The sequence below is a fragment of the Pseudomonas sp. HD6422 genome (assembly GCF_025377065.1).
GTDB classification, from domain to species: domain Bacteria; phylum Pseudomonadota; class Gammaproteobacteria; order Pseudomonadales; family Pseudomonadaceae; genus Aquipseudomonas; species Aquipseudomonas putida_U.
The window spans coordinates 1-56,676 of record NZ_JAHWIW010000003.1; the positions used below are offsets into that span (position 1 = coordinate 1).

58 protein-coding genes (1 of these 58 only partly in view) are annotated in these 56,676 nt (G+C 56.7%); 18 read left to right on the forward strand and 40 right to left on the reverse strand.

The window, feature by feature from the left end:
* Positions 1–184 precede the first annotated feature (184 nt).
* From KY379_RS02275 to KY379_RS02285, 3 genes are read left to right on the forward strand one after another with little or no spacing between them, the layout of a single operon-like run.
* Positions 185–424: a ribbon-helix-helix domain-containing protein gene (locus KY379_RS02275; protein WP_004574517.1), complete on the forward strand. Its 240-nt coding sequence runs from the start codon at positions 185–187 to the stop codon at positions 422–424.
* Positions 424–834: a putative toxin-antitoxin system toxin component, PIN family gene (locus tag KY379_RS02280; RefSeq protein WP_004574518.1), complete on the forward strand. Its 411-nt coding sequence runs from the start codon at positions 424–426 to the stop codon at positions 832–834. The genes KY379_RS02275 and KY379_RS02280 overlap by 1 nt, the downstream gene beginning before the upstream one ends.
* Positions 835–837: 3 nt before the next feature.
* Complete coding sequence (locus KY379_RS02285; RefSeq protein ID WP_004574519.1) at positions 838–3,834, forward strand: Tn3 family transposase; 2,997 nt, start codon at positions 838–840, stop codon at positions 3,832–3,834.
* Between the two features lie 137 nt (positions 3,835–3,971).
* On the opposite strand, the gene KY379_RS02290 is transcribed toward KY379_RS02285, so the two are convergent.
* The 8 genes from KY379_RS02290 to merT all read right to left on the reverse strand — a co-directional run bounded on the left by KY379_RS02290 (position 3,972) and on the right by merT (position 8,117).
* Positions 3,972–4,184 (reverse strand): DUF3330 domain-containing protein, encoded by a 213-nt coding sequence (locus KY379_RS02290; RefSeq protein ID WP_004574520.1) that lies wholly within the window; start codon positions 4,182–4,184, stop codon positions 3,972–3,974.
* A 123-nt stretch (positions 4,185–4,307) separates the two neighbouring features.
* The gene (merE, locus tag KY379_RS02295; RefSeq protein WP_004574521.1) at positions 4,308–4,544 is read right to left on the reverse strand and encodes a broad-spectrum mercury transporter MerE; all 237 of its coding nucleotides are present in this window, start codon (positions 4,542–4,544) and stop codon (positions 4,308–4,310) included.
* Positions 4,537–4,899 (reverse strand): mercuric resistance transcriptional repressor MerD, encoded by a 363-nt coding sequence (gene merD, locus KY379_RS02300; RefSeq protein ID WP_004574522.1) that lies wholly within the window; start codon positions 4,897–4,899, stop codon positions 4,537–4,539. Before merD ends, merE begins: the two co-directional genes overlap by 8 nt.
* Positions 4,899–5,315 carry a hypothetical protein gene (locus tag KY379_RS02305; RefSeq protein ID WP_004574523.1) on the reverse strand — a complete coding sequence of 139 codons (417 nt, stop codon included), beginning with the start codon at positions 5,313–5,315 and terminating at the stop codon, positions 4,899–4,901. Before KY379_RS02305 ends, merD begins: the two co-directional genes overlap by 1 nt.
* A 20-nt stretch (positions 5,316–5,335) precedes the next feature.
* Positions 5,336–7,018 (reverse strand): mercury(II) reductase, encoded by a 1,683-nt coding sequence (merA, locus tag KY379_RS02310; protein ID WP_004574524.1) that lies wholly within the window; start codon positions 7,016–7,018, stop codon positions 5,336–5,338.
* A gap of 12 nt (positions 7,019–7,030) precedes the next feature.
* On the reverse strand, positions 7,031–7,462 hold the full coding sequence (gene merC, locus KY379_RS02315) for an organomercurial transporter MerC (protein ID WP_004574525.1): 432 nt from the start codon (positions 7,460–7,462) through the stop codon (positions 7,031–7,033).
* A 12-nt stretch (positions 7,463–7,474) separates the two neighbouring features.
* A complete protein-coding gene (gene merP, locus KY379_RS02320) occupies positions 7,475–7,753 on the reverse strand; it encodes a mercury resistance system periplasmic binding protein MerP (RefSeq protein WP_004574526.1) in 279 nt (92 codons plus the stop codon).
* A gap of 13 nt (positions 7,754–7,766) precedes the next feature.
* Positions 7,767–8,117: a mercuric ion transporter MerT gene (merT, locus tag KY379_RS02325; RefSeq protein WP_004574527.1), complete on the reverse strand. Its 351-nt coding sequence runs from the start codon at positions 8,115–8,117 to the stop codon at positions 7,767–7,769.
* 71 nt (positions 8,118–8,188) lie between these two features.
* Here merT and merR point away from each other — a divergent pair, with 71 nt between their 5' ends.
* On the forward strand, positions 8,189–8,608 hold the full coding sequence (gene merR, locus KY379_RS02330; RefSeq protein ID WP_004574528.1) for an Hg(II)-responsive transcriptional regulator: 420 nt from the start codon (positions 8,189–8,191) through the stop codon (positions 8,606–8,608).
* Positions 8,609–8,760: 152 nt separating this feature from the next.
* Here the strand turns inward: merR and KY379_RS02335 are convergent, their stop codons facing one another.
* On the reverse strand, positions 8,761–8,979 hold the full coding sequence (locus KY379_RS02335; protein WP_004574529.1) for a co-regulatory protein PtrA N-terminal domain-containing protein: 219 nt from the start codon (positions 8,977–8,979) through the stop codon (positions 8,761–8,763).
* A 124-nt stretch (positions 8,980–9,103) separates the two neighbouring features.
* On the opposite strand from KY379_RS02335, the gene KY379_RS02340 reads away from it, so the two are divergent.
* The 3 genes from KY379_RS02340 to KY379_RS02350 all read left to right on the forward strand — a co-directional run bounded on the left by KY379_RS02340 (position 9,104) and on the right by KY379_RS02350 (position 12,972).
* A complete protein-coding gene (locus tag KY379_RS02340) occupies positions 9,104–10,561 on the forward strand; it encodes a protein-disulfide reductase DsbD domain-containing protein (RefSeq protein ID WP_261238981.1) in 1,458 nt (485 codons plus the stop codon).
* A gap of 180 nt (positions 10,562–10,741) precedes the next feature.
* Positions 10,742–12,028: a hypothetical protein gene (locus KY379_RS02345; RefSeq protein ID WP_256819883.1), complete on the forward strand. Its 1,287-nt coding sequence runs from the start codon at positions 10,742–10,744 to the stop codon at positions 12,026–12,028.
* Positions 12,025–12,972 carry a S1 family peptidase gene (locus KY379_RS02350; RefSeq protein ID WP_102059594.1) on the forward strand — a complete coding sequence of 316 codons (948 nt, stop codon included), beginning with the start codon at positions 12,025–12,027 and terminating at the stop codon, positions 12,970–12,972. Before KY379_RS02345 ends, KY379_RS02350 begins: the two co-directional genes overlap by 4 nt.
* A gap of 108 nt (positions 12,973–13,080) precedes the next feature.
* Here the strand turns inward: KY379_RS02350 and KY379_RS02355 are convergent, their stop codons facing one another.
* From KY379_RS02355 to KY379_RS02365, 3 genes are all read right to left on the reverse strand, one after another.
* A complete protein-coding gene (locus KY379_RS02355) occupies positions 13,081–13,482 on the reverse strand; it encodes a hypothetical protein (protein WP_145994190.1) in 402 nt (133 codons plus the stop codon).
* A gap of 555 nt (positions 13,483–14,037) precedes the next feature.
* A complete protein-coding gene (locus KY379_RS02360) occupies positions 14,038–14,340 on the reverse strand; it encodes a hypothetical protein (protein WP_102059596.1) in 303 nt (100 codons plus the stop codon).
* A 177-nt stretch (positions 14,341–14,517) separates the two neighbouring features.
* On the reverse strand, positions 14,518–15,609 hold the full coding sequence (locus tag KY379_RS02365) for a site-specific integrase (protein ID WP_102059597.1): 1,092 nt from the start codon (positions 15,607–15,609) through the stop codon (positions 14,518–14,520).
* Positions 15,610–15,697: 88 nt separating this feature from the next.
* Between KY379_RS02365 and KY379_RS02370 the strand changes: the two genes are divergently transcribed.
* The 4 genes from KY379_RS02370 (at position 15,698) to KY379_RS02385 (ending at position 19,291) form a co-directional block, all read left to right on the forward strand.
* Entirely contained in the window at positions 15,698–16,699 is a 1,002-nt protein-coding gene (locus KY379_RS02370; protein ID WP_261238980.1) for a DNA-binding protein, read from the forward strand.
* A 419-nt stretch (positions 16,700–17,118) separates the two neighbouring features.
* Positions 17,119–18,585, forward strand: coding sequence for a hypothetical protein (locus KY379_RS02375; RefSeq protein ID WP_084851902.1), 1,467 nt, complete (start codon positions 17,119–17,121; stop codon positions 18,583–18,585).
* Between the two features lie 89 nt (positions 18,586–18,674).
* Positions 18,675–18,959 carry a hypothetical protein gene (locus KY379_RS02380; RefSeq protein ID WP_084851903.1) on the forward strand — a complete coding sequence of 95 codons (285 nt, stop codon included), beginning with the start codon at positions 18,675–18,677 and terminating at the stop codon, positions 18,957–18,959.
* 2 nt (positions 18,960–18,961) lie between these two features.
* Positions 18,962–19,291, forward strand: a complete 330-nt coding sequence (locus KY379_RS02385) for a hypothetical protein (protein WP_191087933.1) — start codon at positions 18,962–18,964, stop codon at positions 19,289–19,291.
* Between the two features lie 92 nt (positions 19,292–19,383).
* Here the strand turns inward: KY379_RS02385 and KY379_RS02390 are convergent, their stop codons facing one another.
* From KY379_RS02390 to KY379_RS02420, 7 genes are all read right to left on the reverse strand, one after another.
* On the reverse strand, positions 19,384–20,136 hold the full coding sequence (locus KY379_RS02390; RefSeq protein WP_084851904.1) for a glyoxalase superfamily protein: 753 nt from the start codon (positions 20,134–20,136) through the stop codon (positions 19,384–19,386).
* Positions 20,126–20,317: a hypothetical protein gene (locus KY379_RS02395; protein WP_139813925.1), complete on the reverse strand. Its 192-nt coding sequence runs from the start codon at positions 20,315–20,317 to the stop codon at positions 20,126–20,128. The genes KY379_RS02390 and KY379_RS02395 overlap by 11 nt, the downstream gene beginning before the upstream one ends.
* A 108-nt stretch (positions 20,318–20,425) precedes the next feature.
* Entirely contained in the window at positions 20,426–21,685 is a 1,260-nt protein-coding gene (locus tag KY379_RS02400) for a tyrosine-type recombinase/integrase (protein WP_224372674.1), read from the reverse strand.
* On the reverse strand, positions 21,685–22,560 hold the full coding sequence (locus KY379_RS02405; RefSeq protein ID WP_084851905.1) for a prepilin peptidase: 876 nt from the start codon (positions 22,558–22,560) through the stop codon (positions 21,685–21,687). The genes KY379_RS02400 and KY379_RS02405 overlap by 1 nt, the downstream gene beginning before the upstream one ends.
* Before the next feature lie 272 nt (positions 22,561–22,832).
* Positions 22,833–23,225: a response regulator gene (locus KY379_RS02410; RefSeq protein WP_084851906.1), complete on the reverse strand. Its 393-nt coding sequence runs from the start codon at positions 23,223–23,225 to the stop codon at positions 22,833–22,835.
* Positions 23,226–23,277: 52 nt separating this feature from the next.
* Positions 23,278–23,715 carry a hypothetical protein gene (locus KY379_RS02415; RefSeq protein WP_084851907.1) on the reverse strand — a complete coding sequence of 146 codons (438 nt, stop codon included), beginning with the start codon at positions 23,713–23,715 and terminating at the stop codon, positions 23,278–23,280.
* 682 nt (positions 23,716–24,397) lie between these two features.
* Complete coding sequence (locus KY379_RS02420; RefSeq protein WP_084851916.1) at positions 24,398–25,474, reverse strand: hypothetical protein; 1,077 nt, start codon at positions 25,472–25,474, stop codon at positions 24,398–24,400.
* A gap of 582 nt (positions 25,475–26,056) precedes the next feature.
* On the opposite strand from KY379_RS02420, the gene KY379_RS02425 reads away from it, so the two are divergent.
* Complete coding sequence (locus KY379_RS02425) at positions 26,057–26,527, forward strand: hypothetical protein (protein WP_139813926.1); 471 nt, start codon at positions 26,057–26,059, stop codon at positions 26,525–26,527.
* 723 nt (positions 26,528–27,250) lie between these two features.
* On the opposite strand, the gene KY379_RS02430 is transcribed toward KY379_RS02425, so the two are convergent.
* Positions 27,251–28,348, reverse strand: coding sequence for a prepilin-type N-terminal cleavage/methylation domain-containing protein (locus tag KY379_RS02430; RefSeq protein WP_084851918.1), 1,098 nt, complete (start codon positions 28,346–28,348; stop codon positions 27,251–27,253).
* A gap of 435 nt (positions 28,349–28,783) precedes the next feature.
* Between KY379_RS02430 and KY379_RS02435 the strand changes: the two genes are divergently transcribed.
* A complete protein-coding gene (locus KY379_RS02435; protein ID WP_084851919.1) occupies positions 28,784–29,611 on the forward strand; it encodes an Ig-like domain-containing protein in 828 nt (275 codons plus the stop codon).
* Between the two features lie 77 nt (positions 29,612–29,688).
* Here KY379_RS02435 and KY379_RS02440 read toward each other — a convergent pair whose 3' ends face one another.
* Together KY379_RS02440 and KY379_RS27335 are read right to left on the reverse strand one after the other, a co-directional pair.
* On the reverse strand, positions 29,689–30,363 hold the full coding sequence (locus KY379_RS02440) for a hypothetical protein (protein WP_139813927.1): 675 nt from the start codon (positions 30,361–30,363) through the stop codon (positions 29,689–29,691).
* 151 nt (positions 30,364–30,514) lie between these two features.
* Positions 30,515–31,618 carry an Ig-like domain-containing protein gene (locus KY379_RS27335; protein ID WP_409977259.1) on the reverse strand — a complete coding sequence of 368 codons (1,104 nt, stop codon included), beginning with the start codon at positions 31,616–31,618 and terminating at the stop codon, positions 30,515–30,517.
* 573 nt (positions 31,619–32,191) lie between these two features.
* On the opposite strand from KY379_RS27335, the gene KY379_RS02445 reads away from it, so the two are divergent.
* Both KY379_RS02445 and KY379_RS02450 read left to right on the forward strand, forming a co-directional pair.
* Positions 32,192–33,787, forward strand: a complete 1,596-nt coding sequence (locus KY379_RS02445; protein ID WP_084851922.1) for a hypothetical protein — start codon at positions 32,192–32,194, stop codon at positions 33,785–33,787.
* 298 nt (positions 33,788–34,085) lie between these two features.
* Positions 34,086–34,856 (forward strand): nuclease-related domain-containing protein, encoded by a 771-nt coding sequence (locus tag KY379_RS02450; RefSeq protein WP_084851924.1) that lies wholly within the window; start codon positions 34,086–34,088, stop codon positions 34,854–34,856.
* A 71-nt stretch (positions 34,857–34,927) separates the two neighbouring features.
* Here KY379_RS02450 and KY379_RS02455 read toward each other — a convergent pair whose 3' ends face one another.
* The 11 genes from KY379_RS02455 to KY379_RS02505 form a co-directional block, all read right to left on the reverse strand.
* A complete protein-coding gene (locus tag KY379_RS02455) occupies positions 34,928–35,182 on the reverse strand; it encodes a hypothetical protein (protein ID WP_084851926.1) in 255 nt (84 codons plus the stop codon).
* Positions 35,179–35,541 (reverse strand): hypothetical protein, encoded by a 363-nt coding sequence (locus KY379_RS02460; RefSeq protein WP_139813928.1) that lies wholly within the window; start codon positions 35,539–35,541, stop codon positions 35,179–35,181. Before KY379_RS02460 ends, KY379_RS02455 begins: the two co-directional genes overlap by 4 nt.
* 230 nt (positions 35,542–35,771) lie before the next feature.
* Positions 35,772–37,019, reverse strand: a complete 1,248-nt coding sequence (locus KY379_RS02465) for a TerD family protein (protein ID WP_084851929.1) — start codon at positions 37,017–37,019, stop codon at positions 35,772–35,774.
* Positions 37,020–37,409: 390 nt separating this feature from the next.
* Positions 37,410–37,970, reverse strand: a complete 561-nt coding sequence (locus KY379_RS02470) for a hypothetical protein (RefSeq protein WP_139813929.1) — start codon at positions 37,968–37,970, stop codon at positions 37,410–37,412.
* Between the two features lie 235 nt (positions 37,971–38,205).
* The gene (locus tag KY379_RS02475) at positions 38,206–39,348 is read right to left on the reverse strand and encodes a glycerate kinase (RefSeq protein ID WP_084851933.1); all 1,143 of its coding nucleotides are present in this window, start codon (positions 39,346–39,348) and stop codon (positions 38,206–38,208) included.
* A 188-nt stretch (positions 39,349–39,536) separates the two neighbouring features.
* Positions 39,537–40,733 carry a hypothetical protein gene (locus KY379_RS02480; protein WP_084851934.1) on the reverse strand — a complete coding sequence of 399 codons (1,197 nt, stop codon included), beginning with the start codon at positions 40,731–40,733 and terminating at the stop codon, positions 39,537–39,539.
* A gap of 9 nt (positions 40,734–40,742) precedes the next feature.
* The gene (locus KY379_RS02485; RefSeq protein WP_181727103.1) at positions 40,743–41,945 is read right to left on the reverse strand and encodes a hypothetical protein; all 1,203 of its coding nucleotides are present in this window, start codon (positions 41,943–41,945) and stop codon (positions 40,743–40,745) included.
* 8 nt (positions 41,946–41,953) lie between these two features.
* Positions 41,954–42,805: an SH3 domain-containing protein gene (locus tag KY379_RS02490; protein ID WP_084851938.1), complete on the reverse strand. Its 852-nt coding sequence runs from the start codon at positions 42,803–42,805 to the stop codon at positions 41,954–41,956.
* A gap of 24 nt (positions 42,806–42,829) precedes the next feature.
* Positions 42,830–44,098 (reverse strand): hypothetical protein, encoded by a 1,269-nt coding sequence (locus KY379_RS02495; protein ID WP_084851940.1) that lies wholly within the window; start codon positions 44,096–44,098, stop codon positions 42,830–42,832.
* A 639-nt stretch (positions 44,099–44,737) separates the two neighbouring features.
* Positions 44,738–45,925: a hypothetical protein gene (locus KY379_RS02500; RefSeq protein ID WP_084851942.1), complete on the reverse strand. Its 1,188-nt coding sequence runs from the start codon at positions 45,923–45,925 to the stop codon at positions 44,738–44,740.
* Between the two features lie 96 nt (positions 45,926–46,021).
* Positions 46,022–46,558 carry a hypothetical protein gene (locus KY379_RS02505; protein WP_139813930.1) on the reverse strand — a complete coding sequence of 179 codons (537 nt, stop codon included), beginning with the start codon at positions 46,556–46,558 and terminating at the stop codon, positions 46,022–46,024.
* Positions 46,559–46,886: 328 nt separating this feature from the next.
* On the opposite strand from KY379_RS02505, the gene KY379_RS02510 reads away from it, so the two are divergent.
* From KY379_RS02510 to KY379_RS02520, 3 genes are all read left to right on the forward strand, one after another.
* Positions 46,887–47,972 carry a lysozyme inhibitor LprI family protein gene (locus tag KY379_RS02510; protein ID WP_084851945.1) on the forward strand — a complete coding sequence of 362 codons (1,086 nt, stop codon included), beginning with the start codon at positions 46,887–46,889 and terminating at the stop codon, positions 47,970–47,972.
* 207 nt (positions 47,973–48,179) lie between these two features.
* Positions 48,180–48,728, forward strand: coding sequence for a DUF1523 family protein (locus KY379_RS02515; protein WP_084851947.1), 549 nt, complete (start codon positions 48,180–48,182; stop codon positions 48,726–48,728).
* Positions 48,729–48,833: 105 nt separating this feature from the next.
* Positions 48,834–50,102 (forward strand): VWA domain-containing protein, encoded by a 1,269-nt coding sequence (locus KY379_RS02520; RefSeq protein ID WP_084851948.1) that lies wholly within the window; start codon positions 48,834–48,836, stop codon positions 50,100–50,102.
* 246 nt (positions 50,103–50,348) lie between these two features.
* Here KY379_RS02520 and KY379_RS02525 read toward each other — a convergent pair whose 3' ends face one another.
* The 7 genes from KY379_RS02525 to KY379_RS02555 form a co-directional block, all read right to left on the reverse strand.
* Positions 50,349–51,536 carry a DUF4236 domain-containing protein gene (locus KY379_RS02525; RefSeq protein WP_084851949.1) on the reverse strand — a complete coding sequence of 396 codons (1,188 nt, stop codon included), beginning with the start codon at positions 51,534–51,536 and terminating at the stop codon, positions 50,349–50,351.
* A 791-nt stretch (positions 51,537–52,327) separates the two neighbouring features.
* Positions 52,328–53,383: a hypothetical protein gene (locus tag KY379_RS02530; protein ID WP_084851951.1), complete on the reverse strand. Its 1,056-nt coding sequence runs from the start codon at positions 53,381–53,383 to the stop codon at positions 52,328–52,330.
* A 118-nt stretch (positions 53,384–53,501) separates the two neighbouring features.
* Positions 53,502–54,080 carry a TerD family protein gene (locus KY379_RS02535; protein WP_084851952.1) on the reverse strand — a complete coding sequence of 193 codons (579 nt, stop codon included), beginning with the start codon at positions 54,078–54,080 and terminating at the stop codon, positions 53,502–53,504.
* A gap of 68 nt (positions 54,081–54,148) precedes the next feature.
* On the reverse strand, positions 54,149–54,724 hold the full coding sequence (locus tag KY379_RS02540) for a TerD family protein (RefSeq protein ID WP_084851953.1): 576 nt from the start codon (positions 54,722–54,724) through the stop codon (positions 54,149–54,151).
* A gap of 31 nt (positions 54,725–54,755) precedes the next feature.
* Positions 54,756–55,790, reverse strand: coding sequence for a TerC/Alx family metal homeostasis membrane protein (locus KY379_RS02545; protein ID WP_084851954.1), 1,035 nt, complete (start codon positions 55,788–55,790; stop codon positions 54,756–54,758).
* A gap of 11 nt (positions 55,791–55,801) precedes the next feature.
* Positions 55,802–56,251 (reverse strand): tellurite resistance TerB family protein, encoded by a 450-nt coding sequence (locus KY379_RS02550; protein ID WP_084851956.1) that lies wholly within the window; start codon positions 56,249–56,251, stop codon positions 55,802–55,804.
* 47 nt (positions 56,252–56,298) lie between these two features.
* Positions 56,299–56,676, reverse strand: the 3' end of a protein-coding gene (locus KY379_RS02555) for a TerD family protein (protein WP_084851958.1). It continues 813 nt past the right edge of the window; 378 of the gene's 1,191 nt are visible here — the last part of the coding sequence; the start codon falls outside the window, past its right edge; its stop codon occupies positions 56,299–56,301.

Sequence of the window (56,676 nt, forward strand, 5' to 3'; positions counted from 1 at the left end):
ATTGAACTGTCAGGAGCTGGCTGCACAACAGCCATTACGCCCAATCAACTGGTGCAGTCGTCTTCTGAAAATGACACGATTCCTGTCCACTTAAAGTTCGGCAAAACGAAGGTTTTTTTGAACCATTGCATAGCCCTTTGTGATTGGCGTATAAACACACAAACACCTACTAGCGGGGAACGCCATGAATACGATTCGCTGGAATGTCGCCGTCTCGGCCGACACCGACCAGTCGCTTCGGATGTTTCTGGCCAGCCAGGGCGGTGGCCGGAAAGGCGACCTGTCGCGCTTCATTGAAGAGGCGGTGCGGGCCCACATCCTGGAACTGACGGCCGAACAGGCCAAGGCCGCTAATGCCCATCTGAGCGAGGCAGAGCTGACCGAAGCGGTTGACGAAGCGCTCGACTGGGCACGTAAGCGCTGATGCGGGTCGTGTTGGATACCAACATCCTGTTCAGCGCACTGATCTCGCCGCATGGCGCGCCCGATGCGATCTACCGTGCCTGGCGGGCGGCGCGTTTCGAGGTAGTGACCTCGCGGATGCAGCTCGATGAAATCCGCCGAGCCAGCCGCTACCCCAAGCTCCAGGCCATCCTTCAGCCCGCCAAAGTGGGAGCCATGATCAATAACCTGCAACGGGCTGTGGTACTGGAGCGTCTGACCATCGAGGTCGAAGCCGATGATCCGGATGACTCGTTTCTGCTGGCCATGGCCCTGGCAGGCGATGCGGACTACCTGGTGACCGGTGATCGCCGCGCCGGCCTGCTGCAACGCGGGCACATCGAACGCACGCGGATTGTCACGCCCGCCGTGTTCTGCGCCGAGGTGCTGTGATCGATGCCGGTCGGTTTTCTGACCCAGGAGCAACGCGACGGTTTTGGCCGCTATGTCGATGCCCCCAGTCGTGAGGAGCTGGAACGCTACTTCCACCTGAGCGACGACGACCACAAAATCCTCCTACCGCTGCGCGGCGAGCACAACCGCCTTGGCTACGCCACCCAACTGACCAGCATCCGCTACCTGGGCACTTTTCCCGACGACTTTTCAGCCGTCCCCCAAGAGGTGCTGCAAGCGCTCAGTCGCCAGTTAGGCATTACCGATCCAACTTGTATCCTGGCCTATGCCGAAACCCGCCAACGTCAACGTCATGCCGCCGAGATTCAGGAGCGTTACGGCTATCGGGTGTTTGCTGATTCCAGCGTCGGCTTTCGACTTGCCCGCTGGCTGTATGCGCTCTGTTGGACAGGGACAGATCGTCCTGGCGAGTTGTTCAATCGGGCGACGACCTGGTTGCTGACGCACAAGGTTTTACTGCCCGGCGTCACCGTTCTGGAACGGTTCATCGCCCAACTGCGCAGCCGGGTCGAAGAACGCCTCTGGCTAACCCTTGGCCGCAGTGTGAGCGAGGCGCAACGGCAGCAGCTACAGGACTTGCTGCTGGTCGCCGAAGGCAACCGCAGTTCCCGGCTGGATCAACTGCGCTCCGGCCCGGTGATGGTCAGTGGCCCCGCACTGATTCGGGCGCTGCGCCGGCTTGATGACGTGCGCGGCATCGGCATCGCCTTGCCAGCGGCGGCGCACATCCCGCCCAGCCGTATCGCGGCCCTGGCTCGCTTCGCCAACACCGCCAAGGTCACGGCGATCAACCGGCTGCCGGCGTCGCGGCGGATGGCGACACTGGTGGCGTTCGCCCTGTGCCTGGAGGCCACCGCGCACGACGACGCCCTGGAGGTCCTGGAAGCGCTGTTACGCGACCTGTTCAGCAACGCGGAGAAGGCCGACAAGAAAGCCCGCATGCGCAGCCTGAAAGACCTGGATCGCTCGGCGGCGACGCTCGCCGCCGCGTGCAAGGTCGTGCTGGACAGCTCAATCAGCGATGACAACGTGCGCGCCCGGCTGTTCAACGACCTGCCGAGGGCCTCGCTGGAGAAAGCCCTGGAAGATGTCAATGCGCTGATCCGCCCGGTTGACGATGTGTATTTTCTCGCCCTGGAGGCGCGCTACCGCAGTGTGCGCCGTTTCCTGCCCGACCTGCTCAAGCACATCCGCTTCGGCTTCAGCCCGGCCGGCAAAGGCGTGGTCGCCGGCCTGGATTGGTTGCAGCTGAACCTGCCCCGCCGGAAACCGGAGGATGACGCGCCGCAGGAGATCGTGGCCAAGGCTTGGCAGAAGCACATTACCCGCGAGGATGGCTCCCTCGACATGGGCGCCTATGTGTTCTGCACGCTCGATGCGCTGCGCACGGCCCTGCGCCGGCGCGACGTGTTCGTCTCGCCCAGTTGGCGCTATGCCGACCCGCGTCTCGGCCTGCTCGACGGTGCCGAATGGCTGGCGGCGCGGCCGATCATCTGCCGCTCGCTGGGCCTGACCATTGACGCCGGCACCACCTTGGATGCGCTGAGCGCCGAGTTGGATGCGACCTGGCAGGCGGTCGCGGCCCGCCTACCCGACAACCCCGCGATCCAGCTGAGCGAGAACGCCGAGGGCAAGACCGAGCTCTCGCTCGGCACACTGGACAAGCTGGAGGAGCCGAACTCGCTGCTGCAACTGCGAGCAGCCGTGGCTGATCTGATGCCGCGTGTCGATCTGCCGGAAATCCTCTTGGAAATCGCCGCTCGCACCGGCTTCGCCGAGGCCTTCACCCATGTGTCCGAGCGCAATGCGCGGGCCGACAACCTGGTCACCAGCCTCTGCGCGGTGCTGCTGGGTGGGGCCTGCAACACCGGCCTGGAGCCGCTGATCCGCACCGACAATCAGGCGCTACGCCGCGACCGGCTGTCCTGGGTCAGCCAGAACTATATCCGTGACGACACGCTGTCAGTGGCAAACGCCATTCTGGTGGGGGCGCAGAGCCAACTGGAGCTGGCCCAGGTCTGGGGCGGCGGCGAGGTCGCCTCCGCCGATGGCATGCGCTTCGTGGTACCGGTGCGCACCGTGCATGCTGGCCCCAACCCGAAGTATTTCGGCACCGGCCGGGGCGTCACCTGGTACAACTTGATTTCCGATCAGTTCTCCGGCCTCAACGCCATCACCGTGCCCGGCACCCTGCGCGACAGCCTGGTGCTGCTGGCCGTGGTGCTGGAACAGCAGACCGAGTTGCAGCCGACGCAGATCATGACCGACACCGGGGCCTACAGCGATGTGGTGTTTGGGCTGTTCCGCCTGCTCGGCTACCACTTCAGCCCGCGCCTGGCCGACGTCGGCGGTACCCGTTTCTGGCGCACGCGCCCGGAGGCGGATTACGGCAAACTCAACGGCCTGGCCCGGCAGTCGGTCAAGCTCGATCTGATCGCCGAGCACTGGGACGACCTGCTACGCCTGGCCGGCTCGCTCAAGCTCGGCCGAGTGCCGGCCACCGGCATCATGCGCACCCTGCAAACAGGGGATCGTCCCACCCGCCTGGCCCAGGCGCTGGCTGAGTTCGGTCGCATCGAGAAGACCTTGCACACCCTGACCTACATCGACGACGAGTCCAAGCGCCGCGCCACCCTGACCCAGCTGAACCGGGGCGAAGGCCGCCACAGCCTGGCCCGCGCCGTGTTCCACGGCAAACGCGGCGAGCTGCGCCAGCGCTACCGCGAAGGCCAGGAGGACCAGCTCGGCGCCCTCGGCCTGGTGGTGAACATCATCGTGCTGTGGAACACCCTCTACATGACGGCGGCCGTAGAACGGCTCAGGCAGCACGGCTACCCGGTGCTGGAGGAGGATGTCGCGCGGCTCTCGCCACTGATCCACGAGCACATCAACATGCTGGGCCGTTACTCCTTCGCGGTGCCGGAAGAGGTTACCCGCGGCGAACTGCGGCCGCTGCGCAATCCGGACGACGACCAGTAGGTGTAACGGCCTGGGTTCGAAATCGGCCGGGCACCGCACTCGATGCCACTTCCAGCTCAGACGGATTGCGACTGACGGAGTCCTCGGGCTCACGCTTTCTGCGACCAGCAAGAGCCACTTTTCCGGTGCAGCGCGAATTAGCCGTCCTGACGGGTACTGACCTTTTGTGTGCAGGGGTGATCAGGCTCGGATGCCGCCCTCTTATCTGCTCGCGACATGAAACGCTGATAGCACTCCAGGCCACAGAAGTGCACGACATACTCGGAACCTTCCGGCGTCAGTGCGGCGTCAAGGGGAATGTCCTTGCAGCATTCGCAGCAGCTGATGGTGGAGGTGTTGTTTGTGTTCATGATGGGGGTTCCTCCATCGTCCAAGAAAACCTAGCAACGCTTTCCCCCCGTGACTGAGCGCCGATCGACCTGCAGCCTCCCTGCCCAACTCGGCAGTGGTGGTCGCGCCGTGCTCCGAGCGGGTCACGGTCGCTTCCGAAAGGCCTGCAATGCCGCTCGCAGGAAGAGGATGAAGAAAACCGCCAGCACGAGCGTCGCGAGGCTCCACTGCTCGCTGACGAACGCGCCGGCCGCTGTCCCCGAAAGCAGCAATGCCAGCACCGGCAGATGGCAAGGGCAGGTGAGCGCGGCGAGCACGCCCCAGGTGTAAGCACGCCAGCGGAAGACCTTGCTTGACTCAACGTGATCGGCGTTACGCATAGGCAGAACCTTCGCCGGCGCAATGAGTCAGCCCGGCCAGCTGGGTTGCCACTGCGGCTAAGGCCGCCTGCCGTGCCGTGACTAGCCGGAGCAGGCACTCGACGCAGCCGATCAAGTCGGCGCCATCGTCCGCATCGAGCGCCCGGCAGAGCCGTGCCAATTCGTCGAGCCCGATACCAGACTCGAAGGCGGCGCGCACGAAGCGCAGACGCGCCAGGGACCGCTCATCGAAAATGCCGTAACCGCTCTCCGTGCGCCGCGCGGGGTGCAGCAAGCCACGCAGCACATAGTCGCGCACCACATGCACGCTGACGCCCGCGTCCTCGGCCAGTCTGGATATGGTGTAGGCATTCATCACCGACACTCCCGGTCTTCCCCGCAAACTAGGGCGCTCAGATATTTCCTTCCGGCTAGGCGTTCAGGTAGCCAGATGAGCAATGGCGTAACCCCTAGTGCCAGGAGCAACCACAGCCGGGAGTGATACTCGCCGTTTGGGGCAAACCCATAAGCCAGCAGCGCACCCAGCGCGAGCATCAGGAAATACGGCCCGGTGATGTAGCAGTGAAGGCGGCGACAGCGCGCGGCGTTGACCAGGCAGGCGCCGCCCATCACGAGTAGCGCGGCGCTCGCTGCCAGGAACAACGCAGGGCGTCGATCCGCCAGAACAAGCGCTATGGTCGCCACGACGGCAGGCAGCCCCCATAAGCTGATTACCTGCCAGGTCTTGCGCAGGCTGTCGCGACTGCCGAGATCGCTTGCCGTGTCGTTCATGCTTCAACCTCGCGCGCTCATTACCCGGCGCAGCAGGACAGCTGCTTGACGTCCTTGGCGAAGGTTTGCGCCGCGAGCTTCAGCCCCTCGACCATCGTCAGGTAGGGGAACAACTGGTCGGCCAGTTCCTGCACCGTCATCCGCGCCCGGATGGCGATGGCGGCGGTCTGGATCAGTTCGCCCGCCTCCGGGGCCACCGCCTGCACGCCGATGAGCCGTCCGCTACCTTCCTCGATGACCAGCTTGATGAAACCCCGCGTGTCGAAGTTGGCCAGTGCGCGTGGCACGTTATCCAGGGTCAAGGTGCGGCTGTCGGTCTCGATGCCGGCGTGGTGCGCCTCCGCTTCGCTGTAGCCCACGGTGGCCACCTGCGGATCGGTGAACACCACGGCCGGCATGGCGTCGAGATTGAGCTTCGCCTCGCCGCCGGTCATGTTGAGCGCCGCACGGGTGCCTGCGGCCGCCGCCACGTAGACGAACTGCGGCTGGTCGGTACAGTCGCCGGCCGCATAGATATCCGGGGCACTGGTGCGCATGCCCGAGTCGATCTGGATGGCACCGCGTTCGTCCAGCTTCACGCCGGCGCCTTGCAGATTCATGCCTTGGGTGTTGGGCGTGCGGCCGGTGGCGACGAGTAGTCGGTCGGCATGCAGCTCGCCATGATTGGTGCTCAGGATGAACTCGCCGTCGACGTGGGACACCTGGCTGGCTTGCGTGTGTTCCAGCACTTCGATGCCCTCCATACGGAAGGCTGCCGTCAGCGCTTCACCGATGGCCGGATCTTCGCGGAAGAACAACGTGCTGCGTGCCAGGACCGTGACCTTGCTGCCCAGCCGGGCAAAGGCCTGCGCCAGTTCCACCGCCACCACCGAGGAGCCGATCACGGCGAGCCGCTTAGGAATGGTGTCGCTCGCCAGCGCCTCGTCCGAGGTCCAGTACGGGGTGTCCTTGAGTCCGGGAATCGGTAGAACGGCCGGGCTCGCGCCGGTGGCGATCAGGCAGCGGTCGAAGGCGACGATGCGCTCGCCGCCCTCGGCCAGTTCCACGCTGAGCGTGCGGCCGTCCTGGAAACGGGCGGTGCCGCGTACCAGGGTGATCGCCGGCGTGCTCTCCAGAATGCCTTCGTACTTGGCGTGGCGCAGTTCGTCGACACGACCCTGTTGCTGGGCGAGCAACCGCTCGCGCAGGACGGTCAGGCTCGTGGTGGACAGTCCGGCGTCGAACGGGCTCTCGCGCCGCAGATGGGCCACATGCGCGGCGCGAATCATGATCTTGGAGGGCACGCAGCCAACGTTGACGCAGGTGCCGCCGATGATGCCGCGCTCGATCAGGGTGACGCGCGCACCGCCTTCCACCGCCTTGAGCGCGGCCGCCATGGCGGCGCCACCGCTGCCGATGACCGCCACGTGGAGCCTGTCGCCATCTTTCCCGGCGCCAATGCTGCCGCTCAACCAGCCCCGCGCCTTGTCGAGCAGGCCTGAGCGGGTAGGTGCCGTGGCGTCTTCGAACGCCGCTCGATACCCCAGGGCCTCGACGGCGGCCTGCATCTGTTCACGGCTTACGCCCTCGTCGACCTTCAGTTCGGCCTTCCCGCTGGCGTAGGAAACATCCGCCCGATGCACGCCGGGGATCTTCTCCAAGGCCTCTTTCACATGCTCGACACAGGAGGCGCAGGTCATGCCGACGATTTGTAGTTTGGTCATAGTGTTATTCCTTCATTTTGGCGGAGTCGGACAGGACGTCGGGGAGCAACGGCGGTGGGCGGGCGACACGAGATCCCAGATGGACACCCCAAACATGAGGGCCAGGCCGATATAGAGCAGCCAGCCGCTCCGCCAGCCGTGAGCCAGCATCAAATACACCGCTATCAGCACCAGGGCCGGGCCGATCAGGCCAGGCGCAGCGCGTCGCCACTGCCGGTGACTGAACCCGCCGAGGGCATTGACGAGCAGGGCCAGCCCGGCAAATAACGGCAGCAGCGTGGTGATGAACAGGCCTTCCCACTGGCTCAGAAAGCCCAGACCGATCGCGGCCCCCAGACCGGCAAGGGCGGGGAAACACGAGGCACAGCCTATGGCAGAAATCAGCACGCCAACGGACCCGGCTTTGTCACCGATCCGCGTGAACAAATTGAAAGGGTTTGCCATCGGAATGCCCGCCTACTGCTTGACGCTGGACGGGTAGCCGGCGTCCTCGGTCGCCTTAGTCAGCGCCTGGACATTGGTCTTGGCATCATCGAAGGTGACGATGGCCTCGCGGTTCTCATAGCTCACCTCGGCCTTGGTCACGCCCTCGACCTTGGTCAGCGCCTTCTTCACCGTGATCGGGCAAGCGGCGCAGGTCATGCCCGGCACCGCCAGAGTGACGGTCTGCGTGGCCGCCCAGGCAGGTGCGGCGACTAGGGTGGCGAGGGCGAAGGATGCAAGCAGTTTTTTCATGGCGGACTCCTGATCAGTAGAACAAGGGAAGGATGTAGGGGAAGCCGAGCGCGACCAGCACCAAGGCCGTTACCAGCCCGAACAGCAGCTTGTAGGTGGTGCGTACCTGGGGCACGGCGCAGACCTCACCCGGTTTGCAGACTTGAGCCGGGCGGAAAATGCGTCGCCAGGCGAAGAACAGCGCGACTAACGCCGCACCGATGAAGAGCGGGCGGTAAGGTTCCAGCACGGTCAGGTTGCCGATCCAGGCCCCGCTGAATCCCAGTGCGATCAGAACCAGCGGCCCAAGACAGCAAGTCGAGGCGAGAATCGCCGCAAGCCCCCCGGCGACAAGAGGGGCGCGCCCGTTTGATGGTTCAGACATGCATTTCTCCTTTCGAGCATGTGAGCGATGGTTTAAGGTTACTTCCGTAGTCAAGTACGGAGTCAAGCAGTATGGAAAACACTGTGGAAAGCCTGACCATCGGCGCCTTCGCCAAGGCGGCCGGGGTCAACGTGGAAACCATCCGGTTCTATCAACGCAAGGGGCTGTTGCCCGAACCGGACAAGCCCTACGGCAGCATTCGCCGCTACGGCGAGGCGGACGTGGCCCGGGTGAAATTCGTCAAATCCGCGCAACGACTGGGCTTCAGCCTCGATGAGGTGGCCGGGCTGTTGCGATTGGATGACGGCGCTCACTGCGACGAAGCGCGCGTGCTCGCCGAGCAGAAGCTCGAGGATGTGCGGGGGAAACTCGCGGATCTGCGGCGGATCGAGTCGGTGTTGGCGCGGCTGGTTCACGATTGTTGTGCGAGCCACGGGACGGTTTCCTGTCCGCTGATCGTTTCGCTGCAGGGGGAAAAGGAACTGCGCTGACTCCGCGCGTTAACCGAGGATTTCCCGATGCGTGAGGCACCTCCGGGGTCGGCTTGCGCTTGGCAAAACAGCGGCGCTCATTGAGCGCCGCTGAATGGCCAAAGGAGCACTTGCATAGGCCACAGGTTAGTACTGCATCAGCAGCTCATGTTCTACTTTGCAGGCGGACAGCCGGGCTGCGCCTCGACCCGGCCAGCCGCCGTGGCCCCCAGTTGCTCAATCTTCTTGGCGGTTTCCGCCACCAAGGCCGCCTCAGCCTTGTCGCGCATAGCGGCGATTCGCTCGATTGAACGGTCGCTCCCGCTCTCGGCCCATACGGTGGATGACAGCAGAGTCGCACCAACTATCAGCAGTAGTCTTAGGTATTTCATAACAGCCTCCTCTCGGGTTTTCTACCCACGAGTCGACTCTATCTCCGTAGTTAAGTACGGAATCAAGGAGAGATGGAGATGAAGGTCCTGGATTATGGCGCTGAGAGGAAATGGCAGGGCTTAAGTGCACTTTCTGTTCCGTTGCTCCCCAAACCCCAAGACTGATCCCTATTTCGGTAACGTGCTGGTCTACCACGGAGCTGTATCAGCGCGTGTACCGGTCGAGAACCATGGTGCAGGGGGATTTACCGTCCGGGTTGGCTTCCAAGGTTGTGCGGAGAAAGGCCTTTGTTATCCGCCTGACTACAAGGAAATTCAAATTGCCAACGGCGCCGGCAGTGCGGCATCCGCTGAATGGAGTTGGTGGCGAGTTTTGATGGCGTTAGCGTCAGGACTGGGGTTAGTACTCACACCATGGGCCCTCGCTGCGGCACCTATATTGAGCTTCGTGCTGCTTCGAAATGGAATGACGTTTCGTAGCAGGGTCGATCGAGGCCTGGTGTTTTCTGTTTCATTTTTGGTTGGCTACTCCATTATCAACGCCTCGATCGCATGGTTCAGCCCTGGGGTGTACATCCAGGGGGCCCTCCAGTCGCCTCCAGTACTCATTCCCTGCTCGGCGATCCTGCTTCTGCTGGGCATAACCATGTCATTGCGTGACAGCGCCACAGTCCCAGACACAGTGAACCGGTTGATCAAAGCCCTATCCAGGCTGACCCCAGCGGTTTCATCGGTTGCTCTTGCAGGGCTAACTACCATCGTAGTGACGCCGTATGTCCCTGAGTCCCTTGCCAGTTCGATGCAGTATCTCCGCGCTGGTGGTAACAAAGCGGGCGGGGTGATCGAAATCATGGCATTCGCCCTGGGCATGGTCTGCCCGGTTATCGTGATGGTTGTCGGTACCTCACAATTGACTTCCCGACCTCGAGCATGGATGCCCGGGGCCAGGCAGGTTAATGCCGTCTTGCTGGGCATCGTCGCAATTTGGATTGCCGGCCGGGTTTTGCCCGATCCGTTGACGCTCGGCCTATATGGCGTGCTGGCCGTGGGCATAGCGATTAACCTAGGGGTGTTTAACCCTCGTGCGTCATCACGAGTGACCAAAGCCTTGGCTGGGCTGACACTCGCGTACGGCGCCACAGCCTGGCTTGGGATGCTCAAGGGAGAAGCTGATCCCTTAAACCCTCTTGGGGTTTCCAAGGGGGAAGAGCTTTCGTGGAGTGTTGTCTCAACACCTGATCGTTTGGCCGCAGCAATCGCTGAATCTAGAACTGCCGGCACTCCAGCTTTAATCGACTGGTACGCAGATTGGGCAGCCAATAGCGGCTTGTCTCACCTCGCCGCGGCCTCGCAAAAAGTCCGCTCAGCAGTGAGGGATATCAAGCTCATACGAGTGGATCTCACCGGTGGTGGACTGCAAGTGCGCACGCTGCTTGAGTTGAACGGTCTGATGGGGCCGGGAGCGGTTCAGTTCATTCGCCCCGATGGCATTGAAGCTGCCGACTATCGCTTGGTCGGCGACGCGACTGAAATTCGGACTCTGAATTCAATTGAGGGGTTCTCCGGCCAGGCCAATCAATAAACAGGCCATGGCACCGCCCCCTCAGGCAGTCCTCAGCGAGGTGCCCAAAGGCTCTCGAGAAAAATGATCCACTTGAACAGCAGAATTTAACGCGCAAGCTAATCTGAGATGAGTGCTCCGGCGCTTTGACCGGGGCTTAGAACTCGGTCGGTTAAAAGTGAAGGGGTGATGACGATGAGTATGAGTCGTACATTGGCTTGCTATGCTCTAATTTCAGGGCTTGTTACGGGTTGTGCGAGCCTTCAAACCCAGAAAAAAAATGACAGCGCAGAGCCACTTAATATTTCTGGAGGAACAGCCTCTGGATTTAGGGTATTTCATGGCGAATGCCTCAACACTGACGCGGACAAGATTAGCCCTCTACTGTTGCCGCTGCTGACCAATGTTATTTCTGGTGGCATAACGGCTATTGGAACCGGGTTGAAGGCGTATGGTGAAGACTCGGATGCCAAGTTTGCCTCAAGTCTGAATTTTGACAAGGGCGAGGACGTAAGTGGGTGCCTCCATGTGGTTTATGGCAAAGTTTTCACCGATTCTGCTGATTTTCAAGATCCTTCAGTGAAGCTAGAGAATCTCTTGCCGTTGCCATGGCTGGCCATAGCGAGAGCAAATGGCGGAGACGGGGAGTCTTCGAAAGACTGGGTCGCCGCCTTACCTCAAGTCTTGGACGATGCAAAGACCAAACTAGCAAGCAGCGGGGCGATGCTAGCCGAAAAGCCACGATTCTTCGCCGAGATGAAAGTCATCCGATCTCCTGACGGCGCTAAGGTAGCCTTTCGCCTAAGGGCATTTTATTACGGGGAACGCTTGGGAAAAAGCTGGTGGCCAAGCTCAAAGGCCAAAGCAATTGTTCTAACCGTTTCAGGATTCGATGCATCCAAATCAGTTATCGAAAATCTGAAAAATGGCTATTCCGTGCTGCAATCGGACGTGCCTCTCGGCCAGGCATGGGTTAGCTCGGATCTGCTTGCTCCAAATGGCAAAGGCGACGGCCGAGACGCGTGGGATAGCCCTTGGTATACCCTGCCGCCAGACAAGTCTACACCCACTACATTGGTAGCCGGACTACTTGAGACCACTGCCGGCAGCAAGCTCCTTAGTGTATTAGGCACTGCGCTTGAAGGGTCCGCTGAAACCACGGCTAAGCAGTATGTTGAATCAATCGACCCTGCTAAACGAGCTACTGCTGAGGAGGCAGCGAGAACCGCTGAAAACACTGCGCGCACCAACGCCGCCGCCGCGGTTGTATCTGCCATATCCGATGTGAATGCAGCCCAGGCCGCCTATGACACATGTATCGCCACGCCAGATAGCAATTTTAACGCTAAGAGAGCAGCTGTAGTCGCATTCGCATCAGCCAGGGTTACAGCGGCAGCATCGGTAGCTTCCGCTGAGCCACTCTTTTCACAAATGGGTGTTCCAGTCGCTTTCTTGAATGATCCAAAGGACTGCAAGGTGCCAAAATGAAAAGGTTGAAATGGATAGTTCTCGGCGCCTTGGGGGTGATACTGACTGCCAACGGACATGAGCAGATTATGGGATGGGGGTCTGTCGACAGGGGCGCGGACATTCTGGTTAAAGGGGGCGCCGAAGCCGGCGTTAACGACTTCACTGAAACTGTTGTGGTGGAATTCGTAAGCGAATCAGAACAGGCGTACTGCACGGGCGTGCTTATCGGCAAAAATGCGGTACTGACAGCGGCGCACTGCGGATACCGTAGTTTGGTGCCTGTAAGGGTTACCGCTGCAACCAGCTTGAGCCAGGCGCTTAGCCTAGGTACGGGGGGTTACTCAAAAAAGCCTCCGACTGGTACCCCGGTAGTCCAATCGGCTGCCGTTGCTTCTTTTGCGGTGATGGATGAAAGCGCAGTGAAACAAGGTAGAAACCTTGGAGGCCGTGACTTGATGGTAATCAAGCTGAAATCTGAATTCGTCTCTCCTGCTAATCCTATTGCAATCTCGTCACTTAGTGGTCTCAACGACGCAAGGTATGTCCGATTCGTCGGATTCGGTGATGACGGCCAAGCAAACCGTGGCCGCAAACTGTTCGCCGACGTGCCAATTGCTTCTGCAAGGTGCACCCCATCCCCAGTACCCGGGGCCGCGAGTTGTAGAGCTGGCCGCGAACTGTTTGCAAAAGATCCTCAAGGTGAATTCGATGCCTGCCCAGGTGACAGTGGCGGCCCAGTGTATGTGAGGAGCCAGTACGGCCAGTACCGCTTAGTTGGGATCGCTTCACGAGGGTCAGGCCTCTCTTCACAATGCGGCGGGGGTACGATAGTGACGCTTCTCGACTCAGAACGCCTAAATTGGGTCACTTCCCAGGTAGCAGCGCAGGTCAATACACAACCGTTAAAGCCTGAACTGCCCGCTGCCAGGCCCTGCGTACCCCCTAATTGCTACCTCAAGTAGTCTTATACGTGAAGATTGCGGAATAAAAACTGCATTTGACCGACTTAGTGAAATGCCGTTTTCAGGCGCTGAGGCGAGCGCCTGCATTGCTTTAATACCCAATCATCCTCAACTCTTCAGCCGAGCAAATGCATCCTTGACGGCCTCAGTGGTGAACTTGTACTGCGCTCCGGTCTCGAGGGTTACAGTCCATGGATACTTGGGCCGGCGCGGGTGATAACTTTCGAGAGTAAAGTTACCGAAGCCCGCCGAATGTAGCTTGGCGGCCGGATCAAAGCCGTGTCTCTTGCACATCAGCTCGAACATGGCCTGCTCCGGGTTGTGCCCGCCGGGAAGGCGCACTTTAAGCTGCAGGGAGAGCTCACTCCCTGAGAAGCTGCCGCGACCAATTTCCAACTCATATCCGATGTTCAAGGCGGCCAGCGCTTTTTTCACGGCGTCTCCTGCGGCATTTGCAGAAGCAACGTTGAAGACTGGGGGAATTCCAGCAGTTGTGGCGCGGGTAGTCATGGTCAGGTCCTCTGTGAATGTGGATCCATTTCAACCGGCTTCGACGCGTGCCAGAAGCACCACGACGAAGCTATGAGGTTCCCTAGTGCCTACAGAAGGCCTGTGAGGATCGCTTCAAGAGCCAGCACGCGATCGATCACCGTGGACCACGTGTAGACCTGCTGCAGAGCTCGGCCTCAAGTGCCACGTATGCGACTTGAGTAGCGATCCGCTTGGCCGGGGGATCTAATGCAAAGTCCGGTTGCAGTCGGAGGAGTTGGACAAGCCTAACCGAGAAGGAATTAGAAGCTCGAGGTCATATCATTGAAACCCGTGAACGCATACTAAATAGTATTGATCATCGGCTGTCCGAGGAGATCGTCAATAAGGTCAGGAACCTTAGGGGAGAGGAAAATTGGCCGTGGATGCACACCCTTGGATGCACTGACGTATAGTGAATGGAAATACAGCCATTCGCCAAAATTTAAGGCTTGACTCTGCTCGAACCGCCTATGAGACGGCCGCCAATATGGTGGCGGCAATTTCAGCATCCCAAACCTTGCTAGACGGTTGATACTATAGATAAGCACTATTTATCAGGTAAAAATCAGGATCTGCCCAGGCTGCGCACATTGCCGATGACAGGCCAGTGATGTGCATCATGAACGTGATGCAATCCTCCTCACTGAAGCTCGTTCTGCTCCCAGGCTTTTTTGCATACTGCGGATAGGCAGTGCGGTCCGCTGCAGCCACCCCGGTGGGCACAACCCCATTCACACTGCCAATTAGGGTCATGTATCGCCAATGCGACTCCTCGAGCGCATGCAGTTGCATCTGCGTTGCTGCAGCAAGGGCGGTACGAAGGTCATCCAGGTTCATTGTCTCTTGCTCTACTTCACACACCCGGGGCCAATCAGGAGCCAGGGAGCTTAATCTTAGTATCAGCTGAGCGTAGAGAGGCTAATCTGATAGCGGAAAAATGCAACCCAAAGGAACGCTTCGTTTTCTAGCTGGAGAGGCCAAACGACGCGTACTAGAGCATTCGTACTCTTTCAACTATTCATCACTCTCTTCGTCGGACGGCATCAACGAGGTCGCCCGGCTATTCAGCAAAGAACCCGCCTGGAAATAGCCCATCACTGTTCCAACGCTCCGGTGCTCAGTCATTGCCATCACTTCGCCGAGCGGGACCCCTTGGCGGCCGGCTTCGGTCACGAAACCCGACCGAAGACTGTGAGCACCCCAATCCCCTTCAAGTCCTGCCAGTTTTGCGCGGCGTTTGACGATTTGGGAGACCTGTTCGCTGGCCAATCCCTCGGGGCTAACAATACCCCCGCGATACAACCGACGGAACAATGGGCCACTTTCCGCCGGTGCGACTCGAAGCCATGCACTTAATGCTTGGGCCGCAGGCCCTTTAAGGGGCTTTTCTCGCTTGACGCCACCGGTGTCGGTTTTGGTAGACCCCAAAGCATACAACCAGGTGTGGTCGTCCAATTTGCGCAGGTCCTCGACTTGCAGACCTGTTACCTCAGAGCGACGCCGGCCGCCACCACTCCAAGCCAACAGCAACAACGCACGATCTCGCACTCCACGTATCCCGTCGGTGCAGGTTGCGAGCATGGCCTGCATTGGCTCGAGCACTATTGCCGTTTTTTTTCGGACTGACACACCTTGACGCGCTTGGGCCTTACGGGCTTCACGCAGCAGTGTACGGACGGAGGAATGGTCGCAGGGATTCTCCCATGCATTTATCTGATGCCACTTGGCGAGGACGGCAAGCCGGTGGGTGACGGTATTGAACGCCAACGGGCCGAGCTTCCCTTTAGCGCCCGAAGCGACAAGCGCTGCATCCAGGTCAGCTGGCAGTAGATGAGACCAGGCACCGCTTCCGTCAGGTCGAGCTAAGTGATCCAGGATGAATTGCACTGCCGACTCTGGGGTTAGTGGACCGTCACCCAGCGCCCGGGCATAGCGCAACTGGAGCCAGGCAGACAGGTAGTTGAGGGCGCTGCGGTAGCTGCGCACGGTGTTTGCGGCCGTACCAGCAGCGATAAATGCTTCAGCCGCTGCGCGGGTTGCTTCTTCCAGTTCGTGTACGAAAAGGGCATTCGAAGGTGCAATGATTTCAGGATGTGGTATTTTCATACGTGCACCGTATTTTTTATTACGGTAAGAAAATTTAGGTCGGTATAAACAACACTTATCCATACAATACACTAGCTGAGGGCAGGGTATGGCGCCAGGAGTGCCTGAAAACGACGTGTTCGCAGCGGCGGATGCGGTATTGAGCCGTGGCGAGCGGCCGACAGTAGAGCGCGTGCGCCTGGAGCTGGGCCGCGGTAGCCCGGCCCGCGTCGGAGCTCTGCTTGATCAATGGTGGGAACAGCTGGCTGGGCGGTTGCGCGGCGAGAGCCGCTTGCCAGGCCTGCCGGCGGGAGTGGCGCAAGCTTTTGTGGCCATCTGGCAAGAGGCGACAACGATGGCCCAGGCTGTAGTAGAGCAATCAGTCGCTGGCCAGCGTGAGGTGCTGGCCAACGAGCGTGAGCAACTTGCACAGCTGGAAGCACGAGTAAGGCTCGAAGCCGCTCAGGCTAGGCAGCAGACCGCAGAGGCGGTGACTGCTCGACAGGCCGCCGAAACACGACTCAGCGATCTGAATCAGCTGCTTGAACAGCGCCTAGCTCAAATCGATGACCTTCACCAACAGCGCACCGAACTGCAAGACCTGCGGGAGGAGCTTCAGAAGCAAATCCAGGCCCTCCAAGGCGAGCTTCAAGAGACACAGGCACAAGCCGAGCAGGCGAGAGTCGCTCAAGAAACCTACGTGCGAGGGGTAGAGGAGCGCGCACACCGGGAGGTTGATAGGGCGCGCGAGGAGAGCAAGGGCCGCCTGGCCGACCTGCAGGGACTTAAGAGCCAGCATGATGACCTGCAGCGGAAACTCGAAGACGCACGCAGCGCACTGAGCGCGGCGCAACAGCAAGCTGCTATCCAGCAAACTCGTGCCGATTCCGCGATCGAGCTTGCTCAGCAGCAAACACAGGCCTTGAATGCCCAGCTACTGACAGCCCAGCAGTCGCTTGAGGTCGCCAAACAAGACGCCGCCGCAAATCTGGCCCGGGCCATCGAACAGCAGTCCCGCGCAGATACGCTTGACGCCCAATTGGGCCTCATACGCGCAGATCTAGCGCGCAAAGAGTCGGCAACCGTGCAGGCTCAGGATCCAGCGTCGTAAGCAGCTGTAGTCGTGGCGGGAGTAGCAATGACCAGCCTTACCGGGACGGGGTAAGGCTGGGCGCTGGTTTATTTGGTACAAGCCGAAACCCTCACCCTCAAATCAGGTCTGAACCGTCTACCTGTCGCCCCAGTACTGCCTCGACGCAGACGATCCTACAGTGAGCGGCAGCGTTTGATCTCCATCTCATTCAGGGACGAATCAAACCCGCTGAAACACTGAGACACTTGCAACCGCGGCTTCTGGAGAGCAGATTACAACCCCTAAAAATGCACGATGGAGCCACCTCCGTTGCGCGCGCACTGGCGGGCACTAAAATTACTGTGTCCGACAGTCAAAACCCTGCAGTGAAAAGACATGCGCTGGGCTCAGACCCAAATCAATGCTCTCCCAAGGGAGGCAAATGGAGATAAGCAGAAATGAAGGTACAGTGGTCTCCTGAAGATCTGAAGACGCTGGAGCAGAGCGTCCCGAAGCTTGGAATTCAGGGCGCGGCAAGGCGAACAAGGCATTCCGTGCGGGAAACCTATCTGCAAGCCATCGCTGCCGGCATTTACATGCCACCTAACGGGACTGGACCCTGGCCACGCAGGAGCAACAAGGGCGCTGCATGGCCGGCCGCTGATGAACGAATACTGCGGCAGGAGTACACAGGCCCTGAGTCACTGGCCTACATATCGAGCTTGCTTGAGAGATCGCCACACGACGTTGAGGCGATGACCATCACCCTTGGCCTCGCACACAGTAAAAGCACTCACCAGCCCGCGCCGACCCTGCCTTCTAGTATGCAAGGGCCGGCACTCACACCATTGCCAGTTTCCGGCGCAACCGCCGCAAGGGGACAGGCTAGGCCGACCAAGTTCGTCGCTGACGAGGTGACCACTAAGGCCGCCCCTAAAGCTCCAGAACAGCTCAGCACCACCGCGGGTGAACCATTCGAGACCTCTGAATCCGCTACCACAACCTTGCTTACAGATTCTGCGTCCAGGTTTGACGAGGAGGCAAGTTCACTCCACCTGACTCCGATAGAGGAGCTCTTGGCACCTCCGCCAGTGCAACGAGCAACATGGACTCGAAGTAAGGATGCCTATCTCAAAAAACACTACCACATCAAATCGGTAGCTGAGATCGCCGAAGCGGTGGGCATGACCTACTACCAGACGACCAGCAGGGCGCGCCGTCTCAAGGTCTCTAACACACTCAGCAGTTGGTCGAGAGAAGAAACCATCTTCCTCCTCGAGCACATTCAGACCGACCCGTTGACATGGGTTGCGGAGCAGCTTGGTAGGAGCATGTCGGCCGTAAGCCTACGCCCCAAGCAACTTGGTATCTTCCCGGGTTGGAGCGGTCAAGATGACCAGGTCCTGCTGCAAAACATCGACAAGCTGACACATGCCGAGATAGGAAAGCTGATCAATCGTCCCGCTTATGCCGTGGGCAAGCGGTTACGCTTCCTTACCGATCATGAGTTTGATTTCTCCAGGCTCGGACTGATCCGGCTATTCGAGGCCAAGGGCAGGGAATGGGTAGATGGTCTGATTTATCTGCCGGTGAGGCCGGCAGAGGTTGGCAAGACGAAATGGACTGAAAAACAGATCACCCTCCTTCAAAAGCACTACCCAACCAAGGGGTCAATCTGGTGCGCGGCTAAGCTTGCCATGTCGCCAGAACGAGTTCGGCACAAAGCCCAAACGATGGGTATAAAAAAGACGACAGTCGCCCGCTCATGGACGGCCGAAGAGGATAAATGGCTTCTAGAGAACGTCCTGAAGCTTGATCGCATGGAATGCGCCAGGCACCTCAAGCGAACAAAGGGTGCAGTCTCTGTCCGCGCCTCTGTACTCGGCGCGTTCAAGAACGAACAAGACTTGCAGCAAGACACCTGAAGGCCCGATCGCCCTCGAAAGCTGTGGCAGATACAGCCGTGGGCTTTGCCTCACAACCTGTAAGACCCACTGAACCGACTGGATAGCAGATGACAACCATCCTCGAATATATGCTCAATGCTCCGCTGCTGATGGCAGCGATGATGCTCATCTTTGCATGTCTATCCATGAGATCTGGCTATCACCTCCTGGTGCTTCGATCGATTGACAGGACCGGGTATCAAACACCGTCTCTTCAAGCACTACACCTTCTTGAGAAGGAACATGAATACGGGCGGCTGATCACAAAGTCCCGTAAGCACGGGCTTTGCTGTATCGCTTGGCTCGCAGCTTCTGCCGCGATTGCGTTCGCATTGCTGAAAGTGACGGGCTAGCCGTGAAGCGCATTCTTGGCCTTTTGGTGTGCTGCACCGTAACCCTCGGCCTCCTGTGGTGCGGGCTCGCCTTCGTAGAGCGTATTTATTGGGTTAACAGTTCAACCTACACCTCGCTACTGTCCCGCGATGTGACCATTACCGAAGACATGGGGAGAAGTGAAGAGGGGTACGGAGCTCTTTGCCCTGGTACGAGGTCGACCCTTGAGGAAAAGGACAATGGACATTTCGTGCGCTGCGGCTTCATCTGGACCCCAGGCTCCGTCTATCGCATCAACAACTACGAGCAATTGAGCGCCTGGATGTGGCAGGAAGGAAGCTCGGACAACTAATCCAAAGGATTCGCGCGGAAGCAGGATGCGTCCAATATTTTCTCGCTCAGCTACCTCGCAAGAAAGCCCGGCTAAGGCCGGGCTGGGTAGGCCTAATTTTTTACTGCCGTATCGGCGTTCTGTGGGGCAAGGCGCATGAAAGCCCGGACGGCAGCAGAAAACTGATCTCGAATCTGCAGTGATTGCTGACGATACTCGGGATCAATCCAAGCCAACTCCTGTTGAATGGACAGGACTTGGCCACCCTCCAGAAGGCGATCTAGAAGCGACTCGCCGAACCGGTGTTGACGCAAAAGCACACGCAATCGCTCAACACCATGTACAGCGTGGATTGTCGCCACAACCTTGACCCCAGCAAGCGCCAACGCTACCGCTTGAAAAGCCCCATCCCCGTCCCTCACTTCATCGATGATCTTGAGCCTGCGGAGATTATCGAGGTTGGAAGATTGCTCTTCTTTGCGCAGGCCAAATTCATTCATCACTAGACGGGCCGTGGTGGATTTCCCTTGCCAAGTCGCCGCAGCAACCAACACCAAAGCCCCGCTCCCATCCGATAGGTCCAACAGGCGGCTCAGTTCACGAGGAACAGCTTCGTCTCGACCAAAGATTGATGCAATGCTAGGTGTCTGATCCCGCTGGATATCTACCAGGATGCTGCATGACGTTACTCGGGCATTGCTAAGCACCTGCCTACCAACACAGGCGCACGCTGCATCCCAGTTGGGGTAGTTCTCCTCTTTGGCCACAAGCTCCAAGGATTGAGAATGGGTGACCGAAACGTTGAGCAGCTCAGCAATAGCGGCTCGTAGTCGCTTCGCACGAGGTTTGAGGTTTTCAGTTGCCATCGGCATTTTTCCATATTGAGCCAGGCGCACGAATCGCGTCTTCGGTGTCCTCATTCTCGATGCCCGGCAATGGTTGCCAACGAGCTTCATCACTTCCCGCATTCACCGTACCGTTTCCGGCGAGGACGACAGGCTGCGGACGGCCCTGTTGAATGCTATTTGGCACGCTCTGGCGTGCCAAATAGCACTCCTTAAAAAGAAGCCTCCGAGAGGCGAGACATTGACTCAGCACAGGCAGCATAAATTTGCACTGCCTGTGGACTAAGTAACCCTGTGGTGGTGGTGTTGTTCAGCGGCCTCTGATGCTGCCCCTGTTACTGGCCGCGCGCTCCTCGTTGATCACGTTGTAGTAGATATCCTGGGTGGTCGACAAACTCTCGTGACCCAGGTCCATCTGCAGATGTTTTGAGTCCCGAATCCCGGCATCGAAAGTGGCCCCAGTGTGGCGCAACCAGTGGAGGGTAACCTCCATCAGCTCTTGGCAATCCTCTTCCTTGTGGCCTTCCGCTTTCATCTTCGCCCGCGCCCGGTCAAAGACCGGTTGGACGATGTTGCGGATCTGGCGCGCAGTGACGCCGCTCCGGCCGTGCACTGTGTAGAGCAGCGGGGTGTCCTCGCCCTTATGAGGGAGAGGTGATAGGCCCAAGCTCTCGCGGTACCGCTTGAGGTAAGGGATGAAGTCATCCTTCACAGTGATGTCACGTTCCTTGTTCCCCTTGCCGATGACGTCAAACCACCAGGAATCACCACGCTTATCGAACGACCCCATGGTTGGCTGCCAGTTATCTCGGCCGGCGAGATCGCTGACACGCAAGTACATAGCGAAAAGCGCAACGACGATGAACAAGGTGCGCTCATGCTTAGGGTCCTCGTCTGCCATGGCTTCGGCCTCACCGGCTAGGAAGTCCCACTGCAGTTTGGTAAGGGCCTTGGGGCGACGCTTGAGGCGAGTCTCTTTCACCCGCTTGATCGACTTGAACGGGTTCGCGATATCGACACCGTCTTGCAGAAGGAAGTCGAAGAATGAGCAGCACACCGAGTACATCAATTGCTCGCTGCCGGCGGACCGCTTCTTAGAAACCGGCTTAACGTCATGCTCACTCGCGCGCATACGATCGGCCTTGGTCACCTTGACGCCGTACGGCCTCCAGCGCTCATTGAACACAAGCAACCCTTCCTTTGGCGTGAACCGGCGTGTAGCCGCGGCACCAACCCAAGCAGCAGGAGGGGATTTGTCAAAAGCAATGAAAGCCTCAGCATCAGTTCGCACCAGGTCAAGCACTGACTTCCCCTTGATGATCCAGCTCCAAAGGATCAGCCGCTCGAGGTAGCCTCGGTAGTTCTTGAAGGTTGAAGGCGAAGCACTGTATGACTTCAAAAAGCTGCGTGCGTGTCGAAGGTCAACCTCAACATCAACGGAGCCGGAAAAGGTCGCCAGGTACGCCACCAGGGACGGACGTTCAGCCCGAAACGCTGACAGGTCCTCGAGCAGTGCTTCAGCAGTGTCAAATAGCGGGCGAGGAGGGGTTTTCTGGGTTGGATTGCTCACTAGAAAAATACTCCTAAGTCGACGCCGAACACCTGACCGTAGAGCGCATAAAGGTCGTGTTCGTAAAACAGTGCAATAAGGCCGCTTACGATGATGAAGGGGCCAAATGGGAATGGTGCTTCCCGGGTACGTGAAGCTATGGTGCCGATGATAGCGCCAGATACCGTAGAAAGCAGGAAGATTAGTGGAAGCGCCTGCCAGCCAAGCCAGGCTCCAAATAAGGCCATCAGCTTGAAGTCGCCGTTGCCCATGCCTTGGCGGCCGCGAATCAGTGCGTAAGCGCCAGCAGGGAGCCCAAACAGCAAATATCCGCCCACCGCCCCGATGAAGCCATCATTGAGTGATGTGAAAACCCCAAGATAAGCCGCGAACAGTCCAACCCAGATTCCTGGGATGACGATAGCGTCGGGTAACAACATTTCGTCCAGGTCGATGAGAAAGAGGGCGATCGCGCCCCAAATCATGACTAAGGCCGATGCTGACTGAATGCCGAACCCAAAGTGCCAGGCTGCCGCAAAAGAAAGCACGGCAGCGGTCAACTCAACTATTGGGTAGCGAATCGAGATTCGTGACTGGCAGCAGGAGCATTTTCCCCGAAGCGCGAGCCAACTGATCAGGGGGACATTTTCCCATGGGCGAATCGCGTGGCCGCAGTTGGGGCAGCTGGAGCAAGGGAAGGCGAGGTTGAATGTCGGTTCTTCAGCAAGGGGTAACTCTAAGGCTTCCCGAGCGTCTTGAAGCCAGGATTGCTCCATCATTATCGGTAGTCGATACACCACCACGTTCAGAAAGCTACCAACAAGCAGGCCTAAGACGCCAGCCAGGCTCGCAAACAAAACAGGGTTGTACTCGAGCAGTTCCAGGAAGGGTAACAAAGGGCACCATTATCAGGAGTAAGGTCAAGGAATCAGCATCTATCTGATCCATTGATTTTACAGGCCCAGCGAGACAATGACTCAAAAGACCATGGTCAAAATGCAGATAGGCTGCATCCAATTGGAAACCTGGATTGGGGGTAGGGCGGTGAGGGCCAGCAAGGTTTCCGTAGCTCGATATCAAGGCCCCGAAATATTGCTTTGGGGGATCGGGAGACCGAGCCACAACTAAGGGCCTCAGCATCCTGCGGCCAGGATGGTGTTCTCGTTGCCTAGGCTGCTGAAGTGGGTTTGAAGCCGGGAATTACTCGTGCACACGCCTCTGCGAGAGCTTCGGTCGTAATGGGCTTCACGATGTACGCTGACGCGCCAGCGTTCGCTGCGATCAGCTTGTCAGCCGGCATAGCCCGTCCGGTACACACAATGATCGGCACTGTGCTTGAGGCATCCTCCCGCTCACGAATTTCGGCAATCAGAGAAATACCATTCTTCAGGTCATCCAACGTCCAGTCCATGAGGATCACCGATGGCTGAAAGGCCTCTAGCTCTTGGAATGTGCAATTTACGTTGTGAGCGCTCCTCACTTCAGTGAAGAGGCCAGCAGCACATTTCTTTGCTAGATAGGTATCAGTTGGTGAATCGTCGACGATCAGGATCCTGCTCATCTGTAACACCTCTTACACGTGAACGGGAGGGACTCGGCCTCCCGGGCCAAGATCAGTAGGCCGAATACTTGGCTTCGATCGTGCGCTGTTCACGGAGGTGCTGTTCGTAGGTCAGCTCCCTGTCCTCCAACCGATGGTCAAGCTCGCGTAGCGCCTTTGCCTTATCACGCTCGACCTGACTGCGCGTCGCATAAAAATTGATCAGCCTGGCATTCTGGGCATTATCTAGTGGCATCCAAAGGGGCCCCAGAGAAATGACCCAAAGCGGAATGCTGAAAACTCCTTTTACAGGGTGCCCAGTGTAAAAGTAGCCAGCCGCTGGCAGGATTCCCAGGGCAGCAGCAACCCCAACAGATTTCTCTTTTACCACCAGGCCCTTGCTCTCATAGACAGAGAACTCCTGCTCCTGGCCGGAATCAAGGTGCGTGGTGCAGCCAGCTGCGGTGATGGCTAAGGAGACTGCTAGTGCGATACCTGCGATGCGTTTCATGCGATTTCCTGCTGGTGTATTAGAGCTCACTGGTATAACCGCAAGCCCACGACTTTCAAGGGCGCGAGGATAGCCCATGCCGACTGGCAGACGTTAGCCAATATCGGGCTGCCTTTTTCAGAGGAATTTTGCTGGGAAGGGCTGTATTAGAGCACGCGCGAGGAGGGCGCTTACCAGAACCGTCATTCCATGCAGTAACCCGAGTCGCCAGTCACGAGGCTGCTGAAAAAACCCCTGTGGAGTGCTGCTGCTTTGATAGCCATGAGGGTTCGGCCTATTACAGCCAGGCGTACAGAATGGGCCTACAAGGTCAGGTAAGGGCCCCAGCGGCAAATGCACAGGCGATCGCTAAAAACCCAATGACAGTACTCACTCCAATGGTCGGTCGATAATCTCCACCAGTCTTGTTCTTGAACTGGTATGGCCTGAAGAAAGCAACCAAAGTGGAAGCCCCCATCAGGACGAAGGCCAGCAGGCCTAAGAGTACCGGTAGCTTAGACATCCGCTGTACCCCTGCCGGCCGCCCTCGGCTCTTGGAAACCAAACGAGAGAATCGCATCACAGATCGCAGCAGATGTAGGTGTCATGACTGGTTCCTTAGATAGTGCCCTGGAGCAATGAGCCCGCGTCTGACTGGAAGCTACACAAGCCCTGGTACAGCCGAAAACTGAGAACACGCCTTTCACCGAGTGCCCAGGACAGCTAACGCACAGATACCGAGAACACAGAATGCGGCGAGGTAGGCCCAGACTGCAGTTCTGGCAGACTGCCCAAGCTCAAGGACCAATCTGGATTTGGGAACGCTACCTACTCGTGCAGGTTGCGGAGGTGGAGTGGGGTTGCTCAACTGATCGTTTGGAAAGGCTAAACGGGCGGCCTCTAGCTCGCGCTCCAGCTCGACCTTGGCATCATTCAGGCATTTAATCTCGGCGTTGAGTTGCTCCTCCCGCAACTGCCCAGCCTCCTCGAAAGAAGCATGCGTGGACAGAGCTAGCTCGAAAGCTGATGTGACTTTCGATACCTCATCCCGGGCAAACGAAAGGTCTCTACCCAAATCCTCAATTGTTTGAGCCTGTGCTTCGTTTTCGAGCTTGGTTTGGGCGCAAGCGGATACAGCCGCGGCCGCGGTATCGAATAGCTGTGCGGGGTTTAGAAACCTGATCTTTTCACCGTTCCAGTACGAACGTAGATCTGAAGCCTTACGAGCTCCAATCACGCGCTCACCTGCAGCAGAGGAGTAGTAGAAGCCAGCGCTTCTCAAGACCGACTCCAAGCGCTGTTCATTCTGAACTACTTCCGCAGGTGGAAGCCAAGAAAGCGCGCCGTGTAGAGGAAGCTTAGAAGTGGTGATTCGGCAGCTTCCTTGAATCGAGCCCGAATGAAGCATGCGAAGGAGTTGCCCTAGGATGTATGAGCCGATGCCCAGACCTCGATGCCTGATAAAAACTCCCTCATCAGGGCCGAATTGGATCAGGCCTTTTTTGTGATCGACGATCATCCAGACAACGTCTTCAGTCGAAGAGTAGGCGTTCGCATACTCGGCCTCCTCGCCGGCGAACCGAAATGCCACTCGGCAGAAAAGGGCGCCGGCATACTCCCCGCCGTGGTGGATGGACTGCGTAACCTGGGTTGCGCCCAGTCGGCTGGTACCGTCGGGCAACGTCACGAGACATGCACGTTCAGACACTGGAAGAGTGGATTTGTCGAGCTTGGCAGCCAGAGCGCTCAAGCCGGTGTCTCGGTACTGCTGAGAAGCCATCTACGGTTTCCAATCAGGGGAGGGCGGTGCCCGGGCCTGCCATTCTAACAGCCAACGGGGTAGCAACAGATTTCGGATGAGGGTCAAAAAACTATACGGCTAATTGAGGGCGCGCCATTCGTAAGTTGCCCAGCGCAAAAAATTAGACTGTGGCAAATTGGAAGATATGATTTCAATCATATCCCCAACTTTTCATCCAGACTTTATTTTCACGCTCGAATACTTTCCCGCCCAAAAAGCAATGAACTTTTACCGCCTTACGTTTTAGGCGGAAATTCAAAAGCGAGTTTAGGAAAAACATGAACAACGGAAAAGGAGAGAGACAAGCTATGGGATCAAAAAAGTACAAAGCAGATTCCTTATTTCATAAGCTCTCTTATACGCCCGTCAATGCCTACTATCAACCACCACCAATCTGAAGCAAGCAGGACCTGTAGAAAATGCCTAGCGGCCTGGGCAATCGCCCGACGCTGCGGGCGGTAACCCGCGCAGCTGCTGATCTGCGTGGAATCCAGCCGCTCGTCCGCAAACCACTCAGAGCAAAATGAGGGGTTTATAATGATAGGTCCAGAGGGTGCTGCCATGAAAACCAATGCTCTTGTAGGGTGCGAACGGCTAGAGAAGGAAAATGCCACGAAACTTTTTGGTGTAGTCCCCCTGTACCAGATTTCAAAGATCTATGGCATCGATCTTGAGTCCTTAGATTTCTTACGAATTCTCCTACAGGCCCATCCATACGAGAAGCGCAGGCATTACAGCGTCACAACTGAAGTGATTTTAGCTCTTGGCTTCATGGCTGATGAAGTCGTTTCCTATGAGTTTAATATCCCCAAATCTTTAGTTGTCGAGCTGAGGAAGCACCTTGGAATTGAAGCGAAGAAAATTTCTCGCGACGAAGCTGCACAGGAATTGGCTGAAGCGCGCGCAGAGAAAATGAGAAAGGGTCGATTACGGCGGCAAGGTTTTAAGGCTGGGATGGTTTTTCAACCAGGTGATGGCAAAGCGCCACGTAAAGGCGCCTTTCGCCCCAAAAATATCGGAAAAATCCTTTAGAATCAGAGACTTGCGAATTTCCGCCTATAGGAGTTGGCGGAAATTCATCAGGGTTTAAAACGATCGTTTTAATGCCAATCTCCCCCCAATTCTGAAACGATTCTCCTTGCAAGGCGATTTCCTTAATTTTGAAAAATATCATCCTACGGATTATAGCATCCCCGTCTTTATCTGCCGAATGCCCTCTAGCCGATCGTCCCTTCGCGGGCCTATTCGGCTATGGGAGTTGTGGTTTCCATCGAGAAGCGTAAGCCTGGCAACGACTCTGCGCCAGGTTTGCATTAGGTTCATTCCCCCCAGCGGCAACCAGCGCTTGCTGCAATCCCTTTCAATTTCGCAACACCAGCCGCAGCACCATTGACCTGACTCCTTGGGCACCAGCTCAGGTTTGCTTCAAAAATGATAAATTCCTCCTGGAAATGCTCCTAATTAAGCAACAAGGGGCTGCAGGCCGCGTAGGCCGTGGCCCCTAGGCTCTCACGTCTGACGTTCAAAAATGATAAATCCCTGTGGGAGTCATAGATGATAAATCCCTGTGGAAGTCATAAATGATAAATCCCACTGGAAACTCTCATAATTAAGCAACAAGAGGCTGCAGGCCGCGTAGGCCGTGCCCCCTAGGCATCTGCCAGTGTCTGTAATTCAGAAATGCGAAATTCCACAGAATAGCTCAATCGACAAGGTCTTCTGATGGAGCAACGGCCTGCTGCAAGCCTTGCCTCCTTATTGATAGCAGTAGACTACCTGAGTGCCGGAGCCGCTGTAGTACCACTGACCATTGCTGTAGGTTAGAGATTTTGAGTTACCACTGCCGTAGTTCAAGGTGCACAGCTTCCACGCCCCCAGCGCGTTACCAGAAACCCGCGTCGGTTCGCTGATACCCCCCATCGCAGTCCAGGCTCCGTTCATGCAGTACATTGGTGAGCCACTGGAAAGCCGAGCCAGTGCTCCCGGGGTCTTGCATGCTGCACCTGACGAAACCACCTTGCCGAGCTGCAGCTCACCCCCGACCAGCTGGTCACCTGAAACTTTGCTTGATCCAAGGACTGTATGAGTGCCGGATACCTGGCTGTCACCGTAGACGGCCTGGTTGCCGCCGATCTGTGAGGAGCCTGAGATAAGCTCATTGCCTGTGACTTGAGAAGAACCGTTGACGGATTGATTGCCGGTAACCCACAAGGAACCGCCAACGGAGGCGTCTGCGCGCGCTGTCACAGATTGAGCGGTGACGGCCCCAGTGGCATCGATGGCAACCGCGCTGAGGTTGTTGATCTCAGTGATGTTGAAGTTCGACATCAGAAGGTTCGTTCTCATCCGGTTGAGCTCCGCATTAGCCTCAGCGTTCCGAGAGAGCTTGTTGTAGAGGGCCGGCTCGCTCCCAGGCGAGCCAATCGTAGTTCGAATCCGATAGGTGGAGGCAGAAACCAGGGTTGTTGCCGGGAGCCCATTCATCACGTAGCCGTCCCAGTCTTTAACGATGGCCTGGTCGATGCTGAACGTATCTGCCGTACAAGACGTGGCCACCGAATTTCCGAATTTATTGGTCTGTAAATCTCCGAGTAAAAGCGGAGGTGACATCTCCTTCATGACGCTGATCGCTGACAGACAGTTCCCCGCGGCCGCGCCTGGCCAAACTCCGCTGTTCTTGACCCTGTATACCCGAGCAGCGTCCAAAATCATCTGGGTTTCCTGGATAGCGATTGCAGCTCTGCGCTCCTGAATCTCCTCGATGTACTTCGGGGTGCTTGCAATGGCCATCAGGGCCAGAATCGCCAGTACCACAGCAAGCTCTAGGAGGGTGAAGCCATACTGCTTTTTCATCGCATCCTCAACGCAAAACCTAGCTGTACACAGCCAGTGCAACTAGCAAAATCACGACCCCGCCGGCTCCATGGCGACAATCCTCAATACGCAAGTGAATTTTGCATTACACCGTTTTGGGTTGTCCATGCCTCAACATGTCACAATTCCACTCGATTGATTGTTGAGGCGCGGCACAAAAAAATGAAATCTGCAATGTACAGTCAGTGGAAGGACAGAATGCCTACCACCCGAAGAGGCTTAGGCGGCTGGCCCAAGGTCAAATTAAGGGCTTACACCCTCCCCCATATCTGCTTGGGGCTAGCCGCCCTCATGTCGGCAGCGCCGGCGACAGCTTCACAGCTGTCATGGAATCCCATACGCATCTCAGGGTCGGGCCAATCGGGTTGGCAACCAGTCGTTTGTGATCACGGTTCTGGCTGGAAATCATGCGAAATGCCCATCTCGATTGTCCTCTCTTCAAACCCGACATCGATCGCGGCGACGGGTGAAGTTGCTACCATCACGGCGACATTGATGGACTTTTACGGAGTGAACCTGGGAGAAGGAATTGATGTAGTTTGGCAAACCACAGCAGGCACCCTCAGCAGCAATCAGTCGTTAACTGATGAGGAAGGAGTTGCCACCGTTCAATTGAAGTCGAGCGCTGTCCTTTCAGGGGCTGTCGTGACAGCTAGCACAAAGGTTGACGGCGGACAAAGTAGCTCTATTTTTATCCCTTTTACTGATAAATGGATAGCAATTGCTTCAATTTATACAGCGTGGACTGACTATGGTGAGCTTTACAACTGCAGCGAATGGTCACCAAGCCCGACCACTGTTTCGGTAGGTGTTGAATTCGTTCAGACTGCAAGTTGCACACAGAACCAGGTTGCTTATCGCCAGGATCGCGAGCAAAGCGTCGTTACAGGCGCAATTAGGCAGATTGGGAGCCCTGTTGCAATGTACCAAGCAATTCCCAAGTCAGCCTCCAGGAACTCCGTCGGGACGAAACCCGAGGTTCCTGTCACACCGCCTGGTGAGTGCAAGTATGGTTTAGGTGGGTATGTTTGGACTTATGCCCCTACCGTAGAGTCTGGCAAAGGTTTTGCGGCTTGGATATGGGAGGACAACGTAGGCATAATTGATGAAAATATCAGTAGCGTGACAAAAGGCAACTATATCTACTACCGCGGCGACTGGGTGGACAAGAATGTAACGTATGATAACTGGGGCAGACCATTCACAATGAATTACCACCAAATTTGTCGAATACTAAAGTAAAGATACGGGGCCTGACATTTAGCGTCGCTTACCCACAAGTGCCAGGCCTCGCATTCAATCTAATCTTTACATCGCCTTCAGTGAAATGACGAAACACCCTGCCCTTCAAAGAAAATTGCATCAGGATCGGCCGCTACCATCGAGGAAAGCGCAATGGTGACGCGCGAAGCAATGTGATTTCTTAGGCTTGATTCGATCTCTGGAACTGTAAGAGTACGCTTAGTTACGAAGCCAAGCTCCCATGCATCGCCAGACACAATTGCACTATTCATCATCGAGACTGCGAATGTCATATCCGTCATCTCTTCAGCGGATACTGCGTTGCCGATAGTTTCTTCAGAAGTACGAAGCAGTGAGAACATGATTATTCCAATCCACTTCGCGTCTGAGGGTCTTTGAATTAGCTGAGCAATGAAGCTCCTAAGCACCGCCTGGGCTTTGGCTGAGCTGCACATCTCGTCGGCCTTCAATCCGGTCGGATTCGCCTTTGGATCGTCCGCCATCAGAACACGCAGAGCGTCTGATGCACATGCTTGGATGAAATTGGAAAGCACAGGCAGGCGGACATAGGCAGCAGCAATCTTGCCGGGCCAATTGTCCATGGGTGGCTCGGTCTGTGACTGCTCCCCCTCTTGGCCCAAGCTAATTTTGGGCATTGAACGGAACAGCTGTGGATGGAAGATCAAACCAGCAGCTTCAGCCAGAGCGGTTTCAACCTGAAATTCGGAAAAAACGGGGTATTTGCTGCTCATTACCTACCTCAAACTGGCTTCAGCGAGCTCTCGCAGCCGCTGAAGCCCCAGTGAACATAAGAGACGAATTATAACGTCCCCTCAGCGTACCCTGCTCGCGCACTCCTCGCTGGGAGTGCGGCAAGGGCCAGTGGAGCTTCCCAGCTTCGAATCAGTTGGTAGGGCGTTGAATGACACACACTCCCGAGTACCACCAATACCAGTAATCAGTGTCAGCACCTGATGAGGTGGAGTGGACCTTGTAGGGATAATAGATCCCGCCATCATTACCGTGGATCCAGTAGTCGGGATTAGTACGATAGGATTCGAGAAGCCGGTTCACCTTCTGATCATCACCCATGCCCCTGCTAATTTCTTTCAGCCCCATAACGGGCATTGACCCGCTGTAAATGAAGCTGAATCGACCGCTAGCCTGGTAGGAAATATGACCATTACGAGCGTCGGGCTCCATGAAGGTCCCTCTCCCATTCTTGGTGAAGTACTCTTCACCGTCGTACAACTCAACACATGCCCCAGAGGGCGCTGGGGGGGGCTGCGTCCCAACTGCTTGTTGGTTCTGAATGACCTGAGCTGTCGTGTATTGCGCAATCGGGCCGCCGACGTTCCTGATCGTACCTGTCACTGCGCTCTGCTCTCGATCCTGCCGATAACTCTGATATTGGAGTGTACAGACGGACGTTTGGGTGAACTCTGTACCGCTCGCGACTGTTGATGGATCAGGTGACCACGGCGAGCAGTCGTATGGCGCCCCATAAGCCACCCAGTCGGTGTAGTGGGAAGCGATCGGATTCCACAGGTCTTCAAACGGGACAAAGATCGAGCCCGTGCCGCCGTAGGAGGCTGGAGTTGCAGTGACGGTAGCCCCGCCTATGACTGCTGACGACTTGAGAGTCACTGAGGTGTGACCCTCTGAGTCAGTCAGAGTCTGGCCTGCGCTCAGAGACCCGTCAGTGGTTTGCCAGTTCAGCTTCAAACTCGAGCCGACGCTGTTCCCGTAGTAGTCAGTCACTGTGGCTAGGATGGTGGTTTGAGCTCCAGTGGCTGGCAGGTTGGGCGGGGTAGCAACCAGAAAGATTGTCAGATCTGGCTCGCAGCTCTGCCAGCCGCTCCCATACCCGCCTGTACACGTAACGTACTGCCAAATGCCAGGCGTGGTAGAGCCCCCAGTGCGAATTTCACTCCAGGCAGCACTGCCAGTAGTGGGGAGGATAAAATTGGCTATCAAGCTCAGAACTAGTAGTTTGAGAGGCTTCAAATCGAAAGTCAGTATCTGGGGTTTGTGGAGTGGATCATGATCTCACCCCTCATTGCGTTTGCAATCCAAACCCCACTTCCGGAAATCGATTGACCGGCCACCCAGCGTCAACCGCCACATCATCAGTCACCAGCTCGCCCTATGAGCACCTGCTGAATCCAAGGCTCAATACCTTACCTTGCCTGGCATTTCTGTTCGCACCTCTGGTCCACACTCGCATAGCCCAGTGCATGTGGGGCTTATCGAATAGGACCGGAACCTGGCTGAGGAGCCCACCCTATGTTTCAAGCGCATCAAGAACGTGAATTCACGAGTCAAACCAACATCCTCAGCCTTTGAATGTCCGCATGACGAGGTCCCCCGGCACCGCGCTCCCAGGAAGATGCCCGGACGCGAACTGTTTACGCTTCCACACTCCCTCTCGTTCCCATATAGTAGCCCCGCCGCCCGGCTTACTTGTGCGTGAGTAGAACAAGGCAAAGCACCACCATCAAATTCGTTCACCCCTCTCGCTCGCCGACAGGATTTAAACGCGCACTCTCATATCAGTCGACGGGCCTTGAGGATTGACTCATGCAGCTCAAAAATCTCGTTTTCACGCTCCGCCAATACCTCGCCGAGGATGTGGGCACGATGCCTTCCGTAGGGCACACCTACGAGCTTCTCGCGTCTCTCATGGGGTATGACACATTCGCATCCCTGAACAGCCAGGCCTTTCTTCTTTCACTTCGTGCCAGCCATTACGATGTGATTGAGAACATTCGCATCCTCCTTGCAGGACATCCTGATAGACAAGGTGCCGCCAAGCGACACGAGGCCCTCAGCGCTCCAGGCGACGCCTGGAAAGTGGCAAGGTCACTTGAAAAATTCGCTTCCGAACATGAACTCGTCGCTATCCCGTTACAGACCCTCTTAGACAACCCGCCTGGCACTGGAGCTGATCCGTGGTCCACTTTTGCCTTTGATGAGTTGATGAAGGGCATGGTGACCATCAGCCAGGGCCAGCTCGCGCTAGCACTGTCCATGCTCGAAGACGCCTGTAAGCGCGAATTGAGACTGCGCCCTCCTCTCATCCGCCTGTACCGACTTCTCCAGGAATGCTTCGATTCTGATGCTGGGCTTTCAACTTCCTTCAAGGAGCGTGCTGAGTTCCACAACCGCGCCCAGCTTGCGGCCGGCATGCCTAAAGAATGCAGCTTGCTTCCGATCGATCCCTGGTGCCCGGCGTATGGCAGCGCACACGGAGTTGCTACCTACTCGCCTGAAGTAAACCGCGGTCTCGCGGCAGCGACAATTATCAAATCCATCCTGCCGCATGATCCCCATACCATTTGGGTAACCCACAACGGGACTCAGAATCATCTGGCGGGCGCGGGCTTCACCAACGTGTCGCTCACCCTACCCCATATTTCACAGACACCCCGGGTTTGCCTCAATCCGTTCGTTGCCAATGGGGAGAATATTGGCCTTGAGGATCGCATGGCCATCGCACACATCCTTCATCTCATGATGAGCTCTGTTTCTCCTGATTTCTGTACCGAGCACCCACAGCTGCTTCAAGTTCTGCAGGAGGCCCTCTACGATTTCTACAGAGGCAGGGAGCGCCATGCTGTTACGCGCGAACCCACAATGAGAGATTTCATTGCGTCGCTAGATGACTTCGTTTGGCAAGGGCTCGAAGGGTCCGAGATTTCCCTGGCGCTTGCACCCTTCTGCGGCGGAGGTCGATACGCAGGACTGTTTGACGGCAATTTCGACCTGGGCATCGAGTCCGACTGGGTACTGTTCGACACGAAGGCGATCGAGGGTACCCCGGCGCTCGCGCCAGCCATCCTTGTCTTGGCTTTGAAGATCGATGCGGAATGCCGGCACCGTATCCCGCGAACTGCCAAAAAGGCGCTGATCCTGAGCCATGACTGGGTAAGCCATTCGTCCACCCGGTTCACCGTCCCATTCTCCCACCTGTATAAGTCATTCAGGAGATACAACCTGGGGGCCTTGGTCCTGAGCGAGAGTCTTTCGGAATATCTCAGCCTGCAGGATGACCATCCCGACAATGAGCTAGCGGATGGCCTGCTTGCGAATACTAGCCATAGCTTTGCCTTGATTTCCAAAGCGCGTGGCCACGCCGTTGAGTATTCATCATTCACATACGAAAGGCCCGTTTAGTAGCGAATCTCGGACTCGTGGTTGGCCGAATGCCCTGCGTAGGACGCTGAGAAATGGGCTCGGCCATCACTGGCTTGTAAATTTCGGATTTCTAGTAATTCTTTCCGGGCCGGGTTCAAGCACTCATCTGCACGATCTGGTTGCGTGCCAGGGTTCTCGATATTTTTTTGAACCGGGTACCGCTAAGGCTCGAGGCGATAATGCGCATGAGCCCGCCAGGCACTATGGAGGTGTTCAATGCTGAACACCGGCAGGTCGACAAGCATACAGTCCAGGGCTGTGTTATCAGAGGTTGAGGATGGAAGTTTTAGTCGCCGCAGGTCATGTCTGGAGTTCTTTCGGCTGGCTTTTGCCGATAGCGTTGCTGATCGGTCTGCTCAAAACTCGTTGGGCCAAGGGCCACATCGGGGAGCTGCTTGTGCGGATAGTTGCCCATATGAAACTGGACAAATCAGAGTACCGGAGGCTGCATAACATCACGCTTAACACCCCGGGCGGCACCACACAGATTGATCACGTCTTCATCTCACGCTACGGAATTTTCGTACTGGAGACGAAGAACATGAGTGGATGGATATTTGGCGGGGAAAGGCAGGCGCAATGGACGCAAAAAATTTACAAACGGACATTCAGATTTCAGAACCCACTGCGACAAAACTACAAGCACCTTAAAGCATTGGAAGCCGCCCTGGACGTTAACCCTGAACATTTGCATTCGGTTATTTCCTTCGTCGGAGGCAGCACCTTCAAAACCGAAATGCCTCCCTGTGTGACTCAAGGCATTAAGTTCATCAGATACATCAAATCATTCCAACAAGTGGTCTATAGCGACGTTGAGGTCGATTCCATGATGGCTGCGCTGCGAACCGGCCGTCGTGCGCCAACATTGGCAACCCACAAAGAGCATGTGCAGAACCTCAAACGTCGAAGCGACCCAACAGCAGAAAGACAATGCCCTAAATGTGGCCAAGCCCTGACACTTCGAACAGTGAAATCTGGGCCTAATGAAGGGCAGCAGTTCTGGGGCTGCACGGGGTTCCCTCGTTGCCGAGTAATGCAAAGACTATAAGAAGGCCGGTCTCAAAACCCCGCTCCCGTGACGCAGGGCGATTGAGATTACAATAGGTGATGACCTATGCATCAGTTGATGAGATTTAGTACCCACGACAACGGTGCAGGGGCATCCACGACATTACCATTCTGGGAGACTTTAAGCGCCTGCCAGTAAACCACTGGCATTAAATACGCAACACTGAGCGCAGCTAAAAACAAACCCAGTTGCGCGATTTTGAGCCGAGGTGATATGCGGCGTTGCCGGTGCTTGATTATCAAATCGATCTCCTCTTCACTTAGCTCCATACGCCCGCTGACCTGTGAATTTTCATTCAGCTTCATGTTTCTGACACTCTGTACTGAAGTGGGCACGCCCCCGGTTCAATCACTTCGATTATGGGGTAAATAAATTCGACATTCATTACTGCCTGCAGTGCGTCAAGCTCCAACTCTGTGATTGGCAAGGTCTCAGGCCAGACACGAACATATGCCGTCCGACGAAGCGCCATCTTCTGACCCGGCTTGAACAGCGCTGCGACAATAGCCCTATGAAGGTCTTCTGCGAGTTGAGCTTGGCAGGCAACGAAATGACCTGAGGTGGAGTAGGCCCCTTCGGTGCTGACGCCGGCGATGGTTACAATGTTTGCCTTCACATCGACCATCACTCGGTCTTTTTCAGACTTTCTGTTCAAGAACTCCAAGATAGCCGCCAACACGCAACCTAGTACCAGTGCTAACACAGGGGTTGAGTAATCTGGTGGAGCAGCCACTGGGCCACCCAAGGAAGTTACGAGCGCAGGGACCCCGACGACGCCAATCAATGGCAACATCGAAGCTAGCACGATACAAATTGGCACCCGATTCATTTAATTCCCAACGTAGTGGAAGATGTGGCTGACACACTCCTGCTTGGAAGCGTGCCAGCCCCAACTCAAATGTACTGTTTCTTGCCGCTTCGCTCGATCGGCCGGCCTTTGAATACGTGTGGACCATCCATGGTTAACTCCACCTTGTCACCCTTACGGGTCAGCCAGGGTGTGGCTTCGGATCCGGTCCTTGAGGTAACCCCGCTCGGGCTTATCGTGATGGCATCACCATCGATCTCAATGGTGCCAAGAACATAGGTGTACACCATGCTGCTGAAGAATCCGCTCTTGAACTCAAACGCGCACTCGACGATCTGATCGCCGTACTCCATGCGCATCTTGGGCTTAAGCGACGCTACCGAGACAGCACCGTTGTCGACCGCCGAGTACACGCTGCAAACAAGAGCCACCCTCCCACCCATTCGATGCGAGATAGCCGGATTGATCTCTACTGTCTCCACACCTGGGGCAGTAGAACTCGCGCTGACCACATCGCCCGTATGGTAAACGTAGGGGTCAGACTCGAATGACCCTCGCTTGTCAGGGGCTTGGATGATTGACATGCGTCCGTCAGGACGAAGTATGCCGACACGGAGATCAAGGTCGTCATTATCCCGACCATCGCCATTGTCCACCCAGGTAGCGCTCACCTTGATCGTCTTTGGCGCTGCAGCGCCCTTCTCGAGCGAGACCTTGTGGGCAGCTCCAGGCTTGTCCAAGGTGATGACCGACTTGGTGATGTTCACCGGCTTGGTCTGTGCAGCTACTGGCTCGACCTGCTCAGGTTCATCGCTGACCTCCACCCCATACATGTTGCAGAGGCCGGCCAGGCCCGAGGCGAATCCTTGCCACACGGTCCGGATCTTCGCCTGCCCATTGCGAACATAGAGTTCAAGTACAGTGATGCCCGTCTCCGCCTGGAATGTATCAGGCGTTAGCGCCAGCACCTGGTCGCCCACAACTACCTGGGCACTGAGGTCCTTGACCTGTGCAAAACCACCCCCGCTGCCGTCCTGCGTCAGGGTGATCGCGATCTTGTTGATGCCGGCCGGGAGTCGATTCAGGTCGAAACTGATGCTGTGCCGTACCACGCCTGCCTGGTTGCTCGGTGGAGTGAACGTTGCTGAGCCTGAGGCGTGGACTGGGGCATTGAAGAACACCATGCCACTGTCATCCTCGACGCGGCCAGCGTCTGTCAACAAGAAGGCGGTCAGGTTCACATCGAGATTTGCGCCAGCCGCATGGGTTACCTGCACAAGTCCGTTAGCAACGCTGAGTCCTGTGTTCTCACCTGGCTTGAGGGATTGAGTCAAAGTTGGTCGCCTATTCCATTGATGTGCCGGCGGTGGCCGCCGGGCAGCTGCATACGTCCTTGCCCATTCAAGCAATGACAGTCTGCTGGCCAGTTTAACCAGCTGAAGGGCCAAGGGTAGCAATAACGCGACGGGGAAATATCAATAGGAGCAACGGTACCCAGCAAGGCTCAATCAAGGCTCCGGTTGAACTGTCGTAACTTTGAGCGATCAACGACTGATGCCGTGGGCTACCGCTTCAGTCCGCCGCGGTGCTCTGGCCCGCTCAACGCGCCCCTTCCTAGTGGCGTCACGGACCCTCGGGTTGAATCATGAATACCGTAGCTGTGAACAAGTCCTGTGCTCGGTAACTCCGTCTGGAAGAACTTACCGCTGGGTGTGACAACCCGTTCAGCCGTCTTTCTGGGAGCGTTCGAGTGCTTTCGAGAATTCGTCTATAAAGGGTTCAATGATCGCCCACTGGGACATCCGCTCAGACTCCTTCGCTGATGCGGCCTCAAACACCGCCGCTGGCCACGCCATGAAGCTCACATCCATCATTGCATTGTTGAATGCGTAGATATTGGCGCAGGTAATACGGGTGCCTCCGCCTGGGGAGAGTGAATAGCGGAACCTATCACGCAACTCAATCACTTCCATGACACGCACCTGGGCAATGATCGCCATAACAATCAGCATACCTTGCGTCGAGCTACTCACATTTTTGCTGACACGACGCAGGTAAGCTGAGCGCTGCCCCTCAGGCCTGGCTAAAAGCTCCTGGATTATTTCAGCATTGGCTATTTCGAATTCGTGGTTGTCCTGAACTGAGGTGGCCTCATAGCTCTCTCGTATGGCCTCAAGGTCAAATGACTTTGTAAGCCAAGTGGCTAAAGACAATGCGTCTTGCCAGGCAAATTGCCCATACGCTGACATATCTGCATCACGCAGATCCTTTTTTGGCCTTTTCATGCTCTGGTCACCACAGATCCCCGCCGCTAATTTTTCGGCGACTATTTGACCACATGCTAGCCACGCAGTCTTAGCAAACCTTCAAAGATCACCTTATGCCGCAGCGTGGGCCAAGGTCGAGGCATCGCTAGTGAGGCTCACCAGTGACTTGAAAATTCTCTACGACCATTGGCTCCGCGTGCTAGGCACGGCATCTAATCGTGGATCAAACCTGACCAGATGAAAGGAACACCTCCTATGACTTCGGACGCTCGAGAGCCCAAACACTCATCACATCAAACGCTCGATCACGAAGCAGCTCCGCGGCGTGGCTACAGGCGTGCTCGAGCGTCATAGGCCCGGCGGTGATAGAGAACGCCGCGCAGATGCCAATCTCGCGCAGGAGCTGGTAGCCCTCACCAAGGGTACCGGCAATAGCGATCGTCGGTACTCCCGCCGCTTTTGCAACAGCTGCAACGCCTGCAGGGGTTTTGCCGTAGAAGGTTTGCTGATCCAATTTACCTTCCCCGGTGATTACGAGGTCGGCCCCCTTCACCGCGTCAGCCAAGCCGGCCAGCTCGGCGATTAGTTGCACACCCGGGCGGAAGCTTGCGTCAAGAAATGCTTTCGCTGCGAATCCGATTCCACCCGCAGCGCCGGCTCCTGGTGAATTGCGCACGTCCTTGCCTAGCAAGTTGGCAGCGATGTCGGCATAAACGCCCAGCGCCGAATCCAGTTCTCGGACCTGGGAAGGCGTTGCCCCCTTCTGAGGGCCGAAGACATGCGAGGCGCCTCTCTCGCCGGTGAGCGGGTTGTCAACGTCACATGCCACTTCGAATTGGACGTCCTGCAGCCGAGAGTCCATGCCCGACAGATCAATACGGGCCAACTGCTGAAGGGCCAACCCGCCAGGCTTCAACTCGGTACCGGCATCGCACAAGAACTTGGCCCCAAGGGCCTGAAGCATTCCTGCCCCACCATCGTTCGTAGCGCTTCCACCGAAACCCATGACTATCCGGTGAGCCCCCGCTTGAAGTGCCGCTTGAACGAGTTGGCCAGTGCCATAGGTTGAGGTCCGCGTTGCGTCGCGCTGGCCGGCAGGCACCAGGTGAAGGCCGCTAGCTTCAGCCATCTCGATCACTGCGGTGCGCGTATCTGCAAGCCAACCCCAGGAAGCGGTGACCTCCCAACCAAGCGGCCCGGCGACCTGAGTGGATCGAAGTTCACCTCCGGCCGCGGCTAGAACAGCAGCGACAGTACCTTCCCCGCCATCAGCCATTGGAATGGTCACGATCTCAGCGTCGGGGACGGCCTTCCGTACCCCTTCCGCCAGGGCCGCTGCAACGGCCTGAGCAGAAAGGCTCTCTTTGAAGGAATCGGGAGCAATGACGACTTTCATCTTCCAGCATCCTTTGACCAATTGGTCAGTTATTGTTTGCCCTGATCTTGAGCCTGTTCCATGGCAGGTTCTATGGTCGAGGTGACAAAAAAAGGGGCTGGCGTTTGTTCAGGTCGACAAAGGAAGCGGGGCTAGGGGCGCGAGGTGAATATCCTGCAACCCAGGGGTACCGGGTCGCAGGTCACTGATTAATTGGTCTGGAGTTCAAATCCAGGTGTGACAAAAAGGGATGCAAACAAGGTCTTTTCAGGACGGAACGTGTAGGTTTCCTCAAACGAGCCGCTCTTCGCTAAGGCCAACGCGATTCCACACTCCGAATCGCTGTGCGTCTTATCCTTGCTACCGAAATCGCTCTGCCAAGTTGCGAGGCCTGCCGAATCGCAGAACGCACTGCCCGAATTGCCAGCCTGGCTGTAAGGCACCTTGAGCGACTCGAATCCCTTATAGGTCAGTGCATAGCTCTCAACCTTGGCCTTACGAGCGAAACTGCCGGCAGCGTCAGTCAGGATGGCTTGGCTAGCGGTTTTGTCGTAGGCGCCGACGATGAAGGCGGTCAGACCTGTTTTGAGCGTTTCCTGGACGGCATCCAGCTCAGGCAGGGCAGCGAACCGAGCTTCGCGAACGATCCGGCCCACCTCGTTCCCATCGATACGGTGAGTGACCACAAAACTCATGGTCCCTTCTCCGTCGTCGGAGCGCGTGATTGTTAGATCCAGGTCGACCTTGGTTCCGAACTCCCCCGAGGCTGCAATCAGAAATGACCCCGTCACCGGTGATCGAACGGCCATGTTGGCACCCCACGAGTACTTGGGCTTCACAACTTCCCCATGCGGCCCCATCTCATCACCAGGCTGAACCTCATCAGGTACATCGGAGACCAAGACCATTTCTGACCCTTGGTGCGACAGGTACTGGTTGCTCTGGTCCACACCCAACAGCTGGATACGGATCTTGCCGCTTTTACTATCCCCACTGTGGCTGAGCTTCAACTCATCAGCATGGATGTAAGCGCCAGCTGTGCCGCGGCCGACTGTTGATCCAACCTGGTACTTTGCCCAATCAGCCAGGCCGCCTTCTGTGGTCCCATCCAGGGAGGCACCGAATAGTCCGTACAGCCCTCGCAGGAACTGCTCAGCTACATTGGTTCGGGCAGCAACTAGGCGAATCTCAGGGTTCTCGACGGTCAGGTTCCCAGAGAAAATGCTGTAGGAGATGTCACCTTCAGCGAGGACATCCTGGAGGTAGAACCGTTGCTTGAAGTCCTCGTAGTAAGCGAGGGTCTTCTTCCCGCCAGTGTTCATCATGCCGGCGATTGAAGCTCCGCCCAACACCACCATGGAGAGAGCGCAAATCAGCTGGGCCTTTCTGTTTTTTAAGATGGTCATCGTGATGCCTTACTGGATTTGTGCGGAAGCGTTCTTCCAGGCGTTCAGGTGCTGCTGGGATACCTCAGGGGTCCAGCTGAAATCGATTCCAGCATCGGGAAACTCCCGACCTAGCACCGCGCCAAATGAAACGCGCTCCGCGCAGCTCGCCTGCTTACAAGGCTCCGGCTCCTCGGCCAAGTAGATCTTGAATGTCGGGACGGCTTTACCACCGACGAGTGGAGCGACCGGGGTCAGGTTCGCTGCCTGCAGGACGTACCATTCATTCCCGAGCTTCCGATCGGACTGCAAGCGGCCCGGGCCTGGGAAGTCGATTTGATAGTAATCACCTTCATGGCCAGTCACGTGAACCATCATCGGGCTGGCTCTCATTGAACTGCCCGGGTCCATCATGGCCAACGGGGAGCTAAATCGAGCCCTGATCCCTGCAAGCTGTGCCAGCGCCTCACTCTCGTGCCCGCTGGTATCGTTCAGGCTGGCCTTGAGCTGTTCGTAACGCGCTAGCACCCGAGTGTGCAGGTTTGCCATGCGCTCCATCTGGCGTCGTGCTTCCTGAGCCCGTTCCTCCCCGTCCTCGACTTGTGCGAGCTGGGTGTTACTGAGCACAACCGACCGGTCGCCGTCGGTAGCCACAGCCTCGACAACCGCCGCGGGGATTGTGTCCCCTGTCACAGCTGCCAGCTCATCTTGTGCCCGCGCCGGTACCGGCTCTGTTGCAACACTTTGTGTTGTTGCCTCCGCCTTTGGAGAATTCATCCCTGCAGTCGACCCTGCAGTGCCAGCCGGTGTTTGAGTTCCAGCTTCTGCTCCAGGTACGACTGTTGAGGCGGCCGAGGAGAGAGCTGTGGTAGGGCCATCTTGGCGTAGTTGGGGTTGCGCCAAGGAAACGATACCCAGGTTCGCAGCGTTACCAAAACCGCTCGCATATGGCTTGCCAGATGCGTCGACGGCTTTCCACGTTACTTTAGCCGCCGGGCAATCCTTCCCGAGGACGACCGGTAGCACAGAAACCAAACGCTCAAGAGTTTGTTGGTTGTCCCACGTGGGCCGCGAGATGGTCAGTTCAATGTCCTGTTTACACCAGGTATCCGCGGTACCAGGGACCTCAACCATGACCTGGTCTTTCTTCGAAAATGCCAACTCGTGAGATAGGGCATCCGGCACAAGACCGAATGCTCCAACCACAGCCAGCGCGAGAGCGCTAAATTTCATCGCTGTCCTTAGATCAGTTCCCAAGTGCCGTTGTTCTGCTTGCAGAAGGTGCTCTGCTGCTGCTCAGGCTGGCCACTTGCGGACTTTAGGCTCACAGTCACCGGGCGGCAGGATGTTTCGGCCGCGATCTGCTGGGTCTGCAGAGTCTGGATAGAGTCCAAGTCGAATGCCTGGGTCTCTTTGCTCGCTTTCACGTCCATATCGTCCAAGTGGGCAGCTGGTGCCACTCGCTGAGCTACGGCCTGCTCTTTCGGCTGTACGTAGGACTTGTGCACGTATCCGACAGTGACACCTTTCCGACCAACCAAAACCCAGTCACCGGTGGAGCCTACCGCGGTGAACTCTGTGCTCGGAGCAAGTCCGCCGACCTTTCCAGCCTTCAAATTCGGGGCGGATCGTACATTCACGCTCGACTTGGTCACGTAAGGCTCGTTGATCAAGCGCATCGAGGGTACGGCCTGAATTGTAGGGGCGCGCTTGACCTCGACGACTTTGGTCTGCGTGAACTCCTTGCCCTGCACAATTTCAGCAGTCGCCCCAGAATGGTCCGACGCCCAGGTGGTGGGTCGGTTGGGGGCTACAGGTTGGTTGAGGATTTCCTGGGTACGCAGCGCCAAGGCTTGCTGGTCCTTTTCATCGAGACTGGCGCCGATACGGTTACCAAGGTAGCTGCCGAGGCTGCCGGCAATGATGATTGCCACAATCTTGCCGGTACCCTTACCCATTGCCGCGCCAGCGACAGCGCCAGCAAGGCCGCCGATGATCGTACCGGCCTGCTGTTTGTTGATTCCCAGTTGAGCGCACCCGGTCGTGCTAGCGATGGCGATAGCCAAGCAAGTGGCGACAAACTTCTTACGCACGTTGAAACTCCTTTTTACGAACAGTCACTCTGCTTTAAGCAGTGGCTTGGTGAGGTTGTAGAGCATTGCTTCAGCAGTCATTGCCCAATGAAAAACACCCGCAACCAGAGTCGGCCCGTGATCAATGCTGCGGAAGGCCTTCTTGTACCCTTCAGATTGCACAAGGGCATTGCCGGCCATTAGGGGGATAACCACGATTGCAGCGATGGAGACGGTACGCAGCAGCCACTGGCGGCCTCGAATCAGTCCCCGCCGCTCGCAGGCGGACAGGATCAGGCCAACCAGGTTGAGTGCTCCTAGAAAGAGCCCGCTCAACAGCGACCAGGGGACGAACCACATGTTTTTGAGCACATTCAGGCCTTGCTCACCACGGATGTCGGTGTGCGCAACATCGGTGGCCATGTTGCGGGCGATCTGCGGAAGGTACTTCTCGAACTGCTCGCGACTGGCAAGCACGTTCATCCCCTTCACGTAGATTGGCCCTAGCGCTTGGCTGGCCATGTACAGGACCTCAGGAGACTGAGCGACCTGCGGCCGACTACGCAGGCCTGGCTTGATCGCCTGGGCGTATTCAGCAACTGTTGGCTCAAACCCGAGGTCCCCGCCAGGCTTGGGCAGCCGGATGGGTTTCCACTCACTATTGCCTATGCCAGTAGCCCGGAGTGCTTCAAGCTGGGCATACGCGCGAATGACATCCAAAGTGGTTGGAACCACTTCAGCTTGGAGGCGCTCGTAGAGCGCATCGCCGTTGCGGCGCGTGTAACCCTTGAATACGGCCTCAGCAAATGCTGGGAAATTCCCGTCGATCTTCTCTACGTAGGTCCCCTGCGCACTCATCAAAATCCCGAGGTTTGCAATGAATGCCTTGCCCTCGCCGTGCTCCCGGTAATCCTGATAGGGAAGCCCTGGGATTTGAATGGAATCATAGAGCAGCCCCTTTTTAGTGACATAGGCGTAGAGGCTGGATACCCGGAGGGTGTGAGGGAATTTCTCAGCGATGAGATCCGGGGCCTCCCCCTGAACCCACCACGTTGCAGGAGCGGCGACCAATGTCATCACTCCCACGCTGTGCCAGAGGTACTTCTCCCCTCCCCAACGGCGGTGAGCCCAGATGCACACTCGCCAGCCAGTCAGGCAGACGGTCACTGACGCCAGGATCTGGCTGTATATTTCGAGATCCTGCAGTTTCTTCAGCGGTATGTCCGCGCCGGCGACGTTTAGGAGCTCAGCGTTGAAGAGGAGGCCTGCTAGCAAACAGACGGCGTTGAGGCACGCGAGCAAAACTAGGAGCATCCAACGGTTCCTTGTCAGTGTTGGTGTAGAAGCGGCAACTGCAGCTCCGAAAGCCAGAAGCTACGCATTATCCAAAAGCAGTGTGCCGAATCAGGTGAGAATCAAGCTTTATCCCTGAACCTAACTGCCGTTCTTCAGGTTTCAAGAGGTTCCTACCCTGCTATATGGAAGCTCTCAGGCAGTCCGCGGCAATATCATAATGATTTCACGCCAGGGATGTGTCTGAATTACGGCCCGCTGAGCGTGACCGTGATCGCTAGCCCACACGCTGCTCTGGACGAATCAGCGCCAGGAGGGCGTCGACCTCCTCTAGCGGGATGAGAAATGGGATGCCTTCAAGGTGCTCCAGGTGCGCCAGACCGCCTTTTCGTTCGAACGCGACAAGTAGCCCTCCAGCTGGCTCCGAAAGAGACCCGGAGGATACCGGCTTCAGGGCGTGTGTCATCCCAAATTGGGCGTACAGAATTAGGTCGAGCTATTTAGGGACTGCGGATGCACGGCCTATACCGCCTTCGGCGGGCGGTTTAGGCAAGCTTGCATTGAGGAGATGTCGCCGGGCAGGAAGATCAGGAGAACGGACAATTTACGGCGCAAAATGTCCGTTCAACTACTCAAAGGTCGGCGCTGCGGATGATGAGCTTACTCAGCAGGCAGAGCGGCCTGTTGCGATTGGGTGCCGTGCTTTCGGACGAAGGCCTGCATTGCTGGCGAAAGCGGCCGCTCTATGTCGAAGTCACCATAGGCTTGCAGGAACGATGGCCACCTTGCCTCCAGAAGGCCGGCGCGCCGGTACTTCGGTGCTAGCCAAATCCATTGCAAGGACCACTCAGGCCCCTCAATGGCGCCGTCGCGACGCATGAATCCGCATGCTCCCGCAATCGCACCCATGTCGTCTGCAGCAAAGAGCCAGCCCTGCCAATCCTCCCCTGCACGCCTGGTAGAGGAACCATCCCACTGTACAAAGTCGTATTTGAACTCGCGCTTGAACTCAAAAGCTCGATCGCAGACAGCTCCATGCATCCAGAGGGGTGAGCTCTGATCGACGAGTTCCCCAGCCCGGCCGAGGGCGGACAATCGCTCTGCAAATTGCTCATCTGGCTGGGGGTCAATCATCTGCTTCTTACGACTGTGCACCTCACTATGGATGCGAGCCTCCTGCGTGTTATTCGTGTAGTACGAATGCCCGCAGTACTCGCATATCGTGTGCTCCTGAGGCTCTGGCTTCCGATACCTTGGGCCCAGGACTTCAAGCCAGACCACAGCATCCCCGTCCCATTTCATGGTGAAACGGTATCCTGCTTCGTCCTGGTGAGTCGTCTCGGGCCACAAAGGGTGAATCGGACCTTGAGCTGCATTCAGCACTGTGCGGCGGCGGCCGACGTAGTGATCATAGAGGACGATTTCAAGCTCATTGCTGGTGAGCACCTCTCTGCCATCCAGCGTCTTTGTCAGCTCCCGAACCAGCCGCGACGGCTCCACCTGAAGGCCGACCCGTTGCAGACCAATGATCAGAGCAGTTGCGTCGACGGCATTGAGAGCTTGAGTGAGAGTGATTTCGTCTTCAGGATCGACCGGGCGACGGCCAACAGACTGCTGAGCAATGCCAAAGGGAACGAGCAACTCTTCGAAGATGTGTTCGATGATTGAGAAGGCTCGTGTCTCAGTGGTAATCAGGTAGTCGCCAATGTCCGTGTTCCTGGCTACACCCTCCTTCAGAGCCTGACGTTCAAATCTCGTCAGCCCCTCCCTACGAGCTGAGGTGTTGCGCTTTTCAACAAGTATCTCGCACAGCTTTGTGAGCGTTTCACGTGAAATATTGGTGGCCATGATCAACCTAAACTGAGGAAGCCCTGCTTGCTAAAAGCCGGACAGTGTATGGGCCTTGGTGGAGGATCACCTTGGTCACTACGTGCAACTCAAGAATTACTGTTGGCCAGGCTCATTGGAGCTTTGCAATGATCCAAAGGATCTGGCTGCATCTCGGGTCACCCTTCGAATGACCTGCTTAGGAAAAAATCGAACGCCGCGGCGCTGCATCTCTAAGCTCACACTCATCTCACCCGCCATTTTTTGGAGTTTGGCTCTATCCTCAAGCCGCGCGGTTCTTGCCTCATTTGCAAGCAGTCGCATGGCATGGGCCAGTCCTCCTGTCTTGCGAGCTTTCAGAATGACCGCTACAGCCGAAGGCGCAGCCTGAGGGTCAATACCTGAGAAGAGATCAGCCACCAACTCCAAGCGCGGGTCATCGACTTCCTCAAGAAACCTCAACGCCGTCGGACTGAAGCGGAAAGAAAACTGATCCCCGTCGCTCCAGTACTCCAGCAGAATCGGGGCCCGACTCATACAACCGCCATAAGTGACATTGACTGTCTCGGATGACAAGTACGCTGCGTGCTTGCGAATAGCTTCATCAGGCAGCGTGCCGTTTGGACTGCCCTTCAGTTCAGGTTGAAATCTCATGTGTCGCCTTAAGCCGGAAAAGTGGGGTCAATGGTCTGCAGGTCTTTCTTCAACCGTGGGTGCGTGCGCCGGCGGCAGGTCAATAGCCGCTCTGGCAGACGCCATTGTAACCGCATGCCCAGGCCACGACCGCCATACGTGGATCGAGTTGGATGCGCAGCGGACAAACCCAAACCATCCCCGTAGCTAGCTTGTCCTTGATCGAGACTCGAAGACGGTTTATCAGGCAGTAAATTGTAGTGACAAAATGCCACGATGGCTCTTTACTACATCGCCCGCCAGCCGATAGATGGAGGGTCAGGAATAGCTGTCTTTAAAGGAGTTCAGAATGCTTACAAAGGGCGCAATCGCGCTGGTACTGGGTTTGGCCGCAGGAAGCGTTTCAGCAGCAAGTTTCGACTGCTCAAAAGCGTCGGGCTTCGCAGAGACTGAGATATGCCGAGATGGCTACCTATCCGGAGTGGATGGAGTTCTCGATCGTACATACAAGAAGGCTGTCGCAGCGTCCTCCAACCCAGAGGGGCTTCGTCAATCGCAAAGGCAGTGGCTTCAGATCCGAAATCAATGCAAAGACCAGAAGTGCCTGGATAAGGCCCTTGGAAGTCGGATTCAGGAACTGGAGCGTATCGCGAGTGACGAACGCGTATTGGCAATGCATGCCCGAGAAGAACGGGAAGCCGCACAACGTCGCGCCGCGGACGCCGAACGCGAAAGGCAAGCAGCGGCCCTGGCGAATCAGCAGCGCCAGTCAGCGCAGATGGCACAACGCACTCCACCTCAAGCATCCACACTGCCGGCAGTCCGCCCGGGTAGCACTAAAGCTCAACAGGAATCGAATCCTGTAGCTACGTGGTTCATCAAGGGTCCTGGTTGGAAATACACCCTGGTGCTGGGCCTACTGCTCTCCATCTGGGCTGTTGTACGCCACCATCGAGGGTCGGCAACCATTTACAGCGACTACACCGACGCCTTGATCACCAACGCACTTCCTGCACTCGGGATCGTCACGGCCGCGGTGTGTAAATGGCTCGAAATGCCCGGCGTCGTATCCGTTTTCTCGGTGGTAGCTGGCTTTATCCTCTCGATTACCTATGCGATCTACGCCACGGTGAAAAACAACAGAGGAGGCCTGAGCATCTTCCTTACGTTGGTGGCAAAGCTGACCCTGATTTCTGTCTTCTATGTCGTCATCGGGATGCTAATTGCCTCGCTGTTCAATGGAGGCACACGTCGCAAGGGCGAAGCTCAGGCCAGAGCCGATGCGCGCAATCGGCGTGAGCGAAAGGCAACCATGGCGCTGATCACGGCACTCTCCGCGGCGTACACAGCTCTTACTGCATGGGTTTGTCGTAACCCAAAGTTCACCCCCGTGGGTGAGTGCCTCGAGTTCAATCGGGTGCCTGCACTAACGTAAGCCCCCTCCGCCGTGCGCCGCCCAGCGCACGCGGGCCATACCCATTAGTGTCAGCCATGCATCAAGGCGGGTGGGAGATCGCTAGGCCCATTCACCTTGATATGACAGCATCTACTCCGGCCGGCCTGAAGTAGTTTGCAACAACTCTCCAGCGCAGGCGCCTCAGTTTCCCTGCATATTGCCAATTTCAAAAGAGTGATCACTTTGATGCCCTGGGTAAAACGTTCGCTTGGAATCCTCAGCTTGGTGCTGGTTACGGCAATCGCTTTGTGCCTCCACTTCTACTTGCCGCGCCATGAGGTCGTTCATGTGACTGGCGTCGAGGTGAAGCGCATGGATGCGGATGGTGTGATCAGCGCTGAAAATCCGGCTGATGGTCCAACCCGAGATGTCTATTTCATCAACACCGTTTCTACAGACGCAAAACGTGAGGTAGCGGTCTATCGAAATGAAGATACCGGTTGGGGATTCCCGTGGTACTTCAAATTCGATAGCGCCGATCTGCAGGCTAAGGCCCAGGACTACTCGCGTGACGCGAACCAGCTCGCGGTCATCCGGTATTACGGGTGGCGCTTCCAGATCTTCTCGATGTTCCCAAACATCACCGACATCAAGGCCACAACCAGTAACACGGAGCCTTTCCCAGTTTTCGTATCCCTATTCTTCGGCGGGCTGCTCATTCTAGTGCTTGCGATCACCCTCCTCGTCCGTCGAAAGCTGCGCGCCCGGCATAGGCCAATGGTCCTGAACCAGTAGGCTTTACCTTCGCCGTTATTCCCCCGGACGTTAAGCTGTGTTGGGCACCGCCAGGACGCTGTCCTGGCTTCTCAACCGCCGGACCTGACTTCTCAAGGACGCAGTATGCAAATCACACAGGGCCAGCGCCTGCCGCTGTCCAGAATAGGTATTTCTGACCGCCTCACGGTTGCGGTCTCCATTCAGTCAAGCAATGTGATCGACGTAGCCTGTTTCGGGCTTGATCAGCAATCGAAGCTGTCCGACGACCGCTTCATGGTGTTCTTCAACCAAACCTCCTCACCTGGTGATGCCATCCGGCTGATTGGGCCAGGCCAGTTCGAAATCAACCTGGGCGCATTGCCGGCAACGATTGATCGATTGGTGTTCACCGCGGCGATCGACGGCGCGGGCGCCATGAAAGACATCTCATCAAGTCGCTTTGTCGTCAGTGGACCTGGCGCACCAAACGCCGCGACCTGTGAATTTTCTGGCAGCACCTTCTCCGTGGAAAAGGCGATTATGGTTGCCGACATTTACCGCAAGGGTGGCGAGTGGCGCATGCTCGCCAACCTGCAGGGCTTCAAAGAAGGCTTGAGCGCGCTTGTGCGCCACTTCGGCGGTGAGGTGAGCGATGAACCCGCGACCGCGCCTCCAGCACCTGCTACGCCGCCTCTTGTCCAGGCGACGTTCTCTCTCGAGAAAAAGGTCGCAGCCCAAGCGCCAGCATTACTCAGCCTGGCAAAAAAAGCTCAGATCAGCCTGGAGAAAAACAACCTCACCAAGGTGAGAGCGAAGCTAGCCTTCGTGCTCGATGTGAGTGGTTCTATGAACGGCCAGTACAGCCGAGGCAGAGTGCAAGAGGCCATGAACCGGCTGATGCCACTCGCGGTAGCCTTCGATGATGACGGCGAGCTGGATGTTTTTGGGTTTGGGGCCAAACCAGTTCACCTCTCGCCAGCCACTCTCTCCAACTACAGCGACTACATCGACACTGAGCAAGGTGGTTGGCGGAAGTGGGATGTGGGCCAGCGCGTAAATGACGAACCACGGGCGATGCGCCTTCTGATGGACTACTACAATCAAAGCGGGGACAAAACCCCGGTCTACATCATCTTCATCAGCGATGGCGGTGTTCATGAGAATCGCGCAATCACAAAACTGATGATCGAAGCGTCCTCCAAGAATTTCTTCTGGCAATTTGTCGGCCTGGGCGGAAACGGCTACGGCATCCTGGAGCGACTTGATGATCTGGCAGGTCGCGTTGTCGACAACTGCAGCTTCTTCGCTATGGATGACCTCCACGACCTCACCGAAGACGCACTGTACGACAAGCTTATGAAAGAGTTCCCGGGCTGGCTCAAAGAGGCCAAGGCGAAGGGAATCATCAGTTAATACTTGGCTGGAAGCCCCTGATTTTCAGCGAGAACCGTACGAATTTCAGATGCTCCGAATCCTCGCACCAATTCAGCGCATGAAATAAAAAAGCCACCTGATCCGCAAGGGCCAAGGTGGCTTTTTCGTATTGGGTTTGGATGTTCCCGCTGGGTACTGCCTCAGCCCGGCGGATGGATCAACGTACCTGCTTCAGCGTTCTGATTTCCCAAAAGCGCGTACGCCACCACGTAGCCGCGGCTCCCTTCACCCCAGATAGTCCAAGTCGAACGGTTGGATCTCCCGGAACCGCGCAGTACGTTCCAAGTCGACCCGAGCACCCCAGCTATTCAGCGCACCCACAGGATCTATGTGCTCAATGCGGCCAAAGTCCAAAAGGTCCCAGTCCTCGCGCCGCACGACCACAGACAAGATATAGGGCTCCTCGAGGCGCCCGGTCGCCGGGTCATTTCGTTGAACGTACCCTGACACCAGGCAGCGATTGATTGCAGGCAGAAGCGCGAATACCTCGCCAACGACCCTGAACAAAGAGCCGTAACACAGCCCCACAAAGTCCCGTCGCACCTGGGCATCACTTCGTGTCTTGAAGGTGAGCTTTCCATTGCCTTTTGCCTCGGCAGTTCGCCGCGGGGTATCACCCTCGTCAGGTAGATCCACATCCAAGGCTATACCGGCTGCATCGTAAGTGAACTGATAGGCAACGTTCGTTTCCTTGGGCCAGGCTATGCCGCTCAGCACGTAATCGAGCGCTTTCTCCATGTGAGCACTGAATCCCTTCGCAGCCAGGCGAAAGGTCTTCTCAGCTTCCGAGCGCTCTTTGTCATGCGCGTCACGGGCTGCCTCCCACTCCGATAGATCCTGCTGGTAGATCTGCTCGTTGGTGAGGCGGTCAGCCTCGAGCTTGCCAGACCTGAAGAGCCTATCAATGAGGCCAGGCTCAACTGACGCCGGCGCCGTCGGAATCGGCATCGAAAAAGGAGGTGGTAATGCCGGCAGGCTCCCCGGCCGGGGAGTGCCGACATGAACACCCAAGCAATCAGCGAGATCTTGGTTCAGCTTCTCGGCAGCCTTGTTAAGCAGCGCCTCAATCTCTGCAGCCTGCTCACTCTTCACGCGCCTCACCACTGCAGCAGGTGGCGGGCTACCAGTGTCATCGACAATGGACAGCGTCCCATCTTCCTGCACGCTGATCCTGATTGGTCCTGAATAGTCGGCTGAAGCGTTCGAGTTGGCCGCCGGTGATTGGCGGCCGCCATCTAACCGCTGGCGATAAGACAACCCGGTACCCGGCAGCCCGGCATTGAGGTAAGTGCCGTTGCGACCCAAGGTCATACTCAAACCCCTTGGACCAACCGAGGCGGACAGACCGCTAGGTGAGATGTTCAGCCTAACTCCAGGCACTATTGTTATCCGACGATTAAAGCGAAACCCCATATCCCAATACCCTTTGAGTAAGCGAGCCGACTTATCCAAAGATGATAAGGCCACATGCCCAACAAAAGCAAAGGTGCATTCTCCACTCCGACCAGCGAAATTAGAGGCGATTATTGATCACTTTTGTGCTGAGTCTTTTCAGTGGGGCCGTGATCATTGTTAACATTCTGCCGTTCAGGCAGGATGTATGGAAAAACAAAGATAACCGTTAATATGATCACGAGCATTGCTGAGAAAAAATGCACGGGCCTCATACCCTCACCTGGCCCGAGATGTATACCGCTGAACGATACACCAGCCAAATATTTACTCGGAACTGGACCGTCATTGTCGGCATACAACTGGGCGATACGTTTATGCTCACTCATTACCCATTTGAGATCACGTAGTGCCTGGTCTTGATCGGGTGTCATTACGTATGGTTGGCTGTTTTTACCAAGCGCGTCTACACGCAGCCTGCGGCACCTTCGCAGACATTTACGGTACTCGGCGCACACTTGCTTGAGATCCTCGCGATACGATGGCATAACAATCCTTCAAACTCATTAGACCGTGGGTGAAACACCAATCTCCTGGTCTTGGAGTATGAAGGACTCAATACAAGAAGTCCTGATATATCAGTCGTATATTTGCCGGAGAAGAAAGGACCTTAGGCACGCGCATACAATTCAATTCATGCGAGTTAGATAAATGCAGGGGGGTCCAGATTTTTTAGTCAAGGCCTGCCAGATCTGCGCCTGGATAGGGCCCTGACTAAAAGGATGGGGCGTGCTCAAGCCGTCCAGTTGCGATTAGGCGCCAGGAAGCTCGATGAACTTGTCACCACTCCATTGGAAGCGTTGAGGGTATGGCTGCGTCGGGCAGCAACGCGGATCGTCATCCCCCTGGACCAGGGCGTCAATGAAGATAGTGCGGCTGCCGACATCACGCGCCTCACGAACGGCGCCACTGATCGCAGCATCGCCACCTTGAGCTTGCCAACCCTCTGGCGCATGGTAGAACGCGGAAAGCGTCTGATAAGCCGTCTGTGAGCCGCCTGAGCCTTCGATGGTATAGAGCACTGCGGCATCCAACTCACCGTCACCATTCAGATCCACCTGAATGATTTGGCGACCTTCTGGGTACTCTACACCGCCGTCGGTATCGAGGCCCGCGATGTAGGCATTGATTGCACCAGTCAGTTCAGGGAACGACTGTGCTGCAGCTGTTGGTTGAGCCATCACGACTGGGCGTGTGGTCACAACTGGGTTATTCAACTGCGGCTCGGCCGGACTTGCTGCCAGTGTATCAACGCCGTCGTTAGGCTCCGGCTCGACAGAGCTCGGGCTACCTTTGCCGTTCACGGCATCGGCAATCATTTGGTAACTCCGAAGTGCCTGATCGTTTGGCTTCAGTCCTGCCTTCTTAGCACGAACAGAAAACTCCTTTTGTACTTCGCTCAACGCCCGGCCCATGTCCTCCGAGTTGAAGGTCATTACATACCCTTTTGGGGACACAGGTTGCGAATCACCGAAGAAAATTCGCGCAAAAATGTTAGGCCTCAAGTCCTCGAGCGCGTCCACACCTTCATCTACAAACTCGTCAGCGACATCTTGATACAGCGACCATCCCTCCTCTCCAAAGAGTTTAGTAATCTCCTCCTTCGCAGCGTCGCTTTTGAATGGGGTTAACTCAAGGACCTTCTGGTTAAAATCTACAGTGTCGCTACGGCACGAGTAAGTATCGTTCCCAAAACAGTTCTGTCGTAACTCATTGAGAGCCAGGGACAAGCGTGCGTCATTTACTGCCTGGCCACAGCCGGCCAGCATGGTAACCACAGCACTGGAAACCAAGACTTTTTTAATCACTGAAAACTCCGCAATTCATGCGCAACTTGTATGCGCGCAAAGCTAGATAGTCAGGACGAACAACCTGACAAAAAAAAGCCCCTGCCAAATAAGCAGGGGCTTTTACTACCGACTCAAGTTAGCCGATGGCAACGCCATGGGCTTCAGCCAACGGCTTCAGGCCGCCAGCGAAACCTTGGCCGATCGCCTTGAACTTGAACTCGTCGTTGTGACGGTACAGCTCACCGAAGATCATCGCGGTTTCAGTCGAAGCATCTTCGCTCAGGTCGTAGCGCGCCAGCTCTTTACCGTCAGCCTTGTTGACGACGCGGATGTAGGCGTTGCCCACTTGGCCGAAGCTCTGCTTGCGGCTTTCGGCATCGTGGATGGTGACCGCGAAGACCAGCTTTTTGACATCTGCAGCCAGGCCGGTCAGCTTGACGTTGACCTGCTCGTCGTCGCCTTCACCCGCGCCGGAACGGTTGTCGCCCAGGTGCTCAACAGAACCGTCTTGCGAGGTCTTGTTGTTGTAGAAGATGAAGCTGGAGTCGTTCAGGACCTTGCCGTTTTCGCCGGTGATGAAGATCGAGGCATCGAGGTCGAACTCGGTGCCGTCAGTCACGCGAGGGTCCCAGCCCAAGCCTACGATTACTTCGGACAGGCCTGGTGCTTCTTTGGTCAGCGAGACGTTGGAGCCCTTGGACAGAGAGACAGCCATTGGATAATCCCTTTAAAAATAAGTGGTTTGCTCGTTAGCAGCTTGTGCTGCTAACGAGGGGGCAATTTTTAGAAGTTCATGCCATACGAGTTGGCGAGCGCCTTCAGACCGCCAGCGTAGCCCTGGCCAACGGCGCGGAATTTCCACTCGCCGTTGTTACGGTACAGCTCAGCGAAGATCATCGCGGTTTCGGTCGATGCGTCTTCAGCCAGGTCGTAACGAACAACCTCGGCACCGGTTACGTCGTTGGCGATACGGATGAACGAACCACCGACCTGACCGAAGTTCTGCTTGCGAGCATCGGCATCATGGATGGTAACGGTGAACGCGATCTTGTCGATGTCCGCTGGCACGCGGCTCAGGTCGACCTTCAGTACTTCGTCATCGCCGTCACCAGCGCCGGTACGGTTGTCGCCGGTGTGCTCGATCGAGCCGTCTTGGCTTTTCAGCTGGTTGTAGAAGATGAAGTCTGCTTCACCGCGAACCTTGCCATTGGCAGCCAGCAGGAATGCACTGGCGTCGAGGTCGAACTCGGTGCCATCGGTCGAACGCGGGTCCCAGCCCAGGCCGACGATGATCTTGGTCAGCGACGGGTCAGTTTTGGTCAGAGACAGGTTGCCGCCTTTCTGCAGGGTCAAAGCCATTTCTTAAACTCCTTGTTAGGGTACGAGTGATTCAGTTGGATTCTGCTTGAGTGTCTTCCTTTTCGGGGAAGATCACACTTGCAACGATGCCGATGACCAACACCACCATCACGATGAGGAGGCTGGTGTTAGGATCGATCTTGAAGCCATGGTGGAACATATGGTCTGTGGCGTTGAGGCCCAGTTTTACCGCGATGAAGAACAGCAGCGCAATGACAGCTTTCTCCAGGTGCACCAGGTAGCGCTTCAGGGCCTCGAGTACGAAGTACATGGTACGCAGGCCCAGAATGGCGAACAGCATAGCGGAGTACACGATCAGGGGCTCACGGCTTACTGCGATTACGGCCGGCACGGAGTCGAAGGCGAAAAGCACATCGGACACTTCGGCCACGACCAGGCACAGGAAAAGCGGCGTTGCAAACAGACCACCCTTTGCAGCCAGGCTCATGCCCTTGTTCTCAGGCTTGAGCAGCTCGCCTTCGAGAACCTTACGGCTGACGAAGAACTGATTGCCGTGCAGCTTTGGCCATACCGGGAACAGCTTCTTGGCGAATCGATAAGCGATGTGCTTGGAGTAGTCTTCCTCCTCCTCATCATCACCGCCGCTACGAAGCATCATGACGGCGGTCCAGGCCACGATCAGTGCGAATACGATTTCCACCCAAGGGCCGAACGCCAGAAGGCCGGTACCGATCGCAACAAAAATGCCGCGGAAGACGATAGCGCCGATGATGCCCCAGTAGAGCACGCGGTGGCGCAGGCCATCAGGCACTTTGAACCAAGCAAAGATGGCCATGAACACGAACAGGTTGTCGACGCTGAGAACCTTCTCAAGGGCATAGCCGGTGACGAACAGACTGGCGACTTCAGGGCCGTGCTGGACGTACAAGAACCCTGCAAACGCGAGGGATATTGCTATCCAGAAGACGGACCAGACGGACGCTTTTGCCAGCGAGACCGGCTTGTCGCCGCGATGTGTGACCATGTCGAGCAGCAGAGCGCCTACGGCGATGCCGACGAAAACCATCATGGTCAGCGGGGGGAAACCGATATGGGTAACTTCCACAGGTCAATACCTTAAAGTTCGAAATCAGCTGGGGACAGGCCCAGCTCCAGGCAGATCAGACGGCAAGCCGCCTTTTCCTTTTCATCAAAGTCACCATCGGATGCGCCGACAGAGCAGGTAACGCGAACGAGAAGACGTGCCGCCCCTTCGTTGTCTTTGATCCGGCCGATGACCTTCAACGCCTCGGCTTGACCGATCTGAGGGTCAAACTCGAATTTGCTCATCGCGTCGTTAAAGACCGCGAGAACGTCGGTCAGGCTGAACACCTTCAACTCGGGAGAGTTGTTGATGAAGCCGATCATCTTCTGCTTTTCTTCTGGACCTGCGCCGTTGCTGGCCACAGCTACCATGGCGCAACCGTTGGCAGTGGCTTCCATGAACTTGCGATTCTTATGCTTGCCGACCTCGGCAGTAAGAGTCTCGCGTGCTTGCGCACCTTTTGCTTTCAACCAACTGAGCATGTTCGTACCTCAAAAATGGCGGAGCCTTAGGCCCCGCCAGTGGTGGATTACTTGGACCCTGCGCTCCAGCGCATGCCCCAGCGGTAGGCCTTATCCATGGGCTCTTGGCTTCTATGGAAGTCAACCCTGCGAGACACCTTAACGGCGCCGTTGTCGTTTTCAAGGAGAGCGATGGCGCAACATCCTAGGTTCCCTCCCTCCTCGTTCAACCGCACTTCGATCTCTGGCTGGCCAGGGATGAAGATGGTCACCACACCATCAGTCTGTCCCCAGTTAGGAGCACCTTCGTAGATGAAGGCGTAAACCAGGATGCGCTTGATCTGGCTCCACTTCTTACCGTTGATGTGAATCCACTCGCCGCCGGATACGGAGCCAGTTCGGTCATCACCCATGAGTTGAATGTAGGGTTCGTCTTCAAGGTCGCC

Excerpts from the sequence above, each read along its gene's own strand:
- KY379_RS02275 (WP_004574517.1), top strand. The coding sequence starts at position 185 with ATGAATACGATTCGCTGGAATGTCGCCGTCTCGGCCGACACCGACCAG.
- KY379_RS02280 (WP_004574518.1), top strand. The coding sequence starts at position 424 with ATGCGGGTCGTGTTGGATACCAACATCCTGTTCAGCGCACTGATCTCG.
- KY379_RS02285 (WP_004574519.1), top strand. The coding sequence starts at position 838 with ATGCCGGTCGGTTTTCTGACCCAGGAGCAACGCGACGGTTTTGGCCGC.
- KY379_RS02290 (WP_004574520.1), bottom strand. The coding sequence starts at position 4,184 with ATGAACACAAACAACACCTCCACCATCAGCTGCTGCGAATGCTGCAAG.
- merE (WP_004574521.1), bottom strand. The coding sequence starts at position 4,544 with ATGCGTAACGCCGATCACGTTGAGTCAAGCAAGGTCTTCCGCTGGCGT.
- merD (WP_004574522.1), bottom strand. The coding sequence starts at position 4,899 with ATGAATGCCTACACCATATCCAGACTGGCCGAGGACGCGGGCGTCAGC.
- KY379_RS02305 (WP_004574523.1), bottom strand. The coding sequence starts at position 5,315 with ATGAACGACACGGCAAGCGATCTCGGCAGTCGCGACAGCCTGCGCAAG.
- merA (WP_004574524.1), bottom strand. The coding sequence starts at position 7,018 with ATGACCAAACTACAAATCGTCGGCATGACCTGCGCCTCCTGTGTCGAG.
- merC (WP_004574525.1), bottom strand. The coding sequence starts at position 7,462 with ATGGCAAACCCTTTCAATTTGTTCACGCGGATCGGTGACAAAGCCGGG.
- merP (WP_004574526.1), bottom strand. The coding sequence starts at position 7,753 with ATGAAAAAACTGCTTGCATCCTTCGCCCTCGCCACCCTAGTCGCCGCA.
- merT (WP_004574527.1), bottom strand. The coding sequence starts at position 8,117 with ATGTCTGAACCATCAAACGGGCGCGCCCCTCTTGTCGCCGGGGGGCTT.
- merR (WP_004574528.1), top strand. The coding sequence starts at position 8,189 with ATGGAAAACACTGTGGAAAGCCTGACCATCGGCGCCTTCGCCAAGGCG.
- KY379_RS02335 (WP_004574529.1), bottom strand. The coding sequence starts at position 8,979 with ATGAAATACCTAAGACTACTGCTGATAGTTGGTGCGACTCTGCTGTCA.
- KY379_RS02345 (WP_256819883.1), top strand. The coding sequence starts at position 10,742 with ATGAGTCGTACATTGGCTTGCTATGCTCTAATTTCAGGGCTTGTTACG.
- KY379_RS02350 (WP_102059594.1), top strand. The coding sequence starts at position 12,025 with ATGAAAAGGTTGAAATGGATAGTTCTCGGCGCCTTGGGGGTGATACTG.
- KY379_RS02355 (WP_145994190.1), bottom strand. The coding sequence starts at position 13,482 with ATGACTACCCGCGCCACAACTGCTGGAATTCCCCCAGTCTTCAACGTT.
- KY379_RS02360 (WP_102059596.1), bottom strand. The coding sequence starts at position 14,340 with ATGAACCTGGATGACCTTCGTACCGCCCTTGCTGCAGCAACGCAGATG.
- KY379_RS02365 (WP_102059597.1), bottom strand. The coding sequence starts at position 15,609 with ATGAAAATACCACATCCTGAAATCATTGCACCTTCGAATGCCCTTTTC.
- KY379_RS02370 (WP_261238980.1), top strand. The coding sequence starts at position 15,698 with ATGGCGCCAGGAGTGCCTGAAAACGACGTGTTCGCAGCGGCGGATGCG.
- KY379_RS02375 (WP_084851902.1), top strand. The coding sequence starts at position 17,119 with ATGAAGGTACAGTGGTCTCCTGAAGATCTGAAGACGCTGGAGCAGAGC.
- KY379_RS02380 (WP_084851903.1), top strand. The coding sequence starts at position 18,675 with ATGACAACCATCCTCGAATATATGCTCAATGCTCCGCTGCTGATGGCA.
- KY379_RS02390 (WP_084851904.1), bottom strand. The coding sequence starts at position 20,136 with ATGGCAACTGAAAACCTCAAACCTCGTGCGAAGCGACTACGAGCCGCT.
- KY379_RS02410 (WP_084851906.1), bottom strand. The coding sequence starts at position 23,225 with ATGAGCAGGATCCTGATCGTCGACGATTCACCAACTGATACCTATCTA.
- KY379_RS02415 (WP_084851907.1), bottom strand. The coding sequence starts at position 23,715 with ATGAAACGCATCGCAGGTATCGCACTAGCAGTCTCCTTAGCCATCACC.
- KY379_RS02420 (WP_084851916.1), bottom strand. The coding sequence starts at position 25,474 with ATGGCTTCTCAGCAGTACCGAGACACCGGCTTGAGCGCTCTGGCTGCC.
- KY379_RS02425 (WP_139813926.1), top strand. The coding sequence starts at position 26,057 with ATGAAAACCAATGCTCTTGTAGGGTGCGAACGGCTAGAGAAGGAAAAT.
- KY379_RS02430 (WP_084851918.1), bottom strand. The coding sequence starts at position 28,348 with ATGAAAAAGCAGTATGGCTTCACCCTCCTAGAGCTTGCTGTGGTACTG.
- KY379_RS02435 (WP_084851919.1), top strand. The coding sequence starts at position 28,784 with ATGCCCATCTCGATTGTCCTCTCTTCAAACCCGACATCGATCGCGGCG.
- KY379_RS02440 (WP_139813927.1), bottom strand. The coding sequence starts at position 30,363 with ATGAGCAGCAAATACCCCGTTTTTTCCGAATTTCAGGTTGAAACCGCT.
- KY379_RS02445 (WP_084851922.1), top strand. The coding sequence starts at position 32,192 with ATGCAGCTCAAAAATCTCGTTTTCACGCTCCGCCAATACCTCGCCGAG.
- KY379_RS02450 (WP_084851924.1), top strand. The coding sequence starts at position 34,086 with ATGGAAGTTTTAGTCGCCGCAGGTCATGTCTGGAGTTCTTTCGGCTGG.
- KY379_RS02455 (WP_084851926.1), bottom strand. The coding sequence starts at position 35,182 with ATGAAGCTGAATGAAAATTCACAGGTCAGCGGGCGTATGGAGCTAAGT.
- KY379_RS02470 (WP_139813929.1), bottom strand. The coding sequence starts at position 37,970 with ATGAAAAGGCCAAAAAAGGATCTGCGTGATGCAGATATGTCAGCGTAT.
- KY379_RS02475 (WP_084851933.1), bottom strand. The coding sequence starts at position 39,348 with ATGAAAGTCGTCATTGCTCCCGATTCCTTCAAAGAGAGCCTTTCTGCT.
- KY379_RS02480 (WP_084851934.1), bottom strand. The coding sequence starts at position 40,733 with ATGACCATCTTAAAAAACAGAAAGGCCCAGCTGATTTGCGCTCTCTCC.
- KY379_RS02485 (WP_181727103.1), bottom strand. The coding sequence starts at position 41,945 with ATGAAATTTAGCGCTCTCGCGCTGGCTGTGGTTGGAGCATTCGGTCTT.
- KY379_RS02495 (WP_084851940.1), bottom strand. The coding sequence starts at position 44,098 with ATGCTCCTAGTTTTGCTCGCGTGCCTCAACGCCGTCTGTTTGCTAGCA.
- KY379_RS02500 (WP_084851942.1), bottom strand. The coding sequence starts at position 45,925 with ATGGCCACCAATATTTCACGTGAAACGCTCACAAAGCTGTGCGAGATA.
- KY379_RS02505 (WP_139813930.1), bottom strand. The coding sequence starts at position 46,558 with ATGAGATTTCAACCTGAACTGAAGGGCAGTCCAAACGGCACGCTGCCT.
- KY379_RS02510 (WP_084851945.1), top strand. The coding sequence starts at position 46,887 with ATGCTTACAAAGGGCGCAATCGCGCTGGTACTGGGTTTGGCCGCAGGA.
- KY379_RS02515 (WP_084851947.1), top strand. The coding sequence starts at position 48,180 with ATGCCCTGGGTAAAACGTTCGCTTGGAATCCTCAGCTTGGTGCTGGTT.
- KY379_RS02520 (WP_084851948.1), top strand. The coding sequence starts at position 48,834 with ATGCAAATCACACAGGGCCAGCGCCTGCCGCTGTCCAGAATAGGTATT.
- KY379_RS02525 (WP_084851949.1), bottom strand. The coding sequence starts at position 51,536 with ATGGGGTTTCGCTTTAATCGTCGGATAACAATAGTGCCTGGAGTTAGG.
- KY379_RS02535 (WP_084851952.1), bottom strand. The coding sequence starts at position 54,080 with ATGGCTGTCTCTCTGTCCAAGGGCTCCAACGTCTCGCTGACCAAAGAA.
- KY379_RS02540 (WP_084851953.1), bottom strand. The coding sequence starts at position 54,724 with ATGGCTTTGACCCTGCAGAAAGGCGGCAACCTGTCTCTGACCAAAACT.
- KY379_RS02550 (WP_084851956.1), bottom strand. The coding sequence starts at position 56,251 with ATGCTCAGTTGGTTGAAAGCAAAAGGTGCGCAAGCACGCGAGACTCTT.